44 protein-coding genes and 1 other RNA gene (1 of these 45 running past the window's edge) are annotated in these 57,671 nt (G+C 47.5%); 20 read left to right on the top strand and 25 right to left on the bottom strand.

The window, feature by feature from the left end; translation table 11 throughout:
• From N836_RS73935 to N836_RS73930, 3 genes are all read left to right on the top strand, one after another.
• Positions 1-3,189, top strand: the 3' portion of a protein-coding gene (locus N836_RS73935) for a CHAT domain-containing protein (RefSeq protein WP_161635050.1). The gene continues 324 nt to the left of window position 1, outside the view; only the last 3,189 of its 3,513 coding nucleotides appear in the window; its start codon lies off the left edge, out of view; its stop codon occupies positions 3,187-3,189.
• Positions 3,190-3,295: 106 nt separating this feature from the next.
• Positions 3,296-4,258: a tetratricopeptide repeat protein gene (locus N836_RS68595; RefSeq protein WP_023076304.1), complete on the top strand. Its 963-nt coding sequence runs from the start codon at positions 3,296-3,298 to the stop codon at positions 4,256-4,258.
• Positions 4,259-4,774: 516 nt separating this feature from the next.
• Positions 4,775-7,075 (top strand): glycoside hydrolase family 9 protein, encoded by a 2,301-nt coding sequence (locus tag N836_RS73930; RefSeq protein WP_023076303.1) that lies wholly within the window; start codon positions 4,775-4,777, stop codon positions 7,073-7,075.
• 110 nt (positions 7,076-7,185) lie between these two features.
• Here the strand turns inward: N836_RS73930 and N836_RS68590 are convergent, their stop codons facing one another.
• The 6 genes from N836_RS68590 to galE form a co-directional block, all read right to left on the bottom strand.
• Complete coding sequence (locus N836_RS68590) at positions 7,186-8,763, bottom strand: ArnT family glycosyltransferase (RefSeq protein WP_023076302.1); 1,578 nt, start codon at positions 8,761-8,763, stop codon at positions 7,186-7,188.
• 61 nt (positions 8,764-8,824) lie between these two features.
• Positions 8,825-10,069 carry an ABC transporter ATP-binding protein gene (locus N836_RS68585; RefSeq protein ID WP_023076301.1) on the bottom strand — a complete coding sequence of 415 codons (1,245 nt, stop codon included), beginning with the start codon at positions 10,067-10,069 and terminating at the stop codon, positions 8,825-8,827.
• Positions 10,070-10,870, bottom strand: coding sequence for an ABC transporter permease (locus N836_RS68580; RefSeq protein WP_023076300.1), 801 nt, complete (start codon positions 10,868-10,870; stop codon positions 10,070-10,072). It abuts the gene before it with no gap.
• Between the two features lie 7 nt (positions 10,871-10,877).
• On the bottom strand, positions 10,878-13,583 hold the full coding sequence (locus N836_RS68575) for a glycosyltransferase family 2 protein (RefSeq protein WP_023076299.1): 2,706 nt from the start codon (positions 13,581-13,583) through the stop codon (positions 10,878-10,880).
• A 45-nt stretch (positions 13,584-13,628) separates the two neighbouring features.
• Complete coding sequence (locus tag N836_RS0139555; protein ID WP_023076298.1) at positions 13,629-14,780, bottom strand: glycosyltransferase family 2 protein; 1,152 nt, start codon at positions 14,778-14,780, stop codon at positions 13,629-13,631.
• A 5-nt stretch (positions 14,781-14,785) separates the two neighbouring features.
• Positions 14,786-15,859, bottom strand: a complete 1,074-nt coding sequence (galE, locus tag N836_RS68570) for a UDP-glucose 4-epimerase GalE (RefSeq protein ID WP_023076297.1) — start codon at positions 15,857-15,859, stop codon at positions 14,786-14,788.
• A 781-nt stretch (positions 15,860-16,640) separates the two neighbouring features.
• Between galE and N836_RS68565 the strand changes: the two genes are divergently transcribed.
• Entirely contained in the window at positions 16,641-18,380 is a 1,740-nt protein-coding gene (locus N836_RS68565; protein WP_023076296.1) for an LIC_10190 family membrane protein, read from the top strand.
• A gap of 25 nt (positions 18,381-18,405) precedes the next feature.
• Here N836_RS68565 and N836_RS68560 read toward each other — a convergent pair whose 3' ends face one another.
• Entirely contained in the window at positions 18,406-19,179 is a 774-nt protein-coding gene (locus N836_RS68560; protein ID WP_023076295.1) for a ZIP family metal transporter, read from the bottom strand.
• Between the two features lie 343 nt (positions 19,180-19,522).
• Between N836_RS68560 and N836_RS68555 the strand changes: the two genes are divergently transcribed.
• From N836_RS68555 to N836_RS68545, 4 genes are all read left to right on the top strand, one after another.
• Positions 19,523-19,810: an STAS domain-containing protein gene (locus N836_RS68555; protein WP_023076294.1), complete on the top strand. Its 288-nt coding sequence runs from the start codon at positions 19,523-19,525 to the stop codon at positions 19,808-19,810.
• A gap of 133 nt (positions 19,811-19,943) precedes the next feature.
• Positions 19,944-20,339: RNase P RNA component class A (rnpB, locus tag N836_RS73940), an RNA gene on the top strand.
• Between the two features lie 19 nt (positions 20,340-20,358).
• Positions 20,359-21,138, top strand: coding sequence for a ribonuclease III (gene rnc / locus N836_RS68550; RefSeq protein WP_235071180.1), 780 nt, complete (start codon positions 20,359-20,361; stop codon positions 21,136-21,138).
• A 50-nt stretch (positions 21,139-21,188) separates the two neighbouring features.
• The gene (locus tag N836_RS68545; protein ID WP_023076292.1) at positions 21,189-22,229 is read left to right on the top strand and encodes a Gfo/Idh/MocA family protein; all 1,041 of its coding nucleotides are present in this window, start codon (positions 21,189-21,191) and stop codon (positions 22,227-22,229) included.
• Between the two features lie 13 nt (positions 22,230-22,242).
• Here the strand turns inward: N836_RS68545 and N836_RS68540 are convergent, their stop codons facing one another.
• On the bottom strand, positions 22,243-24,252 hold the full coding sequence (locus tag N836_RS68540; RefSeq protein ID WP_023076291.1) for a sensor histidine kinase: 2,010 nt from the start codon (positions 24,250-24,252) through the stop codon (positions 22,243-22,245).
• A 501-nt stretch (positions 24,253-24,753) separates the two neighbouring features.
• On the opposite strand from N836_RS68540, the gene N836_RS68535 reads away from it, so the two are divergent.
• From N836_RS68535 to N836_RS68525, 3 genes are all read left to right on the top strand, one after another.
• Positions 24,754-25,503 (top strand): RibD family protein, encoded by a 750-nt coding sequence (locus N836_RS68535; RefSeq protein WP_023076290.1) that lies wholly within the window; start codon positions 24,754-24,756, stop codon positions 25,501-25,503.
• 215 nt (positions 25,504-25,718) lie between these two features.
• A complete protein-coding gene (locus N836_RS68530) occupies positions 25,719-26,924 on the top strand; it encodes a GNAT family N-acetyltransferase (RefSeq protein WP_023076289.1) in 1,206 nt (401 codons plus the stop codon).
• A gap of 89 nt (positions 26,925-27,013) precedes the next feature.
• Positions 27,014-27,421, top strand: a complete 408-nt coding sequence (locus N836_RS68525) for a DUF4346 domain-containing protein (protein ID WP_023076288.1) — start codon at positions 27,014-27,016, stop codon at positions 27,419-27,421.
• 4 nt (positions 27,422-27,425) lie between these two features.
• Here N836_RS68525 and N836_RS68520 read toward each other — a convergent pair whose 3' ends face one another.
• The 5 genes from N836_RS68520 to N836_RS68505 form a co-directional block, all read right to left on the bottom strand.
• Entirely contained in the window at positions 27,426-28,415 is a 990-nt protein-coding gene (locus tag N836_RS68520) for a glycosyltransferase family 2 protein (RefSeq protein WP_031294327.1), read from the bottom strand.
• 33 nt (positions 28,416-28,448) lie between these two features.
• Positions 28,449-28,613, bottom strand: a complete 165-nt coding sequence (locus tag N836_RS76790) for a hypothetical protein (protein ID WP_161635049.1) — start codon at positions 28,611-28,613, stop codon at positions 28,449-28,451.
• 18 nt (positions 28,614-28,631) lie between these two features.
• Positions 28,632-29,360, bottom strand: a complete 729-nt coding sequence (locus N836_RS68515; protein WP_023076286.1) for an NYN domain-containing protein — start codon at positions 29,358-29,360, stop codon at positions 28,632-28,634.
• Between the two features lie 131 nt (positions 29,361-29,491).
• Complete coding sequence (locus tag N836_RS68510) at positions 29,492-29,761, bottom strand: YciI family protein (RefSeq protein WP_023076285.1); 270 nt, start codon at positions 29,759-29,761, stop codon at positions 29,492-29,494.
• Between the two features lie 63 nt (positions 29,762-29,824).
• Positions 29,825-30,487: a cofactor assembly of complex C subunit B gene (locus tag N836_RS68505; RefSeq protein WP_023076284.1), complete on the bottom strand. Its 663-nt coding sequence runs from the start codon at positions 30,485-30,487 to the stop codon at positions 29,825-29,827.
• A gap of 213 nt (positions 30,488-30,700) precedes the next feature.
• Here N836_RS68505 and N836_RS68500 point away from each other — a divergent pair, with 213 nt between their 5' ends.
• Positions 30,701-32,041 (top strand): D-alanyl-D-alanine carboxypeptidase, encoded by a 1,341-nt coding sequence (locus tag N836_RS68500; protein WP_023076283.1) that lies wholly within the window; start codon positions 30,701-30,703, stop codon positions 32,039-32,041.
• Here the strand turns inward: N836_RS68500 and lptC are convergent.
• Entirely contained in the window at positions 32,010-33,164 is a 1,155-nt protein-coding gene (lptC, locus tag N836_RS68495; protein WP_023076282.1) for an LPS export ABC transporter periplasmic protein LptC, read from the bottom strand. The genes N836_RS68500 and lptC overlap by 32 nt on opposite strands.
• 129 nt (positions 33,165-33,293) lie before the next feature.
• Positions 33,294-33,932 carry a LabA-like NYN domain-containing protein gene (locus N836_RS68490; protein WP_023076281.1) on the bottom strand — a complete coding sequence of 213 codons (639 nt, stop codon included), beginning with the start codon at positions 33,930-33,932 and terminating at the stop codon, positions 33,294-33,296.
• 615 nt (positions 33,933-34,547) lie between these two features.
• Between N836_RS68490 and N836_RS68485 the strand changes: the two genes are divergently transcribed.
• The 3 genes from N836_RS68485 (at position 34,548) to gghA (ending at position 38,683) form a co-directional block, all read left to right on the top strand.
• Complete coding sequence (locus N836_RS68485; RefSeq protein ID WP_023076280.1) at positions 34,548-35,192, top strand: MotA/TolQ/ExbB proton channel family protein; 645 nt, start codon at positions 34,548-34,550, stop codon at positions 35,190-35,192.
• Between the two features lie 197 nt (positions 35,193-35,389).
• Positions 35,390-36,199 carry an N-acetylmuramoyl-L-alanine amidase gene (locus tag N836_RS68480; RefSeq protein ID WP_023076279.1) on the top strand — a complete coding sequence of 270 codons (810 nt, stop codon included), beginning with the start codon at positions 35,390-35,392 and terminating at the stop codon, positions 36,197-36,199.
• A gap of 54 nt (positions 36,200-36,253) precedes the next feature.
• Positions 36,254-38,683 carry a glucosylglycerol hydrolase gene (gghA, locus tag N836_RS68475; protein WP_023076278.1) on the top strand — a complete coding sequence of 810 codons (2,430 nt, stop codon included), beginning with the start codon at positions 36,254-36,256 and terminating at the stop codon, positions 38,681-38,683.
• Between the two features lie 38 nt (positions 38,684-38,721).
• Here the strand turns inward: gghA and N836_RS68470 are convergent, their stop codons facing one another.
• The 7 genes from N836_RS68470 to N836_RS68440 form a co-directional block, all read right to left on the bottom strand.
• Positions 38,722-39,681, bottom strand: a complete 960-nt coding sequence (locus tag N836_RS68470) for a hypothetical protein (RefSeq protein WP_023076277.1) — start codon at positions 39,679-39,681, stop codon at positions 38,722-38,724.
• Positions 39,682-39,789: 108 nt separating this feature from the next.
• Positions 39,790-40,737, bottom strand: coding sequence for an Npun_R2821/Npun_R2822 family protein (locus N836_RS68465; protein WP_023076276.1), 948 nt, complete (start codon positions 40,735-40,737; stop codon positions 39,790-39,792).
• 13 nt (positions 40,738-40,750) lie between these two features.
• Complete coding sequence (locus N836_RS68460) at positions 40,751-41,749, bottom strand: Npun_R2821/Npun_R2822 family protein (protein WP_023076275.1); 999 nt, start codon at positions 41,747-41,749, stop codon at positions 40,751-40,753.
• Between the two features lie 102 nt (positions 41,750-41,851).
• A complete protein-coding gene (locus tag N836_RS68455; RefSeq protein WP_023076274.1) occupies positions 41,852-43,936 on the bottom strand; it encodes an ABC transporter ATP-binding protein in 2,085 nt (694 codons plus the stop codon).
• 74 nt (positions 43,937-44,010) lie between these two features.
• Positions 44,011-45,186 carry a glycosyltransferase gene (locus N836_RS68450; protein ID WP_081717008.1) on the bottom strand — a complete coding sequence of 392 codons (1,176 nt, stop codon included), beginning with the start codon at positions 45,184-45,186 and terminating at the stop codon, positions 44,011-44,013.
• A 241-nt stretch (positions 45,187-45,427) separates the two neighbouring features.
• Positions 45,428-46,336: a ribosome biogenesis GTPase YlqF gene (gene ylqF, locus N836_RS68445; RefSeq protein WP_023076272.1), complete on the bottom strand. Its 909-nt coding sequence runs from the start codon at positions 46,334-46,336 to the stop codon at positions 45,428-45,430.
• Positions 46,337-46,406: 70 nt separating this feature from the next.
• Positions 46,407-46,811: a universal stress protein gene (locus N836_RS68440; RefSeq protein WP_023076271.1), complete on the bottom strand. Its 405-nt coding sequence runs from the start codon at positions 46,809-46,811 to the stop codon at positions 46,407-46,409.
• Between the two features lie 170 nt (positions 46,812-46,981).
• Here N836_RS68440 and N836_RS68435 point away from each other — a divergent pair, with 170 nt between their 5' ends.
• Positions 46,982-48,187, top strand: coding sequence for a phosphoglycerate kinase (locus N836_RS68435; protein ID WP_023076270.1), 1,206 nt, complete (start codon positions 46,982-46,984; stop codon positions 48,185-48,187).
• A gap of 98 nt (positions 48,188-48,285) precedes the next feature.
• On the opposite strand, the gene N836_RS68430 is transcribed toward N836_RS68435, so the two are convergent.
• Positions 48,286-49,368: a taurine ABC transporter substrate-binding protein gene (locus tag N836_RS68430; RefSeq protein ID WP_031294320.1), complete on the bottom strand. Its 1,083-nt coding sequence runs from the start codon at positions 49,366-49,368 to the stop codon at positions 48,286-48,288.
• A gap of 315 nt (positions 49,369-49,683) precedes the next feature.
• On the opposite strand from N836_RS68430, the gene N836_RS68425 reads away from it, so the two are divergent.
• From N836_RS68425 to N836_RS68410, 4 genes are all read left to right on the top strand, one after another.
• On the top strand, positions 49,684-50,049 hold the full coding sequence (locus N836_RS68425) for a response regulator (protein ID WP_023076268.1): 366 nt from the start codon (positions 49,684-49,686) through the stop codon (positions 50,047-50,049).
• An 82-nt stretch (positions 50,050-50,131) separates the two neighbouring features.
• Entirely contained in the window at positions 50,132-50,671 is a 540-nt protein-coding gene (locus N836_RS68420) for a chemotaxis protein CheW (RefSeq protein WP_023076267.1), read from the top strand.
• Between the two features lie 78 nt (positions 50,672-50,749).
• Positions 50,750-53,206 (top strand): methyl-accepting chemotaxis protein, encoded by a 2,457-nt coding sequence (locus N836_RS68415; RefSeq protein ID WP_023076266.1) that lies wholly within the window; start codon positions 50,750-50,752, stop codon positions 53,204-53,206.
• Positions 53,207-53,264: 58 nt separating this feature from the next.
• On the top strand, positions 53,265-56,216 hold the full coding sequence (locus N836_RS68410; protein WP_023076265.1) for a hybrid sensor histidine kinase/response regulator: 2,952 nt from the start codon (positions 53,265-53,267) through the stop codon (positions 56,214-56,216).
• Between the two features lie 140 nt (positions 56,217-56,356).
• Here N836_RS68410 and N836_RS68405 read toward each other — a convergent pair whose 3' ends face one another.
• Together N836_RS68405 and N836_RS68400 are read right to left on the bottom strand one after the other, a co-directional pair.
• A complete protein-coding gene (locus tag N836_RS68405) occupies positions 56,357-56,740 on the bottom strand; it encodes a transposase (protein WP_235071179.1) in 384 nt (127 codons plus the stop codon).
• Positions 56,741-56,923: 183 nt separating this feature from the next.
• Positions 56,924-57,385: an ISAzo13-like element transposase-related protein gene (locus N836_RS68400; RefSeq protein ID WP_023076263.1), complete on the bottom strand. Its 462-nt coding sequence runs from the start codon at positions 57,383-57,385 to the stop codon at positions 56,924-56,926.
• Positions 57,386-57,671: the final 286 nt, after the last annotated feature.

The raw sequence follows: 57,671 nt of genomic DNA, 5'->3' as shown, positions 1-57,671 counted from the left end.
GCCACCTTAAATCTACCCGCAGGTTTAACGGTGACCACAGCTGACAGGATTGGCTTTGACGAGCAGTGGTTTAATGCCGTTGGCAGCAATGAATATACCGCCCTGGTTGGTCGTCCCCATGCATTTGCCTTTACCCAACCCCAGCCCGGTGCTGTACTCAACCAGGGCCGGTTAAGCCTGGGACCTGCCCAAACACTGACGTTGCTGGGGGGCACAGTAATCAATACTGGCGAACTATCAGCTCCGGGAGGGCAGATCACGATCGCAACCGTTACTGGCGAGCAAATGGTCCAAATTCACCAGGACGGGCTGCTGCTCAATCTAGAAATCGCTGGGCCGCTAGACGACGGGACCGAACTACCCAGCATTACGCCGCTATCGTTGCCAGAGCTATTGACCTATGGTGACTTTAATAATGCTAACCAACTGGTAGCCAACGAAGATGGCACCGTTAGTCTTTGGGGCTCTAACATCGCAATTCCTACCGCACCAGGCACCGCGATCGCAGCTGGCACCCTCACCGTTGCCAACACCACCCCAGCAGGCACAGGTGGCACCATGGCGATCTTGGGTGAGCAAGTGGGACTGCTCAATGCTGAGCTGGATGCCTCTGGAACCAATGGTGGCGGTGCTATCTTTATCGGCGGCGATTATCAAGGGCAGGGCACCATGCCGCAGGCAACCCATACGTTTGTGGGTGAAGATGTTGCGATCGCAGCCAATGCCAATACCGACGGCAGTGGTGGCCAAGTCATTGTGTGGGCCGATCACACCACCGAATTTTGGGGTCAGGTATCTGCTACGGGGGGGCTCAACACCGGCAACGGCGGCTTTGTGGAAATCTCAGGTAAAGAAAATCTCATTTTTCGAGGTGATGTTGACGTTACCGCCTCAGCCCCCAACGGCATCCTGGGCACCCTGCTGTTAGACCCAGACGATATTCGCATTGTTAACGGCACGGGCGGCCTTAATGATAATGAACTAGCAGACAATCAAATTTTGTTTGGCGATGGCACCGGCACCTTTACCCTTTCTGAAAACGCCCTGGAGAGTTTAATGGGCAATGCCAATATAGAACTCCAAGCCAACAACAATATTATTTTAGAAAACCTGGCAGATAACCAACTGACACTAGCCCCCGGCACTGGCTCCATCACCTGGACCGCAGATGCAGACGGGAACGGCATCGGGGATATCACCATGGCTGATACCAACGATACGATTTCAGCCGCCGGTCGTGATGTTAAATTCTTGGGAGAAAACCTACAGCTAGGCACTATCACCACCACCGCAGAAACCAGCGGTAGTCTCACCCTCCAAGCCAACCGCAGCATTAATGCCGGCAATTTAATCACCCAGTCTGACCAAGGCACCGGCGGCAATGTCACCGTGACAGCTGGAGACAACCTAACTATCGGCAACATTCTCACCGCTGGTCCCACTAAAAGTGGCAACGTCAACATTACCAATACTAATACCAATATCTCCACCAATATAGGCAACATTCTTACCGAAGCTAACAATGGAGTCAGCGGTACGGTGACTCTCTCAGGAGCTGGAGGCGAACTTGGGAATGTCACTGGCACTCTTGTCACCGATGATAGTTTTGTTGACAACTCTAACGACTTTGATGACGACCTTGACAGAATCGATGAAGATGTTGAGGATGACTTAGAAACAGTCGATGAAGATGTTGACGGATTCGCAGATGAGTTCGATGAAACCGATGATAGCCTGATCAGCTTTGAAGATGAGTTCGACGACGATGGTGAATTTGAGACTGACTTCGAAGATAATGGCGAATTGGAAGATGGCGAATTTGAGAATGGCAATGAGTTCGACGATGAATTTGAGGAGGATGACGAGTTCGACGATGAATTTGAGGAGGATGACGAGTTAGATGAGCTACCCAACCAGGTAGTGAGAACATCGTTACGTGATAACAATGCCAATAGAGCGTTGACAGCATTTGAAGCACAGCGGGCTCAGGAATTCTCCAATTATTTTGGGCGAGATTTAAATGCAACAGAATTGAGCCCATCACAGCTCCAGCAGCTACTCACCCAGGTCCAAACCCAGACCGATAATCGCTCTGTGATTGTCTATGTTAAGGCACCTAAGTCACCGTCAATTGGGGCTGCAACCAGCGCCTCATCACTGGAACTATTAATTTTTACAGCGTCCGCAGAGCCGGTAAGTTTAACCATCCCTAATGTTAGTCGAGACGAGCTTTTCCAAACCATTGGCCAATTTCGTAGCACTCTTATTACCTCAGTGCGCCGGGGGTCAAAAAGCTATCTCAAACCTGCGCAACAACTTTATCAATGGCTGATTAAACCCATTGAAGATGAGCTAGGAAAAAACGCAATAGATACTATTCTATTCTCGATGGACTCAGGCTTACGGAGCCTACCCATTGCCGCACTGCACGATGGTCAACAGTTTTTGGTTGAAAAATATAGTGTAGGGATGATGCCATCCCTGGGGCTGGTAAATACCCAGTATCAACCTCTAGACGGAAGTCAAGTACTCGCCATGGGAGCCAGCGACTTTAGTGTGTTGCAACCCCTACCGGCAGTTCCCATTGAGATAGATGTTATCAACCAGCTCTGGTCAGGACAGAGATTTTTGAATGAAACCTTTACCCGTCAGAATCTTGTCCAGCAGCAACAGCAAACACCGTTCCAAATTATTCACCTGGCCACCCATGCTGAGTTTAAGCCGGGGGCAGTGGATAATTCTTATATCCAGCTTTGGAATGAGCAGCTAAATTTAGATGACATTCATACCCTGGGCTGGGATCGGCCCGTCGTTGATCTGCTGGTGCTCTCTGCTTGTCGTACCGCCGTGGGGAATCCGGACGCGGAGTTGGGCTTTGCTGGGCTGGCGGTGGCATCTGGGGTTAAGTCTGCCATGGCCAGTCTCTGGACAGTGGATGATGTGGGGACGTTGGCGCTGATGAGTGAGTTTTATCATCAGCTTAGGGATACTCCCATCAAATCGGGGGCCTTACGGGCGGCTCAGCTAGCATTGCTCAATAGTGAAACCCGTATTGAATCAGGTCAACTGCAAAGTGGAGCCACTCGCCAGGCGATCGCACTACCTCCAGAAATAGCCATTGCTGGGGATGTGGATTTCTCCCATCCCTATTACTGGTCTGGGTTTACCATGATTGGCAGCCCCTGGTAGCAGGCGACTGGAGCCTTGGGGAACATAAACATAGGAACTATAGACCAACATAGGAACGATGAAAACTACACAGCCTTACAATGACAGTTGCTGATTGAGGCTGACTATGAGCTGGACACCCCCAAAATTTTTGAGCCGTAATCTTGCCCTGGGTCTGGCCTGTACCCTGGGCCTCACGTTACTAGAGCCGATGTTGATGCCCGCTCAGGCCCAGATTTGTTTTTTCTGGCAGGCCTGTGCCCGACGCCGGGGGCAAGCATCCAACACTCGCACTGGGGGGAAACGGACAGGGGTGATCCGGGGTGGAAACAATTCGGCTGTGCCCTATGTGATTACGCCACGGCATACCTGGCTGGGTCAGCCGCCAGACCGGGTGCGCTGGCATGGTGTAGCGGGTGTCAATCGCTACAGAGTACGGCTGTGGCACTGGGCCTATGGTCGGACTGCGCCTAGTACTGTGCTGTGGGAAACCAGGGTTGAGAACATAAACGAAGTTGCGGTGCCTGAGGTGCCGCTCCAGCTGGGGGGATACTATTCCTTTGAGGTGATTACCGAGGACGGAGTGTCGTCAAATCTGGATGAAGGGGCCTACTATGGTGGGTTTCAGCTGTTGGCATCCGAGGATTATGAGCTGTTGCGATCGCACCTAACCCAAGTCAACGCCGATAATGCCAGCGCTACACCAGAAGCCGCGGCCCTGGCAGCAGCTGGCGTGTACTTTCTAGATGAGCTTTACGCAGATGCGCTGCAGATATTAACCCCGCTGGCCTCAGACCCCAATGCCTCAGACTTAGTCCACACTGCCCTGGGAGATACTTACCTCGAAACAGGATTAAACCAGCTGGCCCTGGCAGCCTATGAACAAGCCCTGAGCATTGCCGTGGCCAATGATGAGACCCTGAGCGCAGCCACCATTCAGGTTAAACTCGCCGATATTTACGTCATTTTAGAAAATTTTGACCAGGCACGACAGTTGTTACTGAATGCCCGGCAGATTTATCTGCAACTCGACAACCCGTTAGAAGTGGCATTATTAGATCGTCGGCTCAATGCTTTATCTCTTCTTTAGAGTTTGACGGTTAGTGACAGAATTTGACTGTCACTACCGCGTCCAGTCTCGCGTTCCACCCAATGTGTCCTGAGCTCAACCGAGCACCTTTATACAATAATTACAAGCTTTTTACTATATGTAGACACCATATTAGGGTGATCCAGGATATCTTTTTTAGAGGGGTCTGTAGGTTCGTACTCCGAATCGCATCAATGGGGTGTACTCAATAATTTCAGAACCATATTTAATGGCTGGCAGCACATTAAACGTTATCGTTTGCATACGCGGTTATCACACTTTTAAGTAGGTGTTGCAAAAGTGTTCTTTGTTACTCTGAAGTGATTAAAAGGTACTTAAAAATCACATTCAAGTCCTGATCTTCTATTGAGAACACTGAGTCATACCCGAATTTTTGCCGGTTTAGTGATACGGCAGCAGCATTATCTTTGAAACTGTTTTAGTAAAGTTTTTGCCAAGCCAGAATAACACTTTTAACCTATAGCACTGAGTCAGCTAGTCGGAGATTTAAAAATAATGGGAATTAACAATTCTGATAATAATGGCGCTTCTTTAGCATCCCTAGCAAGAGACTCTATATTTAACTACAGTGAAGCACTAGAAAAGTCGCTTTTATTTTACGAAGCTCAGCGAGCTGGAGAATTACCAGACGATAATCGAGTTGCATGGCGCAGTGATGCGGTCACCAATGATGGCTCAGATGTGGGCGTTGATCTCTCAGGTGGCTATTTTGACGCCGGAGACCACGTCAAATTTGTGTTTCCCATGGCCAGCAGCCTCACCATGCTGAGTTGGGGTGTCCTGGAATACCGAGAGGCTTATGAACAAAGTAATCAACTCGATGAAGCCCTAGAAACTATTAAGTGGGGCACTGATTTTTTGCTCAATGCCCATGAAACTAGTAACGGGGTTACCCAAGCATTGTGGGGACAGGTGGGCGATATTGTCGAAGACCACAGTCAATGGGTTCCTCCCGAAGAAGTTGACAACGTTACCGAGCGGCCATCCTTCAAAATTGATAGCCAGCATCCCGGCTCTGATTTGGCAGCGGAAGTAGCCGCTGCCATGGCATCCGCGTCCATGATCTTTCGCCCTACAGATTCAGACTACGCTAACAAACTGCTTGATAATGCGGTTCAGCTCTACAAGTTTGCCGACGATGCCGATCATAATGCCGCCAATGGGAAACAACGAGGCAAATACTCAGATTCACTTTGGAATCCCAACAATGTTGAGTTTCGCAATCCTGATGGAGCTTATGTCTCCTATAGCTATGAAGACGAACTGGCCTGGAGTGCAGCCTGGCTACATAAGTCTCTAGCTGATGCGGGGGATGCCGATACGGCCTATCTCAATCAGGCCAAAAACTACTATGGTGGGCTCTGGCTAGACGGCACCCAATCTTGGGATAGTAAAGACCATGGCACCGCTGTTTTGTTAGCCCAGCTAACCGGAGATAGTCAGTACACCACTGATGTGGAAACCTGGTTGGATTATTGGTTGCCCGGTGGTGGGATTAGCTATACTCCCGGCGGGCTTGCCTGGCCACAAGAGCTTGGCGGCTGGGGCTCCCTACGCTACACCGCCAATACGGCCTTCCTGGCAGGTCTCTACAGCGACACTGTCAATGCGGGCGATGGCGGCTATGGTGCTTTTGCCGAACAACAAATCAACTATATTCTGGGGGATAATCCTCTCAACTTTAGCTATATGATTGGCTTTGGTGACTCCTATGCACTGCAGCCACATCACCGGGGAGCCCATGGCATTAGCGGGTGGCAGGCCTACAGCGATACGTCTCAACCTAACACTAATATTATCCAGGGTGCTTTAGTGGGGGGACCAACCCGCAATGACGATTTTGCCTATGAGGATCTGCGTACTAATTTCCAGGGCAATGAAGTAGCACTGGACTATAATGCTGGCCTGACTGGAGCCTTAGCCCGACTGCAGGGTATCTATAAACAGCCTCCTGTTACCGACAATGGCTCCTCGGCAACAGGATACGTCAAAGAGGGTACTCTGGCTGGCAAGGTATGGAATAACGGCACGGCCTATGCTGGTAATCTGCTCAGCAATACCGACGGCACAGCAAACCCAGACGATATTCTCATCGCTACCGAGGGTGCAGACAACGTTTGGGGGGGTACCGAAGGCTCAGATACAATTTATACTGCGGCTGGTAATGACCGTGTTGGTATCAATACAGCGGCAGGAGGAGCCGTAGTTGACACTGGGGACGGTAATGATTTTGTCTACAGTACGGCTGGCTTGAGTGGAACAGGAGAGATTAACTCAATTGACCTGGGTACAGGTCAGGATAACGCCTGGATAGTCAATGGCAACAATCGAATTGTTTCTAGCGCTGGTAATAACACCATTGGTTTAGGTACAGGTGGTGACACTGTTATTTTGGGCAATGGCAACAATGTTGTTTATATGGCCAACGGGGTTGGTGCAGCGGATGGGGCTAAAGATATTACCACTGGCTCAGGTAATGACTGGGTGCAGGCTGGCTCCGGCAATGATCGGATTGATCTCGGCACCAATGCTGGGGGAGCCACAGATTATGATGTTGCCTTTGGGGAAGCAGGCGACGATATGTTTGTGGTCCACACAGGGAATGGTTGGTTATCGGTTGGCGATTTTGCCCAAGGCAGCGACTATTTTGAGCTACAGGCAGGAATGAACTTTGAAGATCTCAGTCAAGTCAACAGTTCGGGTAGTACCTGGGTTTGGGCCGACGATGATATTTTGCTGGAGCTGACTGGGTTTACGGGCACACTGACAGCCGCTGATTTTAATGGTCCCACTTAGCGATCGCAGAAGGACTTTGAATCTGGCTCCCTCTCCCTCTGGGAGAGGGCTGGGGTGAGGGCTATTCGAACATCAGCTGGCAGAGTTAGCCTGCCCAGTCCCATAGGGCATCAAGCCACCTCACCGGGAACCTTATAAAGCACCCATTTAGATGTTTTTTCCTGAAAATGGCAGGTACGATTGATATGATCTACCAATTTTGGATGATTCACCCAAAAGTCTTTTCTACGCTCATCAACAATACCTAGCCAGTCTGCCCCTTGAAGCCGCAGACGCTCAAACATTAAGATCGACTTATTATCATCTTCAGATAACTGATTCCAGGCACGCCCTTTAGTTTCAACAGCCCGTGAGAACGCCCAGCCTCGACGCTGACTATAGTAGAGTGCAATCGGATCATCGATAGTATTCGCCAAAGTCACAATCATCTCATGAGGTTGTGTAATTTGCCTGAGCTCCAAACCCATTTCATAACTTTCTTGGGCATAGGCTTGATAAAGCCAACCAGTCGCCTTATGGCCATTAAATCCAATAAAAAATAGAAAAAACAACATCAACACTACCGAAAGGGCAGATTGTTTTTTTGACGTGATAAATGATATTAGTTGGACAATAGCATGGCCAGATAAGGCGGCAGCAGCTGGGTTGAGGATAGCAAGCGTCCAGGGATAATAGACAAGCTCTTTCGCACAAAATATATAAAAAACGCCCAATGCTAATAGCCAAACATGAAATAACCACGGTAGAGGTGTGACATATTTGCATCGAGTTTTTTTCTCACCTTTTTGGTTCACCCCTGGTAAGCATAGACCCACTAGAACTAACAACAAAATAGGTGTTGTCCACAGCCACCCATTCAATATCTGCCAAAGCTCGGCCAAAAAATAACTTTGGTCTAACCATGTCCCTATCCCATCTTCCCAAACCGAACTCTCTACACCCAATAATGGCTGTTCTGTATGGGTAGGATTTAGCCGATAGGCCCAAAGTAAGTTAAAGATCGCCGCTTCAAGCACAAAAAAACCAAACGTCCCTAAAGCCGTAATACTATAACGGTCGCGGCCAGAAGACTGCCGTACATAACTACCAATGGCGTAGACCATCGGTAACACAATTACCAGCCCGATGTATTTTGAGGCCACCCCCCATGCACCTGTAACGCCAGCAAGTACCAGGTAAAGCTCACGTCCCGTCCGCAAATAGACCAACAACATCCAAAAGCTAGTAGTCACCAAGGCCACCATAGCCGGATCACTTAAGAACGACCGATCAACAAAAATACTACCCGGCATAATTGCCAGCACAGCAGCGCTGACCAAAGCTGTTTTGGTATCTCTAATATGGGTAACCAACTTATAAAAAGCAAAAATCCCCCATAAACCAAATAACACCACAACAGCACGCCCTACCCACTCATGCTCCCCTAGCAAAAAGTAAAGCGTACCGGCAATATAGCTAACCGTCGGAAATTCCCGAGCCTGATAGTTAGGATCATCTCCGCCCCAACTTACCTGTGGATGTAAAAAATTCCAATCAACCCGAAAGAAATTATCAGCAATCATAGCTGTATTCGCCTGGGGCCAGCTAAATGCATCAATAAAGGGTTGATTGATATTGTTAAACCGTAAAACCGCTGCAGCGGCCAAAATAAGAATTAATATATAGTTCGAAAGATTTTTGATTTTCATAAGACGTCCCCTTATGGTCAACCGTGTCTGGGCAGGTAACTAACAGCATCTCTAACCACCCCTAAACACTCAGTAGCTCCCATTTTTGAAATGACTTGGCAGCAGACCTTTCAACCTTAGAGGCTCGAATCACAATTGGATAAACCTGCCAGTGAAAATCATAGGCATAGGCCCAATCCTTCTCATAGATCCCAACATCAACAAAGTAGTGGCCTGTTTCCAGACTAGGGCACTCAATTTCCAGGGCAATGCGTCCCTGCCCCTGAATTGTTGGTAAGGCCACATCTGCTGTATTGGTATTGGTCTGATAACAGTTAATCCCTTTGGCGTCACTAATGTTGATGCCAAATATAGGAGATTCCACAGGAGTATGCGCTACATAGTCAATCAGGAGCCTCATTGACGTGCCTCCATACACTTCGGCAACATCCCCTTGATTGGGAGCTTGAATCTGTAGACCCATCACCTCCGCTTCCAGGGAGCCAAATCGATTTTTGTTGACTTTGAGTTCAAACCCTGAAGCTGTTTTGACCGCAGGATGGCTGGTGGGTGTACGTTTACGAGTTTCTAGCTGCATAGCATCCACATATTGTTGAATCACAACTTCAGGATCACCATAGGCAGCCACATATCCTCGACTCAGCCACAGCGCTTTATCACACAAAGATTTAATTTGATCTGGGCTATGGGAAACCAGGACAATGGCACACCCCTGTGTCTTCAGCTCATGAATGCGCTTGAGACATTTGGTTTGAAACGCCAAGTCACCAACAGAGAGAAATTCATCCACCAGCATTACCTGAGGATCGGTATGCACAGCTACAGAAAATGCTAAACGCATCATCATGCCCGTGCTATAGGTTCTCAGAGGCAGATCAATAAAATTCTCAAGCTCGGAAAAAGTAATGATTTCGGATAAACGCTGGTTGACTTCACGTCGGGTCAACCCAGCCGAAATAGCGGTTACATAAATATTTTCTCTACCGGTTAAGTCTGAATGGAAACCAGCCGCTAAATCTAACAACGCGCCAATACGGCCAGCTATCATCACTTGCCCTTCATCGGGCTGAATCACTCCACCCAGCAGCTGCAGCAGTGTAGATTTACCAGCTCCATTTTTACCAATAATTCCCAGCATCTCACCGGGGGCAATTTCAAGGGTGACATCTCTGATCGCCCAAAACTTCTTAACGGGCTGCATCAATTTGAACCCAGATAAGACCGCCTCCATAATGGTCGCAGGCCGGTGACCATCGTAATAATTAAATCGTTTACCCAGGTTTTCAGCAATAACTGTCCCGTTCATCTACAGCTCCTCAACAAAACGACCGCTCTGATTTAGAAACAGCTTGTGACCCAGAGGTAACAAGATTAAGGAGCCAAATCCTATCCACAGCAGAGGCATCAGAGCCGGAAAAGCACCATCAATTAAAAGAGAACGATACGCTGTTACCAGATGAACCATGGGATTTAATCCATACAGGTATTGCAGCTCAGAGGGAACATTACCAACGTCGTAAAAAATTGGTGTCAGATAAAAGAACATTTGCAGCAATACGCCTAGGGTATGCTGAGTATCTCTAAAGGTGACATTTACAGCTGCTAGAAAATAAGCAAAGCTAAGCGTGAGCAGAAATTGCAACAGTTGCAAGGCTGGCAACAAAAAAATTACCGAGCTGAGCTGTATCCCATCAATCATCAAGAATACGATCAGAATTGGTAAAGCCAGGACAAAATGGACCAATCCTGTCATCACAATCACCACCGGCAGAATGGGTTTGGGAAAGCCCGGTTGACGAATCAAAGCTCGATTTGAAATGATCACCCCGGCTGATTGAAAGAGTGAGGTCTGGAACCATGTCCAAACCAATAAACCTGTAAAAACATAGGATGAATAATTAGGAACATCCAAAACCAAAACAACCTGAAATACAAAAACAAATACCGCTAGATTTAGTAATGGGGCAATTAGAGTCCACCCCACTCCAAAAATAGAGCGTTTATAAAGCAGTTTCATATCCCGTGCAACCAGCTCACGGGTAAGGTCATACTGATATATAAATTTTCTCTGCAGGGGTTGGCTTACAGAGGTCTGAGGCAAAAACATAGCTGGCTCACTCTTGATTAAGACTGGTCACTAAGGCTTTCTGAGACACCAAGTCACTTAAAGGTTTTTCAGCAGTGAGATGATCTAGCTCTCCTGGTTCTCTACTTGTTAGAGATAACGGTTGGGTTGTTCCTATTCTCTTAGTGCGCCAATGGGATAGCACTAATCCCAAGGGTGCCATCAGATTGCCGCGTATTTCCAATAAAATAAACGAAATTGGGTATGTGCTTAGTCCTCTCATGCGGTAGTAGATACGTGATAGATGCGCCAGTGGCAACCCCACAAAAAGTCTAGCCAAGACTCTCAAATCCTTGTCTTTTATCAGAGTGGTTAAATGATAAGCAACATGACCTTTACTGTAGTGAAAGATTTGTCGCTTGAGGGCTTGCATAGTGCGACGATGTCTGTGCCAGACGTAGGCATCTGGAGTGTAGACCAGGGTGTAACCCGCTTTGAGAGATTTATAAAAAACATAGGTGTCTTCACCACAGCCTCCAGCAGGGGTACCAGGCCCTAATGCTTCATACATCAGGCCAATCTTAGGATCGGCAAATATCGATTTTTTAAAGGCAGCATTGGCGGTTGCCCCCAGGTTCCAGGTGGGCACTGTCCGCAATGGATTCTCTTCAAACCAATCTCCACCAACCTCATAGGCAGTGAAGCCTCGCCCTAAACCACCATAGCTTTCAAAAAGATGTTGGGCCTGGGTTTCTAGCTCAACAGGCAAGACATTACCTGTGACTACAGCAACATCAGGGCGAGAAAACGGAGCCACCAGAGTTTCTAGCCAGGTAGGTGGCATGGTGACATCATCATCAGTGGCAATAACGATATCGCCCTTACTAGCAGATATACCGGCATTACGGGCATAGGCAAGACCCTGGCGTATCTGATTGACTAGTTTAACTGTTGGAAATTCCGCCACTACCGGAGGAGTTAACTCTGATTTTGGATTGTTATCAACAACAATGATTTCTATCTCCCGCTTCGACTTTTGGCTCACCAAACTCTCTAAACATTTGCGAAGATCGTCGGGTCGATCATAGGTCGCTAAAACAACAGATACAGACACATCCACGGGCAAGGTCAATTGCTGCGCCTTGCGCCCGTGGCTGGATGTGATTTTTGCTTTCATAGTTGATAGCAAGTTGGTCCACACTTCTTCGGAATTGAATTGATAGACCAGTTCGAGGATCTTAAGTCCGAAGGCAGCTGTTAACACCTCTGTTAATCGACTAACGCTAATCGGTTGATAGCTGTTGGCAATATAGATATTCCCTAGAGACTGACCTTGCCAAGTGGCAAAAATCTGAACGTCACTGTAGGTGACAACATCCGTGAGCGGCTCTAAGGGTTGACTGAGGTCAATATTACGAATAGCAGTCCCTACTTTTCGAGGCTGGTTGTCAGGTGTCGTTGCTCGTTTACGGGAGGCTAAAAATTGTGGTTCAGCCGGAAAGTCTTTAGCAATTTTTTGAGCATTTTTGTGGGCTTGCCAATAACGTCCCAAACTTTGGAAACAGCCGAGAAACTCGGCAATGATTAGATCTTTAGGAAATCGGAATGGATGGAGATAGGAAAACAGCAATCGACGCAGATTCCACCACCATAGCCACCATATACTCAATTTATAAAAGCTTCCTTTTTCATCAGGGTAATAGCTTGAAGCACGGCTAAAATAGGAAAATAAACCAATGCCATTATTAGCAATCTGAGACCTTAATTTAGCGTAGTCACGTCGATGACGATGTCTCACCATGGCATCAGGTTCGTAGACAAGGGTGTGACCTTCTTTCAAGACACGAAAGAACATTTCCAGATCCCCGCCACCATTGGTGACGGTACCCACATCTAAAGCAGGATCAAAATAGCCAATCTCTTCAAACACCGAACGACGATAGGCCATGTTGGCTCCTGTACCAAATTGCCCTGCCCCCAACCACTGATAGGGGAGCCGTTGATTTGTAGGACGATACCACTTGCGCTCAAATCCACGACCAAAGCCGCCATAGGTTTCGAATAGAACCTGGGACTCTGTTTCCAGTTCGTAGGGAACAACCAGTCCGGTCACTGCCATCACATCATCATTGTCGGCAAAGACCCTGGCCAGGGACTTAACCCAGTACTGATCAACAACCACATCATCATCTGTATAGGCAATGATGTCGCCTTTAGCTTCAAAAATTGCTCGATTTCTGGCCCAGTCTAGTCCAGGTCTGGGCTCACAAACATAACGAAACTGTGGAAACTCTTGTTCTAATAGCTGACGAGTGTCGTCATTGGTCGGTGCATTGTCGACGACGAGGACTTCAAAATGGGGATAGTCAACAGCGGCCAATCCTTGTAGACATAACGCTAAGTCTGCAGCCCGATCTCGAGTGCATACGGCTACAGTGACAAACGGATATGCTTGAGCAACAAGGTCTGTCCTATCATCAAATAAATTGTGAAAATTAAAGGTATTTTCTTTATCACCTGCAGCTAAACGGTTACGTAAAAAAGTTTCAATAAAGCCCCAACTATGTTGCTCCATAACCGCATAAGTAATAGCCTCTGCCGCTACAGAGTCGTTGGTAATGGGCAGCTGAATATATCCTAAGATTCTTTCCCTAACGCGTACTAGACCTTTAAAGGCGATATATCCCTCTAGATTTTCAACATTCTGAATGGGCTGGCTCAGATCAATATCAGCAATTTTAATAGGATAGAGCATATCGTAATCGGTCCTGGATAATTAGCTATTTTGAATATCTGTTGGCTATTTGATACTGGCGGGTAACCCTATGGATGCAGAGTTTACGGTCTTTGGTTTGCGACTTCGCTGGGGATAGTGAGACATCAGGGTGTGGAATGTGTTACCGACAAGGAGTTTGAATTGAATGCGAGAGGCTGAGGGTTGAGTGACAGAAGATTGCATCTGTTTGAGCAGCTGATCTGGAGACGTCAACAGAGATCGGATTGTTTTCAATAGATTACTTATACGGTCAGGGCTCAAGGCGATCAGGCTTTTGAGCATTAGCAGATAAAAACCATATCGCCATGGCACTGTGAGCAGATCACGTTTTAGGGCAGTTAAAAGCCATTGCAAAGTATCGTGAGGTCTATTGTTGAGAGAGCTTTGCCTCGCTAAATACATGTAAAAGCTGCTGCTAGATAGTCGATAGAAAAAATTAGGAGCCTCTCCGCCTCTTGAGCGGGCTTTTTCTAACATGTAGCTATGGGATTGAGCCATTTTGAGAGTATTTTTTGAGGACATACTCTCGGGTGTTCTACGATATCCGACAAGGAATTGGGGTGCTACACAAAATTCATACTGCTCAGCAATGCGTAAATATAGATCCCAGTCTTCACAGCCCTGAATTTGTTTTTGATTAAAGCTGCAATCATAATCACCAACAGTATCAAAACACTCACGTCGAATCAGGCTGGCACTGGCATTACCTAAAAAGTTATGGCAGAGGAGCGTCCTGGCAACAGAACCTGTTATTTGAGCAGCTCGAAAATTGCGGAGCAGCTGATCATCGTGATCGATATCTACCGTCCAGGCATAGCAAAGTCCCAAAGAACTATTGCCTTGCTGCAGACAGTCTAACTGTTGGGCAATGTTTTCGGGATACCAAATATCATCAGCATCTAAGGGGGCAATAAAGGTGCCCTGAGCATGGTGTATGCCAGTATTACGTGCGGCGGCCACACCGGCATTCTCCTGCTGTAGTAAGATAATGCGTTCGTCCTGACGAGCCAGGGTTTGGACAATGTCGGCAGTGCGATCGCAAGACCCATCATCCACCACAATAATCTCTAGATGGCCATAGGTCTGATTGAGCACGGAAACCAATGTGCGCTCAATAAATTGTTCCGCGTTATACGCCGGAATCACAACCGAGACCAAAGGATTGTCGTGGCTCATGAGCGTTACCTCCCCACCAAAACCTGGCTTGAAGGGCAGCGCTGTCCGCCAGTCATCTCCGTAGCCACTGGCGGACAGATCACCCCATGACGTTTTTGATGCCACACCCAGGCATGGCTCAAAATTTCTTTAAGGTCAGAAAACTGAGGTCGCCATCCTAACAGGGTCTTAGCTTTTTCATGGCTACCCACCAGAACCGGCGGATCACCGGGGCGACGCTCAGCTTCAATCACATGAATAGGCTTTTCAGTCACCTGCTTGGCAGTCTCAATTACCTGTCTAACCGAAAACCCATTGCCGTTGCCCAGATTAAAGGCTTCGCTTTGGCCACCTTGTAATAAATGTTTTATGCCTAGAATGTGCGCCTGGGCTAAATCCATCACATGAATATAGTCTCGTATACAGGTACCATCAGCGGTTGGATAGTCTGTACCAAAAATAGAAATAGACTCTCGAGAGCCCAGAGCTGTTTGCAGCACTAACGGTATCAAATGAGTCTCAGGGGTATGGTCCTCCCCCAGTTGACCATCGGGGTCAGCACCAGCCGCATTAAAGTATCGAAAACACACAGACTTCAGATCATAGGCATGATCAAAATCTGCCAGAATACGCTCAACCATGAGCTTGCTAGCCCCATAAGGATTAATGGGCTGCTGGGGCAACGTTTCAGTAATCGGCACGGTGCTGGGCACGCCATAGGTGGCACAGGTGGATGAGAAAACCAGGTTCTTTACATCAGCGTCAACCATGGCTTCCAACAGGTTGACGGTGCCTGTCACATTATTGCGATAGTACTTTACTGGATCTTTGATCGATTCACCCACATAGGCATAGGCCGCAAAATGCATCACCGCCGCAATATCGTGGATGGCAAATATACGATCTAATAAGGCGCGATCGCATATATCACCAACAACTAAGTCTGCTTGGAGCACATTTTCAACAACATCGCGATGCCCGTAGACAAGGTTATCTAGAACAAGGACACCATATCCCTGTCGCTGCAATGTCTTCACCACATGAGAGCCAATATAACCTGCACCACCTGTCACTAAAATGGTTGGTTGAGAAACTGCCATAGCAAACCAGTAAGAAGGTTATTAATACGAAGGATAAGACCATCGGCAGAAATGCCAATAGCCTTTGCTAGCTAGACTTGCCACACACAATGTAGGGCAAACAACATTTTCACCCTCTTTGATTCCTAAAGAGTCGATGGCAAATGCCTCTTATCCTCTTTCTCTAAAAGCCCCTATGTCTTAATATGAGCCCCTGCACCTAGGACTAACTACTTAAGCTAATAACTGTTTTCAGGGAAATACGCCCTATCATTCTTAATGCAACTTATCACACGTGTAATTCCTAACTCCTATGAACTCTAAAAGCTTTATGCAAGCTTTTAACTATCGATTCCATAAACAATTTTTCATAGGAATGATGAGTTCATGAAAATTCTTGAAGCAGCTTAGGAGTGATGAGATAAAAATATCTGCAGCTTACAAGAACTTCAGATATTTAAGGCTAGCAAGATAGTTTTAATAAGCCATTTAAATCTTGGAACCTTTAGAGGAGGTATTAAAGATGACATTTAGGCTCCCGCACTTCAATAATTCCCCCGTTACTCCATCACTCATCCACCCCTCTACAGCCTCAGCCAACGATATATGGGATGGTTACAAATCATGGGGAAACAATTTATAGCAATTCTAGTCTTTTTAATACATTATTAAAAGTCATAAAAATACTAATACCTACCAGAGAAAAATTATTGAGGCTAAAAAATATTATTTAAACGGGAGAGCCAGGATTCATACGTAAAAAACAACTTCTTGATACCTGATATCCAGACTCAAAAAATAAATGCTTTATTTTCTATTGTCTTGGGGACTATTGCTCAGTACTAGCTTTGTTACTGGCATAGGTATTCTTACCCTTTTTCCCATAGACAACTTTAGTCGTTCAGGAGATCGTTTTTTTATATCGGCTTGGCTTGGGCTCGTTGTACTTGCCAATATATTTCTTGCGATCGCACTGGTTATCCCCCTATCACCCCTAATTGGGTTGCTAGTATTGGGGCTGATCACCGGCCTAGCCTTAAGGTTATCCCCCGTCAGGACAAACGCAGTCAATATCCTATTACAAGTATCAGATCGATGGCTGTTGATTGGTGCTCTCATCGCCATGGGCACAGCCAGTCTCACCTCAAAACAAGTATCCTGGTTTGATACGGGTCTATACCATTTTGGAGCAATTCGCTGGATCGCCGATTATGGCGCTGTACCCGGTATAGCTTTATTAAATAACGGCTTTGCATTTGTCTCCTCCTGGTTTGCCTTAGCAGCACCGTTTAACCCTGGTTTTCTAGGAGACCGTAGCAGTGCCATCCTCAATGGATATTTGTTCTTTCTAGTTTTATTACAGGGAAGTGTAGCAGCGCACTATATTCTGGCTAAAAGAGCTGTCAAGTCAGATTGGTTTATTGTTATCTACTGTACTCTGACTCTACCTTTGTTTGTTTTCACACCATTCCTATCAGCAATTTTGATTTCTCCCTCCCCCGATTTGCCCGTGATTTTAATTACGGGCATAGTGGCCTGGGCCACTTTCAGTCTCTCGCAACAGCAACAAAACTGCCATACTCAAGCGACAGCCATGCTCCAGACAAAATGCTCAAACTGGTGCTGCACAGATGCCATGATCCCTTTAGTCTTAGGCCTCGGTGCAGTTACCTTTAAGCTCAACGGTCTGCCAATTGTGGCCATAGCTGCCCTATACTACATTGCTCACAACTGGGATAAACCAACCCAACTCGCATTAGGGGCTGGAGTTAGTCTGATATTGTTATCCCCCCTGTTACTGTTTGGGATAGTCACCTCTGGCTGTCCGTTATATCCTTCTTCCTGGATGTGTGCTGCCGCTCCTTGGGCCTTGTCATCACAACAAGCGGCCCATGCCCTGGCACGAATTAACGGTTGGCAGGACTGGTTTGGCTCACCGCCAAGCGATGCCAACGTCTGGCTATGGACCTTGAGTCAATGGCTACAGATCTCTCATCTCAACAAGGTCATGTTGATTTTGGTGATCATTGCCATTCCCAGTACGATCTGGATACTGAAGAAAACAAATATTCGGCAAAACGCCGCCGAACTTTGGATCATTGCCCTCAGCCTTTTAGGTATGGGGTTTATATTTAGTCAGGCCCCACTGATTCGCTTTGGGTTGGGTTATTTTGTGCTGTTGCCAACGTTAATTCTCGCAACTGTTTGCACCCATGGCAATCTGTCAAACAGCCTCGTATGCCAACTAGTAGCACCCATTAACCAACTGCCCAAGGCTTTGATGTTTGGCGCTCTATTTATTATTAGCCTAACAGTCATCAATTTCAGCGGCATCCAATTAAGCCAACAGCTAGTCATGCCACCGCAGCTACCGACGGTTAAGGTGAATCTGATGCAGGTGAACAATATTCAGTATTTTTTGCCAGAAAACTCGAATAAGTGTTGGGGGTCGCCATTGCCCTGTGCGCCTCAACAACTCAATAGTGACGTCTGGCTACGCAATCCTGAAACAGGCCTTAGGGGTGGATTTAGACGCCGATAGATGAACCAACGCTACCGCTAATTTTCTATCCCAAAAGCTGTTCTACCACCCCCATCATTACCAGTCCTGTTGCCATACCCACACCACTATTTAAAGTTTTTAGGTTAAGCCTGGGCAACAACTCATGGCTAACGACAAACAACATAGCTCCCGCCGCTGAGGCCATCGCTATAGGAGCGATCGCAGCACCCAGATCGACTAAAGTCACCCCCAGCCAACCACCCAACGGTTCTAACCAGCCAGATAGTGTCGCCAGAAGTAGGGCAAACCCAGGGCCGTAGCCAAGCTGCCGCAGTGCCAGAGCCACCATCAACCCCTCTGGCAAATTTTGTAATGCCACACCGATAGCGATGCCAGGATCATGGGTGAATTCAGTCCCCAACCCAACCGCCAACCCTTCTGGAAAATGATGGAGGGCAATAGCTAAGACAAAAAGCCATACATGGCCAGACTGTTGATCCAATTCAGGCTCTGGCAACACGCTGGCCAACCCATAAAATAGGGCTGCACCAGCGACAATAGCCATTGCGATCGCACCATCTCCCAACCACCTGTTTACACCAGCCGCCTGGTTCACCAGCCGCCAGGCTGGAAGCAACAACGAAAACGTCGCCGCAGCTAACATTACCCCGCTACCAACACTCAACAACAGAGTTTGCCAGCGTTCACCGAGCCGCGAGGTAAACAGAACCGGCAGCGCCCCCAAGCCGGTGCCAAAACTGGCTAACGCACTCGACGCCACTCCATCGCTCATCACATCGGACGCTACATCAGACCAGGATTGAGACAGCTGTTCCATAACGAACCTCCCGCTTGAATCCCCATACTAACCCAAACTCATTATGAGTACGAGTGAGATGAATCACAGTTAGATGCATGACTAAGGACGGAGGGATGAAGCAGATCGGATGTCTCAAGTAGTCACGATTCAGGGCTCTACAGTGTTCTGAGTCGCCTTTTATTGGCTATACAGGTATTTTTTACAGGAAATATCCGTATTTTTTCAGTAAATACCGATCCTAAAAGAATTGCAAAAGCTCTGTTAAAAGCATGTAAATCCTTGATTTTATCCGTAAAACAACCCACGTATCCCAACGCTATTTTGCTTACCGTAGTAATGTACTGAGTGATATTTGCTACCCATGAATGCAAGTCCAGCCACAGCATACGCGGTCATTCGTCTGCCCAGTCGCGTAGACATGATGATTTCCCCTTTTTTCCGGCAAGATTTAAAGCAGAAAATTCGGCCAGGGGTCACGCTAATTATCGACATGGCAAAAACGAAATTTATTGACCCGGCGACAGCATCCATCTTTTGGGAAGGTATCATTCAGTCTCACCAGACAGGTGCAAAAATTGTCGCTAAAGGCATGAATGCGCAGGTTCAGATGGTACTGGAACGCTCGGGGCTTTTGGAACATTTACGATAGATTCCAAAGCACCTCTCCAGACCATAGCCATGATTGTGGATTGTACTGAGATAAGGCTGCCCGATGGCAGCCTTTTTTGTGCTGTGGGCTTATGTAAGTTTCTTGTGGCCCCGCGATATTATAGTTAGTCGGAAAGAGTTGGTGCTGCGGTTGCAGATTAGGTTTGCTCTAATCTGAGGAAAGTCCGGGCTCCTGAAAGGTCAGGCTTGCTGGGTAACGCCCAGTGCGGGTGACCGTGAGGATAGTGCCACAGAAACATACCGCCGATGGGTCGGGGTAGGCCTTGTGCTTACCCACACCACAGGTAAGGGTGCAAAGGTGCGGTAAGAGCGCACCAGCAGCATCGAGAGGTGCTGGCTCGGTAAACCCCGGCTAGGAGCAAGGTCGCAGGGGCTATGGTTGACCTTTTTCCAGCCCCGCTTTTGGTGTACCGCTAGAGGCAACTGGTAACAGTTGTCCCAGATAGATAACCGCCCGTTGATGGTGACATCATCGAGAACAGAACCCGGCTTACGGCTGACTCTTTCCATTTTTTTAGGGAGCACTGCGTGGTGAGTAGCGAACGGGGTATGGACACTAGGGAACGGGTGATGGAAAGCGATCCCCGACGCAGACAAACACTCGAACAGTTGATCGCAAAGCTAGGCATAGTGGACAGCACATGCGTACGCTGGGACTTGCTGCATCAGGCACTGATAGATATTTCTAGTTCAGCTGATCATAATAATGAGGTCTTAGAGTTTCTAGGGGATGCGGCCTTACGTCTAGCTGCAGCAGAGTTTTTACAAGAAACCTATCCTCAGATGAGCGTTGGAGAAATGGCCGCCGTGCGATCGCAGCTGGTTAGCGACCGAACCCTGGCCACACTGGCCAAAAGCTATAACTTTGGCCGCTATCTACACATATCCTCCAGTGCCGCTGGCGATCGAGCCGGTCACAGTTCGCGCCTGGCCGATGCCTTTGAAGCCGTACTCGGAGCCCTATACAGCAGCACCCATAATCTCAGCTTGATTCGTCCGTGGTTGGATGCCCACTTTGAGCGACTCACTCAAGCGATCAAAAACGATCCAGCCCGCCAAAACTACAAAGCCGCCCTCCAAGAACTAACCCAGGCCCATAGCAAACAATTGCCTGACTATACCGTCAAGGAAATTAGCCAGGGCCACGGCGATCCAGAACGTTTTTATGCTCAGGTGAAGTACCAGGGAAAACTCTGGGGAGAGGGTAAAGGCCCATCGATTAAACAGGCAGAACAACGTGCGGCTCGGCAGGCTTATCAACAATTAGAGCCCCTAATCACCGTGAAACCAGGGGGTGAACCGCGCTGACCAAACCCACACGCTGGGCGGTTAATTTCATTAAAACGGGGTAGGCAGGCATGGCGTCAAAAACAGGCCAAATTCAGCTGGCACTGATAGGTGTGGGGCGTTGGGGCACCCATCTACTACGCAACTTCCTGGCTCATCTCCAAATCCAGGTGCGGGCCGTGGTCGATTCGTCTAGTGAACGGCTGGCAACCATCGCCCAGCAATTTAATCTAGACGATTCGGTAGCATTGTTAACCCACTGGGAAGCTGCTTTAGACATCAAGGGTATTAACGCCGTCGCGATCGCAACGCCCGCCATTACCCACGAGACCATCGTCACGGCGGCTCTCCAACGTCAGCTCCATGTGCTATGTGAAAAACCCCTAACGCTAACGGCAGCCACATCCGCTACGCTCTGCCAGCTGGCCCAACACCAAAATCGACAGCTTTTTATTGACCATACCTATCTCTTTCATCCTGCCGTAGCTGAGGCTAAAAGCAGCCTGGAACGTTTGGGTTCCCCCCGCTATGGCTACGCCGCCCGCACCAATCTGGGACCTGTACGTTATGACGTCGATGCGCTTTGGGATTTGGCCATCCATGATATTGCTATTTTTAACCACTGGCTGGGGGATTTTCCCATCCGTGTCCAGGCCCAGGGACTGACCTGGCTACAGCGCTCGGGCCAAACCGGACCCCTGAATGATGTTGTCTGGTGTCGGCTGCACTACCCCAGCGGTTTTGAAGCCACAGTTCATTTATGCTGGGCCAATCCTCACAAACAGCGACAGCTGACTGTGGTGTGCGATCTCGGCAGCCTTGTCTTTGACGAAATGCGTCCCGAATCTCCCCTCACGCTGCAGCTTGGTCAGCTAGAAACCGATACATTTTCCCCCACCGGGTTAGACACGATATCAGTCGAGGTGCCAGAGCAAGAGCCCCTGGCCACGATGTGTGATCGCTTTGTCCACAGCGTGCTCACCAATCAACCCTCACCACTTTCTTCAGGCATCGTTGGCACGCGCCTGGTCGCTATCTTGGCAGCCCTTACTCAATCCCTAGAGCAAGCAGGTGACTGGGTTTGCCCACAGTACCCGCAAGATTGGGGTTGACCTGCTCGTCAACTTAACCCTCCGCCTGCTGTCCCACCAGGACCTGTGCGGTAGCCCCCGTTGTGTTTTCATCTTGAGGTGCTGCTTCGATCTCTCCCTGATTCGCTAACAGTGGCAAACTCACGGTGACCGCCGTGCCTTGGTTTACACCTTCGCTGTCGAGGCCAATGCTTCCCCCCATCAGCTTCATAAAATTCTTGGAAATCGCCAGCCCCAACCCCGTGCCTTCATAACTGCGCGTGTGAGTGCCATCCACCATAACAAAGGGATGAAATAGCTTCTGTTGATCCTTTGGATCAATGCCAATGCCAGTATCTTGGATGGTTACGCTGACCCGAGGTGCTGGCACCGATTCCGCGTCATCATCGGGAGTATCGACATGATGAACCACGTCGATCTTGGCTGTGATACTGCCGCTGTGGGTAAATTTAATCGCGTTATACACAATATTAAGCAATACCTGCTTCAATTTATCCCCATCCCCCTTGACCCAGATCGGCTCTGACTTAGTGGGGCGATGTAACGTCAATCCTTTTTGCTGAATCTGCAAAGCCTGCATATCCAGCACATCCTGAACAATGGAGCCTAAATCCAAGGTTTCCAGGTCAAGGCTGACAGTGCCTGATTCGATTTTGGCAATATCTAAAATGTCATTAATGATTTTGAGCAAATGAATCGCGGCATTATCAGCCCGTTCCAAAAACTCTAGTTCCTCTTCACGGTCATCACAGCAGCCATCACGGACCAAACGAACACAACCAATGATGGCATTGAGAGGCGTGCGTAGCTCGTGGGACGTATTCGCCAGGAACTCATTTTTGAGCTGGTTAGCCATCTGGGCATTTTCCCAAGCCTGACGTAGCTCTTGGGCTCCCCCTTCCAGACGACGCAGCATCCGCTCTAGGACTTGTCCAAGATAGTCTAGCTCCCAAATACTGCGATTCTTAGGAGCCGCCTTCACCTCAGAGGACAGATCTTGAACCTGCTGAGTGTAATGGATCAAGCGCTCTACAGGCAGTGACAGACTACGAGCCACATAGAGAGCAAGGAGAGCATTAGCCCCTAACAACCCCAACGTCAGCAAGAATAAAATCATGCGAATTTCCCCCAAGGCGTGGAGGGCCTGGTTAATGGGCGTTACTGCCAGCACATTCCAGGTTTGGGTCTGTCCTGTAGAAACGGGCAGCTTGGCACCGCTATAGCCCGCTAACCACTCATCACCGCTTTCTAACAGGCTAAACAAATGTAAGGTATCGGCATTGCCCACCCGAATGCTGCTGATAATGCTGACAAACCGATCGGCCCCATGGAGATCGTCTACCGAAAGCCCCACTAGCTCAGGGTTGGGATGGGTCACCACAATCCCATTAGGGTCAATAATGACGGTTTTACCCACCAGTGAGCGCGGATTTGTATCTTCTAGCTGAGTAAAACCAAGCTGAGCAGACAGGGTATAGCGTAGTTCGCCCTCTGGACTATAGATAGGGGTAGCCACAATCAGATCAAGGAGAGAGGAGTGCATACCCTGCTCATCGTTATTAAACTCTGGTAAAGGCTTTGTCCCTGCCCGATAAGGACTATCCAAATCTACTAAGTAGAAATCAGCTTCCCCTGTCGGTTGTTGCTGCCAGGGAAGCTGTAGCGGCGTTGGCAATAGGGATGTATCACAGGTAGAAGACGCCACCTCACCCGTTTCAGCATCGATCAGCTCCAAACAGCCAACCCGGTGGGAAGCAATATCGGTGTAGCGATTCAGAGCCGCCGCTACAGTCGCAGCATCTCCAGACTTAAGGGACTGGCTATCAGCCAACAACATTAATTCAGACTCGACGGCTCGGACGCTTTCCGTCAATCCAGTGGCCTTGTTGATCGCACTGCTGGTTAAATTTTGTCGGGCGGTTTCTAGCAGACTCGAACGTGCTTTGCGCAAAGTAATCGCCTGACCAATCAGTAATACAGGCGTACTTAGCAATAAGATACGCAGTATTAATAATCGACGAAATGAAAGAGGACGCTTAGCCATAAACCGCTAAATACTTACAAGAATCTAAGAATCGTCGCTGATTTCAATAGGAATCGTAGATAAGACATGGATTCAAAATCGGAGATAACAACGAATCAGAACGCTGACCGCTGAGTCGGCGATAGTTTAACCAAAGCTGCTCGCTACCATGCTAACTTTGTCTATCTCGATGTTATCTCCACTGATAAACCACCCTACGCATTAGATCAGTTTTGACAATGACCGTACCCACGGGCATCGTGTTATTACTGATACCGGTGCTAACACCCACTTAGTTTATCGACTGGTCTTACCTAGCTACCGGCTAGCCATCCAAAAGTTGAAGTAGCACTCACATAGATGAAGCCTTCTCAAAGGTAGCTTAATCGCTTGAAATCGAACATTACCGGGCATCACACATTACTTGTCGCTACGGGCCTAACAGTCGGCCAGTCTGTCACATTCGCTATCTGTCAGCCTCTCACAAATTAGCTCATATCGAGGGTCAGTGTTGCCCAGCCCATGTCTGAAACCATGTCATCACCGGCCCTACAAACCCATTCTAAAACTAGCTGTCGGCCCCATGTCATCATGGTTTTAGCGATGAGTGCCGATGGCAAAATCAGCGATGCCCAGCGCACCGCTGCCAGGTTTCCCTCCACGGTCGATCAGCAGCATCTAGAACAGCAACTTGCGATCGCAGATGCCACTCTATTCGGGGCTAGCACCCTGCGTGCGTATGGGACTACAGCTCTAGTCAAAACCCCGGAGTTGCTAGCACAGCGTCGTCAAAGAGCACAGCCCCCCCAGCCTATTCACATTGTCTGCTCTCGTTCAGGGCAATTGGATGCCAACATCCGTTTTTTTCATCAGCCAGTCTCTCGCTGGTTATTAACAACTGCTGAAGGCGCGGCCAACTGGCCAGCGACAGCTCCATTCGAACGCATCTGGGTCGCACCGACCGCAACCGAGAATCAACAGTTTGATTGGAAACAAATTTTAACCAAGCTGAAAACGCTGGGGATTGATCGTCTGGTGGTCATGGGTGGCGGTCAGCTAGTGGCCAGACTGATGGAGGCTGACCTGATTGATGAACTCTGGCTCACCGTTTGTCCTTTAATCATCGGTGGCAAAAATTCTCCCACCCCCTGTGATGGCGACGGCTTCTCCCTAGACAACGCCCCCAGATTTACGTTGATATCCCAGCAAATCATTGACAATGAGGTGTTCTTAAATTACCGACGACAGCGTTGCAACAGTTTTGAGTCTTGAGTGCGCAATTTTGCATGCAACAGTTGGACCGGTCTGCACTAGACAAAACGGTTGGACCGGTCTGCACCAGACAAACTGAAATACCTCACATTTCAAACCATCAATTTTCAAAACGCCTGTCCCCCATCCACCCTGCCTACTCCCTTTGATCCTGCCTTCCCATTCCCCATCTCCCGCGCTACATTACCGTAGTGGACCAATACGCTATGCCAAGAATGGGGAAAACCACCAATGAGTCACTGGGCGACTACACCCTGCGTTGGGTTAATCGCATGGCAGACCTGCCCGTATCCGACTGGGATAGCATGGCTAAGCCACTGAGAACCCCTTTTCTTGAGTGGTTCTGGCTCAATTCTATGGAAACTTCAGGCAGCACTAAAGCCCAAACCGGCTGGCTACCTAACCACCTGACGGTATGGCATCAGCACAGGTTAGTCGCTGCCGCTCCGCTATATCTCAAGGGTCACAGCCGGGGTGAGTTTGTGTTTGACCATCAGTGGGCTGATTTGGCCGATCAGTTGGGGATTGACTATTATCCCAAGCTGTTAGGCATGTCACCTTTTACCCCAGCCGAGGGCTATCGATTTTTGATCGCGGTCGGGGAAGATGAAACCACCCTGACCAAATTGATGGTGGCGGCTATTGAACAGTTTTGTGTGCAAAATCACATCTCTGGCTGTCATTTTCTCTATGCTGACCCCGCCTGGCGCAGTTCTATGGAGGCTTTGGGTTTTTACAAGTGGCTGCACCATAGCTATATTTGGCAAAATGAAGGCTATCAAACCTTTGATGATTATTTAGCTCGGTTTAATGCTAATCAGCGTCGCAACATTAAACGGGAGCGAAAATCAGTTACTAAGGCCGGGCTGCACTTTGAGGTACATAGCGGTGACGGACTATCAGCGACACTGTGCAATCTGGTGTACGACTTTTACAGCGATACCTGCGATAAGTTTGGCTGGTGGGGCAGCAAATATCTGACACGGAAATTTTTTCAACAGCTGCACCCTGAGTATTGCGATCGCACCGTTGTGTTTGCCGCCTACAGTGACGACAGTAATGACCCCATCGGCATGTCTTTTTGTTTGACCAAAGGTGATTTACTCTATGGCCGCTACTGGGGTGCCTTTGAAGAATACAATCATCTTCACTTCAACGCTTGCTATTACGAACCCATCGACTGGGCGATTGCCAACGGCATTCAGCTATTTGATCCGGGTGCTGGCGGACGCCACAAAAAACGACGCGGTTTCCCGGCTGCTCCCAACTACAGCCTGCATAAGTTCTACCATCCCACCCTGGCCCAGGTGCTCGATAACTATATTGGCCGCATTAACACCGCAGAGCAGCAAGAAATTGACGCCATCAATACCGATCTACCCTTGAAACCACTGGTCGCAGAAGAAACGGGAGCCGGATGAAATCATAGAGGCTGCACGGTAGAATATGGGACTCAGACAAACTGCATCTGTGTCATCCCATTCTGACTTACCGCAACCGCTTCTATCCCATGACTATCAGTCCATCTACGAGTCCATCTGCCGACAGCCTCAAAGCTCTAGACGACAAGCTTTCTAAACGATTTATTGAGCTTGATCCCGACGGCTATTTTTTAATTTACCTGGACCCTGAACAGGGGTTAATCTGCGCCAAGCACTTTACCAATGTCATCAATGATAAGGGTGTCGCCTGCGATCCCGAAACTGGCAAACCACTGTTGGCAAAAAAAAATGCACCTCCCCGGCAAGCAACACGGTTGTATCAGGCACGCACAGCCAAGGAACTCTGCATCCAAATTTTTGAGGATCAAGAAAATCCCTGCCCCATCCGCTATTTAGACCATGCTGCCTATCTTGGTCGAGAATTTGTTCGAGCTGAAATAGCCCTCATCAGTGGTCAACCCTATGTCCAAGACTAGTGGCTTACACTTTTCCACCCACTACTTCTCGGACTCGATAAATAGGCCGTTGTTGCGACTCGTGATAGGTACGCATCATCAGTTCTGCCAGCAGACCCACACTCAGTAGTTGAATGCCTGAAATAAATAACACAATCGCCAGTAGCAACAGAGGGCGGTTGCCAATTTCAGCATTCAAAATAAATTTGATAAACGCCAGATAGATACTCAACCCCAAACCTGCTAACACTGAAATCGCACCAAATGGACCAAATACATGCATCGGTCGAGTCAAAAAAGTCTTCATAAAGTAAATGGTCAGCAGGTCTAGCACGACTCGGAAGGTACGTCCCAACCCATATTTACTTTGACCAAACTGACGCGCATGGTGACGCACTGGCACTTCGCTAATCCGCGCCCCTTCGATATAGGCTAGGGCAGGCAAAAAGCGGTGCAGTTCACCATAGAGATTCATATCTTTCACTACATCCGCACTGTAGGCTTTCAGCGAACAACCATAGTCGTGCAGTCTGACCCCAGTGACTCGGGCAATCAGCCAGTTGGCAATTTTTGAAGGCAGTAATCGGGTAACGGCATTGTCCTGTCTTTCTTTGCGCCAACCACTCACCAGGTCATAGCCTTCGTGTAGCTTGCTGTAGACGGTGGCAATATCTGCTGGTTCGTTTTGCAGATCCCCATCTAAGGTGACAATGACTCGTCCCCTGGCATAGTTAAATCCGGCGGCCATGGCTGGAGTTTGCCCATAGTTTCGTCTTAGCAGGATGACTCTGAGGTCGTGACGCTCCCTGGCCATTTTTTTTAGTAACTTTGCCGACCCGTCAGTTGAGCCATCGTCGACACAAATTAGCTCGTAGGCAACGTCCATTGACTGGGCAACACCAGTAATTTTTTCAACTAGCAGAGGAATACTTTCATACTCATTGTAAATGGGCACAACAACAGATAGATCGCATATGCTACTAATCTGAGTCATGGGTGGAGAGGAAAGCACCATAGTGTCCTTAGTAAACGAGCAGAGTATATGTAATCAAAACATAGCACCCAAAATTATCGTTTTATAGTTTGCGATCGCATCCAACACCCAAAAATCGACGCAAAGTACACTCAATTTTTCCCAATATCCCCGTTGGCTATCGCGATTGGCTAGCTTATCAGTTATGCCCTCAAACAAAGTTGTTGTAACAAAAGACACCAGTCGTAGGTGACGCGGCTACTTCTTTTTTCTAGTCTTTACATAAATAGCCTTATCTTTCCTACGCATCTCAAATAAATCAATAGCTTCAAAAATACTACTCAGTTTGGCATATCCATAATTACGAGATTCAAAAGACGCTTGATTAGCAATATGGGTTCCAATAACAGATAATCTCGACCAGCCGTCCTCATCTTGCGTATTAGCAACAGCTCCCCTTAACAGGTTCATCAGTTTCGTATCTTGTTTAAGCTCCTGGGCTGTTTTTCTCACACTCGCAGATGCTTTAGATGTTTCTGTATCCACCGCTTGATCAATGGTTTCCAGATACAAAAAGATGGAACAAGCAGAAACAAATGGCGACGGCGTTTTTTTCTCACCAAAACCATACACTTTAAGACCACTGGTTAAAATTCTCATGACCAGCGGGGTAAAATCACAGTCACTCGACACTAATGCAAACGCATCTAACTTCTGGGTGTATAACAGGTCCATCGCATCAATGATCAAAGCGGCATCGGTAGCGTTTTTACCCTTTGTATAGTCAAATTGTTGAACAGGTCGAATAGCATAATCGTGTAAACAGTCTTCCCAGCCTTTGAGTTTAGGACTTTTCCAATTACCATAGGCTCTACGAATATTAGCCACACCATACTTAGCGATCTCTGCCAAGATAGCATCAACTTTGGCAACAGGCGCATTGTCTGCGTCAATCAACAACGCAATTTTTGACTCTGCTTGTTTCATATCCGTTTAGCTACATCAACTACTAGCTACGCATATGTGTATACCCATCCACCCAATATCAAGTTCCGGATAATTTGAATTAAACCAGACTTGTAATTAGCTTCATTCCCCTGCAGAGTCCAAATCTGTAACTAAAACACCTGATTCCATTCATAAACTTCGTACTCAGTCCAAATACCATTGACCCAGTACGGATCATTCTCCACTAGCTGCCGAACGGTCGCCTCATCAGCCACTTCATAGGTACCAAAAACTTTACTATTGTCGGTAGTTGGCCCCAAGGACGTCAGCAAACCTTTCTCTTTTTGATCCTGCAAACCAGCTAAATGATCTGCTCGGTAGGGAGTGCGCTTCTCTAACGCATTTTCGCAATAGCTACCCCACATCACAAACTTAGCCATGGATCTTTGCTCCCGTTACCGCTCAAATCATCAACACAATAGCCAGAATACAAGACCATCGCCTCATGTCGTCACTTGATTAGCAGCCAGGGCATCTAAACTTGCCCCTAGCTTATCAGCAACGCCTTCTACCCAGGTTTCATCCTGTTTGGTGTAGCTACGTGGCGCATTAGCTCCCAAGATTAATACCCCCTTATCGCCCATGGGCTGACAAATAATTCCCTGAGTATTCTCAGGTAAATAGTTAAACTCAAGTTTGCCAGGATAAAGCTTTAAACTCACCAGATAGACCGGCTTTTTCTGGGTCAGCACCCGCTTCAAAATGGCCCCAACTTCAACAGCTTTGCTAGGCCCCAAAATACCACGTCGCATCAGCACCTGACCGTCATAGTAAGCCACTAAAGACCGAGTCACCGTATTCGTAAGCAATAGGTGCGACGCCCAAGCCAGCTCAGTGGCCACATCATCAGATAAATCATCAGCCAGCTCAAACCCTTCTTCTCCCTCCAAGATGACAGCCTCTGGAGGCACCGGCTGAATCTGTCGCCAGAGCAAAGTGGTGAGGATCAAAATTGCACTGAGAAATACACCCACAACATCGGCACGTGCTTGGGAGTCAGTCACTACCGGCGTTAGTAATCTATTGAGCAGCAGCAGGATACCGCCTATACTTCCCACGACTAGCGGCAACTGTCGTAGCCACTGGTTTTCGTCCGCCTTAGCCATATCTATATCTCCCTTGCCGTTTAGCTGAGCATTCGACTGCGGCTTTAATGGTAGGCTCCATCGAAACACTCACGCCCAAGCTTATTATCGTCTGTTGTCCGATGAGTGGTGCCCAATAATGATGACTCAAGCGACTAATTCACCAATTAAATCCCCACATTGATCGATTCCTAGTGTATCTTTAGCCAGTAAAACAGCTGACAGTTTCTCGCCGTGAATTGGCTTTTTTCCCTAGCTTTTATATCTGCCCTAATTGGCCCTCGTCCCTGGCAACCCATTGCCAGTGCAAACCTGGCTGATGTTGACATTCGCCCTACGTGGGAATCCCCCTGGTTACAACAGCAGCTAGCCGCAGATCCAGCAGCTGAGACTATTCTCGACAACTATCTAGCAGACTTAAGTAATCTAGGCTTTTCGACTGATCAGCAAAGCGTAGCCGTCGATGCCGGTCGCTATCCGGTTGCCCGCCATCAAGAATCTCGACGCTTACCAGCCGCATCTTTAACTAAAGTAGCGACTACCTTGGCAGCCCTTGAAACTTACAACATTGATCATCAATTTGAAACATTTGTGGGCTGGCAAGGCACTATCACCAACGGTACGCTTCAGGGTGATCTAATCATCAAAGGAGCCTACGATCCTCTATTTATCTGGGAAGAAGGCATCGCCCTGGGTAACACCTTGCAGCAGCTGGGCATCCAACAGGTCACAGGTAACCTGGTTGTGATTGATCGGTTTGTGATGAATTTCAATACAAACCCGTTGGAATCAGGAGAACTGCTTAAACAAGCGATGAATTCAGCCACTTGGGGTTGGGCAGTCGAGCAACAGTACGTGACCTTACCCGCTGGCACCCCCAGACCCACACTGCAAATCCAAGGGTCCGTCAAACTAGCATCGTCTGCAACAGTGCTCAACCAAGCATCAGGTTGGCTAGTACGTCATAAATCGCTACCCCTGGCTTTAATCCTCAAGGCGATGAATATCTACAGCAACAACGTGATGGCTGACATGGTTGCGGATTTATCAGGAGGCCCCGCAAACATAGTCAAAATTGCTGAACAGGTTGGAGTTACCCCTGGTGAGATTAGTTTGGTAAATGGTTCTGGTCTTGGCGAGGATAACCAGCTCTCAGCCCGAGCAGTGATTGTCTTGATGCAAGCCATTCAAACGCGCCTACAGACCAAGAATTTAAATTTTGCGGACTTGTTTCCCGTTGCAGGCACAGACATCGGCACACTGATCGACCGCAACCTGCCGACCAATGCCTCAGTTAAGACCGGCAGCTTGGCTGTTGTCAGTGCCTTAGCAGGTGCCTTGCCCACGGAGGAAAAAGGCACCGTCTGGTTTGCCATTATTAACTATGGCTCCGGGCTAGAAACCCTGCGTGGTCATCAGGACCGTTTACTTGCATCCCTTGAAAACCAATGGGGAAAAGCTAGTCAGGTACCGCAACAGATTAAGGCAACAGTCCAGTTCAACAAAAATCCTTACCGTCTGGGTGATCCTAAACGCAATGAGGTTATTGAAGCTCCGACGGCACAATCTCAGTAACTACATTTCTCCCAGTTACTAACACTGTCTGCTCATCTAAATTACCAACGGCTCGGTCACCGTTGACGGTGGCAGCAGGGTCTTGCTGTCTATAGCTGACATTACCTTGCCCTTCCACATCTTGGGTTTCAATATTCCAAGTTAGCTGATCGGCAATTAATAATGATTGTCTCTCTTGATCAACTGAGCGTACGCTGCCATTTAATACCAGAATCTCCGTGTTCAAATTGAGACGGGCCTGGTTGGCATTAGCGGTTATTTTTCGTCTGGGATACTGTATTTGTACAGGCGTGTCGATGACGACAGTACTGTCTACTGTGTCCCAAACGGCAATGTCACTGTTCGTTTGTAAAGGTATTTCCAACGCATTCAGCTGCACCTGCTGACGTAATGTGGCCCGCTGCTCGATCAAGTCAAACTCGCCTTGCCTGCCGATGAGACGATCAGTAACTGTGGAATCATCTTTGGCCACATATTGCTCTACTTGGAGTGGCATATCTGTCTCTAGCTTTTCCTCATCTAGCAACCAGATCAGCGTTTCTGACTCAAACCCGATCCAGGGTTCTTGCTGAGTGGTCGCCATCACCCCCCTGAGTAGCTCCAAACGTTGGGTTCTGTTAAACAATCGTGCTTCTTGGGCCGCTGCTTTGAGCTGTGGATGATCGCCGCTGATATTATCTCGGACAAGTAATAGGTCTTCCTCTGGAGTCCACTCCAGACTATTGCCCCTTAGGGTAACCTGATTGTCTGGACTGACGGCGACAATATTGCCCTGCAGAAATATTGACTCGCCATTCTCCCGAATTTCACCCTGATCCGCTTTAACCTCATATAGCAATTTCCCATCTTGAAAAAGCTCACCTTCAGGCGATTTAAGACTGGCCAAACGGCGATCTGGACTGTAAGTAGCTTCTTCGGCTTTAACGCGCCAAAGCAAACCACCATTATCATCAGGCTGCTCAAGGGTGACGTCCTTGAGCGTCAGTTCCGGATTGGACTGACCAGCATTTTCTTGGTTCTGGATACTTTCTAAGGTATCCCTTGACGATTGACAGGTACGTACAGCTACAACAATCACAGCAATACCTACCGCAATCATCGTAAACCGATACCACTTATTCATACAGCGTTTTTGATGGCAGTAAATAATCTAGTCGCCCAGATTATCCTAACGGATCTTAAATCTTGCCCACCTTCAGAACGGGAGTTTTTCTGAAGAAGACACTGCAGATGACAGGTTAAAGGAATTGGCTTATCCCGGCTCGCTGGTGGCAGCGGCTTCTTCTTCCACAACGCTCAGACCGGTTAATGGACGATAGGTATAACCATTGCTGTGGCTGCGTGGAGTTTTTTTAATGTCATCTTTGACACAATCTAAATCGATATATCGATCAGATACATTAATCAGGCTGTCACTGGTCATAGAGCGCAGACTAACCACTTCTACCCGAACACCGCGATAGCTGGCAGCATCGACAGCATAGGCCAGATCTCCATCACCGCTTACCAAAATAGCCGTGTCATAACAGCCGACTAGGGCCATCATGTCTACTGCAATCTCAACATCGAGATTGGCTTTTTTAGACCCATCAGGTAACTGCACCAGATCTTTAGCAATCACACGGTAGCCGTTGCGACGCATCCATAGAAGAAAGCCCTGCTGCTTCTCATTGGTGCGGTCAACTCCTGTGTAGAAAAAGGCACGAAATAACCTGGAGCCTGCAGTTAAGCGGCACAGGAGCTTGGTGTAATCAATTTCAATACCGAGCTGGAGAGCCGCATAAAACAAATTTGAGCCATCAATAAAGATGGCTACTCTACCGCGATTTTCTAACACTTGCTCTGGCGTAAATCCAGTGTCATGACTAAGGGTATTGCGATGATTCAACATGATTTATCCTGTCCAATTTATTATGACTGACATCCCTAACACATGGTTAGTATCGACCTTTATGAGCCCCTATTACTCATGGACGTTAGAGGGGCATTTTATCAAGAGCTTACAAATGGGTAATTGCGGTTAAAAATCAACGAAAGAGCAATGTTATCACGCACAAATCTAAAGTATCTTTAATCACTGATTAAACCGCCAATTGAAATGTGCATGTTTTCGAGTTCAGATCGCTTAACTCCATCATACATGAGGCATTTCGAGATGAAAGCAATATCGCTGTAACTTAATTTCTTCTCAAGAAGTAGAAAATAATTATTGATTAGTAATTAGGTAGATGATGACTGAAAACCTGACGTGAAAATAATTGTTTTTGACACCTATCTAAAGCCATCAGCAAATAAGTTTACAAGGATTAAAAATGCGATATAAAAACACATGTCTTGAAATGCTTATCAATGGCACTTATTATCACCAGGTATATTAAATGTCGGTATTGCTGATTTTCGGGGCGAATTAGGCTGAAAAACGAAGGTAAATAGCGACTGCGATCAATGGCTTCCCGCCTAAATCAGCAATGGTTACACCTGCAAAACTGCCAATAGGAAGCGATAAGTGGGGATTTCGAAACTATTTACGGCTGGTGGCGTCGTTATTTGGCCACTGCTAGCTGCGTCAGTATTGGTGGTGACTCTAATTCTGGAACGCAGCTGGTTTTGGTGGCAAATTTATCGGTATCAGGAACGGGTGGTGAATACGTTCCTGGCGGACTATGCTCAGCAGCCTAAGGCAGCGATCCAGGAGCTGAAACAGCAACCGTCTTTACCGATAGTTCGGATTTTTTTGGCGGCGCTGTCCCTAGAACAGGCCACCCCCGATGAGTTTAAATTGGCTTTGGAAAGTGCGGCTCAGGCTGAAATTCCGCTCCTAAAGCGTTTTGGCACTGTGTTTGAAACTGTAGTGGGGGTGGCACCGTTACTGGGGCTACTGGGAACGATTTTAGGGTTAATCCGCGCTCTGTCGTCGCTTCAGATTGGTGATGTTGGTACTGCTCGGGCTTCTGGCGTAACAGCTGGCATCGGTGAAGCACTGGTGTCTACCGCCATTGGCTTGGTGGTAGCGATGGTGACATTGCTGTTTGCCAATGTTTTTCAGGGATTGTATCGACGGCAGCGAGCTGCGATCGCAGATTACGGTGGGCAGATTGAAATTGCCTATCGCCGTTACTATCGCCAATTTATAAATCGCCAGACCCGATAGATCGCCCAGAAATCAACCCTCATTATCCATACCAAACCCATAAATTTGGATGATTTGACTATTTTGCTACTTCAATAATCGGAGCAAACCCAATACTCTAGAAAAAATGAATAATAATTGTTGAAGTATTTCCAGCTCAGGGAGTACTCCAATGAACATGTACACACTTGACCATCCGATTCTTTCAACAAAATTCCATGGGTGATCGTCGTTGGCTTAAAGTCGGAATATATATAGGCACCTTTTGCCTGGCAACAGTAGTCACCATCATCTTAGCCACTACCTATAGAATGCATTTTGGGCCGCCTCGGGTGATCGCCGCCCCTACCCCAGCACAAACCGTAGAGGCAGCCTCCCAAACAGACAGTCCTGCCACACCATCGGTTGAACACGGATTTGTATACACGGCGGATCTCAGCAACCCCTCTTATACTCCATCTGAACGGATTGAATTGGCCGATCCCTCAAACTACGGCGAACGCTACACCGTTGATGCTTATGGTCAGCCACTGAATCAAGACTATCTAGCCGTGCTCCATGAAACCGTATGGAGTGCTAACAGTGCCATCAATACGTTTCAGACCTATCATCCTCGGGATCAAGACCAGGTTAGCTACCACACCATCATTGATCGCGATGGCACAGTCATCTACATTGTGCCTCCCGAAAAACGAGCCTACGGTGCCGGTAATTCCGTCTTCAATGGTCCTAACGGTCCTGAAACGGCCACCACCAATCCTGCATTTGCATCATCCGTCAATAACTTCGCCTATCACATCTCTTTAGTGACACCGTCCGACGGTCAAGACAATGCCTTCAGCCATAGTGGATATACGGATGCTCAATATAAATCCCTAGCCTGGTTAATCGCCCGCACTACGATTCCTGAAGAACGCATCACCACCCATGCCGCTGTTGACCGCTCTGGCTCTCGACAAGATCCGCGCAGCTTTAACTGGGCTCACTTTTTAGAATATTTACATCAGTACCCCAGTCGGGCAGCGTAAGGGGGTGAGTTTGCTACCCTAGCAACAGCCTACCCCCACTGGAACATACGCACTATGACAGACATTACTCTGGTAGAAGAGGCCACTCAAGAGTTCTTAAATTGGGTTTCTGCTTTTACCTATTCAGATGAGGATGTCTTTTACCGGGCTAGGGTGCTGGCAACTCGATTAGGGGCCTACTATCGTCCGGATGGTTTAACTGAAATTGCTTTTTGGGTACCCGATGTCGGCCACAGTGGTGGACGCTATCGAGAATGGACAGACACATCACATCACTACCAAATTAAAAATTCTAGAAACATTTATTTAGAGGTGTTAACGCCGCTTGAACGGATTGATTTTCAAGCGCCCCAGCAGGTGATTTCGTTTCGTCGCGATCGCATCCCCTTAAAAAGACAGCAGGACTATTTCTGCGGTGTATTCTCGGGAATGCGCCCCGGTACTCGAGAACAGGCTGGTTGCTTTTATCAGCTACGATATGTCGATGCTCAGAACCAACTGCAGACGATTGGGGATGTCATGGCCTGTTCCTTACCCTATGGCGTGTTTGCCCCTGCTGAGCTGTATGACATTGATCACCTTCAGAAACATCGTCCCGACCTGGCTTACTTTGGTCAATCTAAACAAGCAAATACCATCAAGGTTTTGCCCCCTCGCAATATCCTCCAGCTCCATGTGAGCACAGCGTCTAAGAGCGGTTCACTGGCAGGGTTGACTCACCTTTACCAGAGCATTGCCCACAAGTTAAACACTCAGACTCCCCTCACCCCAGCAGAAGAAAATTACATCGGGTATGACGCAGTACAGTTGCTCCCGATTGAACCCATTGTGGAATATCAGGTCGAAGGTAAAACCAGACCAGGCTTTTGGGATGAAGATGGGAACTCTCTCTCAGCACACCTAAAGATTACGCTCAATAAGCCCGACACCCGTAACTGGGGCTACGATATTGTGTTGGCCGCTTCTTCAGCAATAAATCCTGCTTTATTGGAGAGTCTGCGACCGGATGAACTCGTGGATTTTATTGCCACACTGCACCTGTTTCCGACCGGCCCCATTCAAGTGATCTATGACCTGGTCTATGGCCATACTGATAACCAGGCTAAAGCTTTGCTAAATCGGCATTTCTTTAGTGGTTCGAATATGTATGGTCAGGATGTGAATCACCAAAATCCTATTGTTCGAGCACTCTTACTGGAAATGCAGCGGCGCAAGATCAATACCGGAGCCGACGGCATTCGAGTCGATGGTGCTCAAGACTTTAAATTTCTGAATCCCCAGTCGGGGCAGATTGATTATGATGACGACTATCTTCGAGAAATGAGCCGTGTTCCTCAGGAGATTGGAGGTAACCAGCGTCAGCTATTCGCTATTTTTGAAGATGGTCGACCCTGGCCTCAGGAGGGTTGGGAAGAAAGTTCTACCTATTTGGATGTCATCCAACAACAACCTGATGTCTACCAATGGGGGCCATTGATTTTTGCCCACAATACTCCGGCCCTGAATCACTTTTGGGACAAAAAGTGGCGGCGGGTTTGTGAGGTGATGTCCCAAGGCAGCCACTGGATCACTGGCTGTGGCAACCATGACACCCTGCGACGAGGGACTCAAGTTGATCCCCAAGCAAACATTAACTGGAACCTTGGAAAAACGATGCCTGAGGTAATTAGACAGGCCTATGACAACCCCGCTGTCACCCTCTTATTCTATGGATTTAGTCCAGGCTTACCGATGGATTTTCTTAACGCCACCATGCGAACCCCCTGGTGTTTCTTTCGCAATACTGACGATATCTACGGATTGAAGGTAGTGGCGGAAGAGGCAAGATTTCTAGACTGGCAAATTGAACCCGAGATTTATGCTGATGTGACGGCCTTTGTTCGTCTCAAGCAGTTGGGCATTACCACCTTTGACAATCTGCGTGTGTTTATGGCCTGGCTTGCAGAAACCGTCACAGACTTAGGAGACGGCTATGATCTCGATGTCCTGGCGCAACTCTGTAAAGAATTTCTAGCGACAAAGGTCGATTCTCCAGCTCAGATCACACCCCAGACACTGCGCACCTTTGCCAAAGCCTATATGGAGGACTGTCACGACCTCTGTCGAGTTGATCGCTACATCGCCAACCTTGACCCTCAACAAACGCGGTTTAATCTTGCCCTACGGCTATACCGACAGGCTCACCCTTGGCTAAATAACAACTTGAACTCAGAGGACCGCTTTGAGCGGATCAGCGATGATGAGAAGACTATTTTCTATGGCATGAGAAGTGAACCCGCAGAGACTGAAGATAAGACCCCTAAACGATTGGTGTTGGTCACCCATATGGGGGGAGCCGCTACCAACGTTACGCTAGCAGATTGGTTGCCGTTAGATGATATCTCTCAGTGGCGCATCGCCCTGGCTAGCCCTGGCTTAGCAGTAGAAAATTTAGGTAGTTTTAAACTGAAAGACAGTCAAGGCTTGTTACTGGAATCTATGTAACGAGATATCTCTCAGTGGCATATGATGACTGTGTAACCTTACAAATGCACCCCTACCTTTTTTAACCACAGGTCTAAATTGAGATCGTAATATCCTTCTTGCCCAACCGGATATTCCCCCTGCTCAATGACGCCAATAATCTTAGGTAAGGCGTCGATATAGTCTTTACCCCTAGCAACAGGATGTAAGGTCCAAGCGTCAGGATTCGCCAGAGTAGCTCGCCAACAATCAGTGCGCTCTAATTCTCGGGATATCATCACTTCCCATGAGTCCAGCTTACCTCGACCAGCCCAATAGTTTAACCAGGTTAGCAAGCGAGGGGGTAACTGTTTTAGCCACTCATTTTTGTAGTCCATCCACAGGACAGGAATCGGTAGAAAGGCATCAAAGCTTTGCTTTTTAATCAAATAGGCGCGACTGCCAAAGAACTTAAAGCGATAAAATCCATCATCCTGTTCATAGGTCACCCGCTGATTTAACGTGCCGTCAGCCCGTGGCGGCCCAGATAAAGGACGCACAAATAGCACCTCAGGACGCTTGTCCATCAGCTCCATGCCTTCAGTAATCCAGCTATGGCCAGCTTTTTGATATTGCAGCATATCGCTATCAAAGTGCACCACATAGTCTCCAACCGTTTCTTCAAGGGAAAAGATAGTCCCTAAAATGGGGTAGCCCTTCCAGTTATGGGTGGGCTTGGGCACAGAACCAAAGTGCTTTTTGTACATCCGCTGCCGATAGGTATCGTCATAATTCATGTCCACCAGACGATCCACCACCCCCATTGACTGCAGTTGAGCGCAGTTTTCCCGCAGCTGCTCCAGGGTGCCAATCCCCGGTCGTCCGACCTTATCGCCTGTAAGCGGTGCCGTATCCAGAAATAGCACCTTCTCCACAAAGGGATAATAGCTCGTGCGCACCAAATGAGGAATCGTCTCCATCATGAAGGGAATATCGGTGCGGGCCACCATGATGGACAGTGAACAGCTGGGAGAATTCATAGGCCGTAGGATGGGCACAGCCCATCAAAAATGGTTTAGGAAAAAACGGAAAACAATCAGCAACAATAGGAAAAACCTCGTAGGAGCAGTTATAAAACTGCCCTGGCATTATGATCTCTTTATTCGCCGGCTCAACCGACTAATAGCCCGTTTAAGTCCACGGAACGGTTGCCGCTTTAATTGAGATGCGGGTTTACCTGCCAGCGGACGGGCATCTGGATCATCCAGATAGCGATAATATTCCCATAGCTCTCGGTACGGTCCTCCAGGTCCCATATGGGTTCCCGCCCAGTGCAGGTAGCGCAGTCGAGTCTCGCCATCATAGAGAGCATGCTCACGAACAACAAAGTGTTTCATCCCACCCCAACTACCCGGTTCATGGGAATTGACTTGAGTAATATTTAGCCGTTTATCAATGCTATTGAGCACCAGGTAGTTCATAATGGGCTGATCAGTTGTCCCCCCCGAAAAATCGAAGTAGTCACGATTTTGGGCACACTCTTCTAATCGCTGATACATCTGGTCTAAGGTGATGCTATCTTTTTTAGCCCCCCAGAGACCGCTATTAAAAACAGAATTGACGATATCTTTGGGAAAAATGCCGCGTTCAACCACACTGGGTGAGAACACATCCCTCAGCTTACGTCCCTTAAAATGATAGTCACAACAAATAAAATCGGCCTGATCTAGATAAGCCAGGGTGTTAGAGACAGGTTCAAAAAAGAGAATATCTGTATCGATGTAGAGAAATTCATCAAGCGGCCCAAACCAGGAGGCGAGCTTACGCATTTTATTGGGCAGTGCTAAAAAATCGCGAGGAAAAATTTCGCTAATTTTTTGGGTAAAGGTCTCTAAAAACTCCAGGTCTGGAAATAGCTGTACCTGATATAGTGAATGTAGTTTTTGGAACAGCGACTGGTAGTTATCATTAAATGGAATCATAAACACCGGTATGTCCGGATCGTGATGGCGCAGGCTGGCGAGAAGTGCGATCGCATTATCCCCCACCTTCTCATTCGCAACAATATAAACACCTCGGGTTGGTTGGCTAGTCATAACAGCACCTCCCTTAAGTCAGTCCGATTTTTTTCATCAGCCGCTGCTGCAGCGACGGGGGCTGATTGTAATACTTGGGTTTGCCCTGAAAATCTGGCATCGGTTCATGCAAATAGCGATAGTGTAAAAAGGTTTGACGATAGGGAAAATCCAGATTCTCACCACTGCAGACACGGCGAAATATCTTAGACGACAGCCCAATAAAATGCAGATAGCTCAGCAATTTACCATTGTCATAAACCAGACCTTCTTTTTCCTCAAAGTGTTTTGAGGACACTGCGTTCCCCGTAGCTTTGCCCTCAGAACGCCATTCCAGGGCAACGTTGTGAACGCTATGATTATTGACTTGCACCATATAGTTGAGTAACGACTGATTGGGAGCCCCCATGTAAAGCACCTCGGCATTCCCCTGGGCTAAAGTCTCTACCACATGGTCAAGCTCTGCTTTAGAAAACAGTCCCCGTTTCGAAGCATAACAGCCAGAACAAAAGATATCGCGCTTTAATCGTTCCTCTGAAAATACAGCCGTCAATTTGTTGGAGTTAACATTAAAAATGTGGCTCAGGTCTTTAAACTGAAAATCATAGACCACTACATCCGCTTGACTCAGACGTTCAAACATAAAATCCAGGGGCTGCATCACCAAAGTGTCAGCATCCAGGTAAATAAACTCTTCAAAAGGAGCCGCTGGATCAAACGAGACATAGCGATGGTTTTCACCCACACGATAAAATTGGGTTTTCACCCCTGATTCTTTCCATTTTTGTATGGCCGTTGGGTGAGTTTGCCACACACGCAGTGAAAAATCTTCCCAAAATTGAAAAAGGTTTGGATCGTTTAATAGCGAGACATTTTCTCGTTTGGCAACTTCAGCCGCAACTTTCTCAATCTGATTGTTGTAAGCAATCACACAGACTGGAATATGGCCTGAATTTTGTTCGATGCTGTTAAGTAGAGCGACCAGCTGGTCGTACACTACATCATTTGCCAAGGTATAGATGCCACGTGCCATAGGAGCTGAATAGGGATTAAATCTAAAAGTTACGTTAGAACCACTGAGACAGATAGCCTACAGGCCCAGGTAAGCCAAACCATGTTTGTTTGAACAACAATATTAGGACGTGGACGCTACCGGGCTCGATGCTTCTGTTTGGGATGATTTGTTGACCGGTGTACCAATTGATTCAAGGTTTTCAACAACGCTGAGCAGATCGATGGCAATGCTCTGGGCGTAGGACATTAGCTCTGTTTGCTCATAGGGATCATCCACTTCATCCTGGATTAAAGCCAATAAACCAATCATAGAATTAAGCTGCGATCGCAACTCATAGGACGACTTGCCAATCGCCTTACGATAGACCGGTAAAATATTGGACACCAGACCGCTGCCATTACTATTGTCGCGCAAACTCTTAGTGAGCTGCATCGCATGGAGTTTGGCATAGGCTCCTCGTTTTTCCAGCAGCTCGGTATGGGTGCCCACCTCCACCACCTTCCCGCGCTCCAAAACAGCAATTTGATCGGCCTCATGCACCGTAGATAGACGATGAGCAATCACCAGGGTAGTTCGGTTACGACTCAGATCATCAATGGCATTTTGCACCAAACGCTCCGATACCGTATCCAAAGCACTCGTCGCTTCATCCAAAATCAATATATCTGGGTCTTGCAGTAATGCCCGTGCGATCGCTAACCGTTGCCGCTGTCCTCCCGATAGCAACACCCCCCGATCACCAATCATCGTGTCAAAGCCCTGGGGCAGATTTTCAATAAATTCATAGGCATTCGCCTGCTTAGCCGCCTCCATCAGCTCAGCTTCAGTGGCATCTGGGCGACCATACAGCAAGTTATCTCGCACGGATGCATTAAATAAAAATGTCTCCTGGCTGACAATCCCTAAATTGGTCCGATAGCTATGCAAATCAATCTGCTTTAGATCCACACCGTCCAATTCAATCGTGCCGCCAGTTGGATCATAAAATCGAGGCAGCAAATCGGCGATGGTGGATTTACCAGCGCCTGAAGAGCCGACCAGAGCCAGGGTCTGCCCCTTAGGCAAGAACAAATCAATCCCCTGCAATACCTCTTGATCGTGGCCTGGGTAGCTAAATCGAATCTGATTAAAATGAATCCCTTTCTTTAGGGGACGATACGGTTGAGCCCCCCGAGGCATAAACGGCTTATCCTCTCGCCGCAGTAGCTGCGTAATCACATCCACACTAGCAGACGTATTGGCCAGCGTACTGCGCTGACTATTTAACTGACCAATGTACGGCAGTGTTCTAAATAAGATAACCAGGTATGTGAGCAATGAAGACGAAAACAGCTCCAACTGATTACTAAATGCCAAGCGACCCAGCACAGCAATCAACATCAGCGCCAGAATATTAATAATTTCATTAAAAGGAGCAATACCGGCAAAAATCAGCTGGGAATTAAACTCAGCACTTTCTCGCTCAACAATGATTTCATCCAGGTACTGATATTCCCGCTCCTCATTGGCAGTCGCCTTGACCAGGCGAATACCCGACAACACTTCAAAGATACGAGAGGAATAAGCCTTAGAGATTTTAGAAAGCTCTTTACCAAGCACCTTAGAGCGTTTGACCACAAATTGGTTTAGCAGAGTCACTGAGCCCAGGGTCACCGTAGAAATCAGGGTTAGCTGCCAAGAAGTGAGGATCAGTAAAATCAGGAAAACCCCAATAGTAATGAGCACCACTACAATGCGAACTAAATTCCTAATCGCGATAGTGGTTCGGTTAACCTCAACGTTTAGCTGATTGATCAAATCACCAATCTTAGTTCGGGCAAAATAGCCCAAATCAACATCTAAAAGCAGCCTTAGTCCCTCTCGTCGTAAGGACATTGCTAACTTGCGGTTCAAAGTACCAGCCGTTAGGGCACTGGCATAGGCTGATAGGCTTTTCAGCACAATCACTGCCACTACAGAAGCCGCCATCGCCGGCAAGCGGGCATTCTCTGGCAAACCATCGAATACGCTAATAAATTGCTGCAAAATTGGCGGAAGAGAGTCTGCATACTCCGCCGATTGCCCCAATAGCTCCAGCAGAATCGGCAAAATCAATAAGGTACTTACACCGTTAAATAACGCCCCTGAGAAGCCCAGTAATATCGTAAAAAACAATAGAACCGGATATCTTAGAACCGACTGAAACAGTAAACGGGTGGAAGACATGAATAAGTAGGCAGAAGACGCTTAATAGATACAACTTTGAATAATTAATGTATGGATATTGTTCAAACTAGGAATTAACGATCGCTTTCCATACGTCTGTAATTTTGCTTATAGCCTAACTGATTCCGAGGCGGTCGCTTTAGACATTGTTGGATCAATGGGCCTAGGGTCTCCGCCATAGCATCAACGCTATAACACTTAACACAGCGATCGCGAGCCAGCCGCCCTCGACTCGCCGCCTGCTCTGGATTATTCAAAATGGTTTGCAGCATCTCAGCTAGTTGTTCGGGGGCGTGGGGGGGCACTAAATAACCAGCATCACCCAGAATCTTAGGGATATCCCCCACTGTGGTAGATAGGATAGGTTTAGCCATGGCCATACCGTCGGTTAGCTTGATAGGAAACTGGGCCTTAGCGGTGGGAGTATCTCGCTGGGGTACCACGACTACATGGGCTGCCGCTACCACTCCAGCCATCTGATCTAGAGGAAATCGCGGCAGTTTGATCAACCACTGAGGCCAGCGAGCCATCAGCTCGTCTTCATAGCCATCAGGCTTACGACCGCCTACAATCACCAATCGTAAATCAGGCTGATTGAGCTTATCTAAAGCTACAAGCACATCCTCTAACCCCTTATGGGGTCGGGCCGTTCCCGGAAACATTAAGACACGATAATCAGACAGCCCATAGGTATGTCGACTGGCCTCTGGGTCAAAGCGAGCCGGGTCAAAAATATCGGTATCTTTACTATTAGGTAAATAATGCCCGCCAAACTTCTGTTGTAGAAAGTGGTTATTCACCGTCACCACATCAGCTTGAGATACCCAGCGCTCAACCTGGGAAATGTAAAACGGATGTTCTAAATCCCGCAAAGCACCGTTTGATTTCAGCACATCTCGGGCCAGCTGCTTTATGGTTGGGCGATAGGCATAGCGATCGCCACCAAACCAGCTCAGCTCCCAGTCATCAATATCGAGCAGCACCGGACGGCGCGTATAAAACTTCTTGAGTAGGCCAATGCCGAGGCTGGTAGGTCGAGGTTTGATCGCATAAATCACATCACCTTGAATTTTATTTAGCAGCGCCGTGGCTGCCCTCAAAAATCCAGGCAAGCGCTGACCGGGAACCGTGGACAGCGTTAATGACTCTGGTGGTGGTGGATAAATAGCATCACCAAACTGACAGCCTACAATTTCTACGGTGTGTCCCAGTCGCTGCAAAATCTGACTGATTAAGTAGACACGGGTCATTCCCCCTCCAGAAACATCTGGAGCAATGACTGACACCTTGATCTTTGAAGCATTAGGTAAATTCACCGAACTAATTTGTCTCCCCTTTTTGGTAACAAGACCTATTTATCCAGCACTATTACCCATCAAGATTTCCCACTTGATCCGCATCCTATCTCAGTCCGTGATCCCAAACCGATGGCTAACTTTAATCTTCGTCGAAGATTTACATCTAGAACCTGACACTAAGCGTAGATATATGCTAAGTGCGTACAGTGGCAGCCTCACCAGCCATCAGTGCGTCCACCGGCGGCAGTTCGAGTACCAGGTTGCCTAGATTGCCTTTACGAAAGTCATTGAGCAACTGGTGGGCTGCTCGTTCTAAATCATCATTGTGACGCTGCGCTAAAACCGTCAGATAGGTCTCGCCTGTGTAGGTTTCACCTGTATCGGATGCTAACGGAGTCTGATAGCGAGTTGCGATCGCACTGCCATAGTCCTTAATCTGCTGCTCCAAATCCTTAATCAAATCAATAAATGCCGCTGCCACTCGCTGCGTATCATAGGCAGCACCGCCAATATCATCACAAATTGCCAGCTTCAGAGCCATCTCCTGGTCATTCAGTTTAAGCGGAATAATGCCAGGAGCATCCAATAGCTCAATTTCATTTGAAATACGTACCCATCGCAGCTGCCGCGTTACCCCCGCCCGTCGTTCACTCACGACCACTTTGCGCTTCAGCAAACGGTTGATCAGCGCCGACTTCCCCACATTTGGAAAACCAATCACCACCGCCCTGACCGGACGCGGCTTCATGCCTCGACGTTTACGCCGCTCATTCATCGACTTACCCGCATCCTGAGCTGCCCGCAGCAAGTTTTGCACACCCTTACCCTGCTTAGCATTGGTAAAGTAGACCGTCTGCCCGTGCACCTTAAACCAGGTCTGCCAGACTTGCCGCGCTTCTGAGGAAATCATATCCACCCGGTTCAGCACCAGGACCCGCGACTTATCCCCAATCCATCCATCCATCTCAGGATGATGCGTCGCCAGAGGAATCCGAGCATCCCTAACCTCCAGTACCACATCCACCCGCTTAAGCTGCTCCTTTAAAGAGCGCTCCGCCTTAGCAATGTGACCGGGATACCACTGAATAGACGGCGAAGACATAGCAAGCAAGATTGGAGGTCAGCAATCTATTTTAGCGGTCAGTGGGAAAGCGTTTTGAGTGCTTATCCCATTACGGCACCACCATCACCGGACATGGTGACAAATTAATCACCCGGTTACTTACACTTTCGGACTGTCCTTCCGGAGTTAGCCCTGTACCGCGACAGCCCATCACAATCAGATCCGCCGACATTTCATCAGCTACATCACAGATCACAAACGCCGGATTACCTTGTCGTTCAATAGCCTCCGTATCAATTCCTTGATTGGTAAACACAGCCTTTGCTTTCTCTAAAAGCTGAGCTACTGCTTCAGGGGATGTTTGCTCAGGATGGGGATTATAGCCATTTGGAGTCTCAACCACCGAGAGCAAAATCAAACGACTGTGATGATATTTCACTAACTCCGCAGTCTTAAAAGCTGCCTGCTGAGCTTCTGGACTGGCATCTATCGGAAATAGAACGGTCTTAAACATAACGTGGGAAAACCCTTAGACTTCGATCAAAAATCAGAGCCGCGATAAGCGATAATACCTATTGAGTAAAGAAAATGTATCAACGCTTTACATCTAGGGTAATCAAGCTTGTCCTAGCTTTGAAGTGAGACGTACGTAACGTAACAAAACTGCATTAGGAGGATAGTTCTGTGGCAAAGAAATCCGTAGCTGATTTGTCAGCAGCTGATCTGTCAGGTAAGCGTGTGTTGATGCGGGCAGATTTCAATGTGCCTCTGGATGACCAAGGCAACATTACTGACGACACTCGGATTCGGGCTGCGTTGCCTACCATCCAAGCACTGACCAGTAAGGGCGCTAAGGTAATTCTTTGCAGCCACTTTGGCCGTCCTAAAGGCAAGGTCGTTGACAGCATGCGTCTAACTCCCGTTGCTGTACGCTTGTCTGAGCTACTAGGCCAGGATGTAATTAAGTGCGACGACTGCATTGGTGATGATGTTAAGTCGGCTGTAGACGGCATGTCTGATGGTCAGGTTGCCCTGCTAGAGAATGTCCGTTTCTATGATGGTGAAACCAGCAACGATCCTGAGTTTGCAAAGAACTTAGCTTCCGTAGCTGAGGTATATGTTAACGATGCCTTCGGTACTGCTCACCGTGCCCATGCATCTACGGCAGGTGTAACTGAGTACTTGAGCCCCTCCGTAAGCGGTCTGCTGATCGAGAAGGAGCTGCAGTATCTACAAAGCGCTGTAGACAGTCCCCAGCGTCCCTTCGCAGCCATCGTTGGTGGTTCCAAAGTTTCTTCCAAAATTGGTGTTATCGAAACGCTGCTTGAGAAGGTAGATAAGCTGTTCATCGGCGGCGGCATGATCTTCACCTTTTATAAGGCTCGTGGCCTGAGCGTTGGTAAGTCTCTGGTTGAGGAAGACAAACTCGAACTCGCTAAGGCCCTAGAAGTTAAAGCCAAGGAAAAGGGTGTTGAGCTGTTGCTACCTACTGATGTAGTAGTTGCTGACAACTTTGCCCCCGATGCGAATGCTCAGACCGTTAGCGTAGATGCTATTCCCGATGGCTGGATGGGTCTAGACATTGGCCCTGACTCCATCAAGGTATTCCAAGCAGCACTGGCTGACTGCAAGGGTGTCATCTGGAACGGCCCTATGGGTGTATTTGAATTTGACAAGTTTGCTAAAGGTACTGAAGCTGTAGCTAACACCCTGGCTGAGATTACAGGCACTGGCTGCATGTCCATCATCGGTGGTGGTGACTCTGTTGCCGCTGTTGAAAAAGTGGGCGTTGCTGAAAAGATGAGCCACATTTCTACGGGTGGTGGTGCTAGCCTTGAGCTGCTAGAAGGTAAGACTCTACCTGGTATTGCGGCTCTAGATGACAAGTAGACTATTTAGGGAAAACGGATAGATTTCTTTGCTCACGTTATTCCCTGAATAGGAAATCCTTTAAGTCCCTACCTAGGGTGGGGACTTTTTGCATGCCTTTATTTAGAAGCCACGGATCCACTCGCAGCATTAACTGCCTGACTATAGATCGCATCGCTGTAAACATCCAAGTCGGGCGCTTCGGGAATAGCACCTTGACTCACCATAAATTCAGCCGACTCCTTCAAAATCTTAGCCAATGCTCCTGGCAAATCAGCCGTGCCCAAATACTTAGCACTTGCCTGCTCAGACGCACTTAACCAGATTAATTCATCCATCGCTACCCGGCTTTGTTCTGGGGTTAAACCCATTTCGCTGGATAAAGATGCCGCCGCCGCTTCCGGATTACTGCGATATAGTTCCACAGCGTCATCTAAAGCTGCCACATATTGCACCAGGGCATCAGGGTATTGACTAACAAAATCCTTGTGAACAACCGCTAAATCAGCGGTGATGATTCCTTCCTCTGCTAACTGTTTAGCCGATGTAAGCACAATGCCCCTATTCTCCAAGAGTTTACCCAGAGTAGGGTGCCAAACAAAGCTGCCATCAATTTCATTCTTACTCCAGGCCGATGCAATCGCCTCAGGAGTCATATTAATAATTTCTAACTCATTGGGCTGAATGCCATTGTCTTTGAGTGTAGATAACAGACTAAAGTGAGTGGTGGAGCCAAAGGGAACGGCTATTTTCTTACCTTTGATGTCTTCTAGACGAACAATCCCAGATTCAGTACGGACAGCTAAAGCTTCGTTAGCACCGATAATATCGTGAATAAAATAGACTTGATAGGGTAGTTCTGTAGCAATTCCAGTAGAAACAGGGACAGATCCTACTAAACCCATATCAATGTCTCCAGCGGCCATCGCCTGATTGACATCACCGCCAGAACTATATTTAACCCAATTCACCTTAGTGTCGGGCAAACTCTCTTCAACTAAGCCCTCAGCCTTGGCCAATAACTCAGCATTGGGAATCACTTGATAGCCAATACGAATCTCATCTGGCATTGCACTTGTTGTTGGAGCATTTTCTGCTTTCGGTTTACAAGCGCTGAAGGTCAAGGCCAATCCTAATCCAGCGAGAAGGAGATTGAATTTTCTTCGGTGTAAATTCTTAGAACTAAAGCGTTCAAAAAACATAGGCTTATTCCTCATGGTGGATTCACTGAGATATGAGATTAATCAGACCTCAAAAAAATCATGATGGGTGAAATGCGCCTCTAACGTTCCCTCAAAAAAATTGAATCTAGCGGTCTTCCAACAATTCTTGAAATTTGATCGTGTGGTCTCTCGCTATCATTATGAATCTCCATCATCAGTTGTTGCAGCCACTGCCTAGCCGGGCACTCTAGTTGCTGATATGCATGGGACTTAGTGGGGTGTCTCAGATGAATTCCTCCTAAGAATCAGCAATCTCGGACATATTTGCGACATATTTCTAAACAGGAGTTCACCATGGCCAAAACGGTACTTGTGGTTGATGATATGCAATCTCAGCTTGAGCTGATATCTAACTATTTATCTCGGGCGGGTTACCGTGTGACTACGGCTGAGAGCGGCGCGATCGCACTAGAAAAGATTCAATCAAACAAACCGGATATTATCATCACCGATTTAGTCATGCCAGAAGTAACCGGTTTAGAACTTTGTCGTACGCTCAAGAGAATGCCTGAAACAGCGAATATTCCAGTGATCGCCTGTACAACAAAAGGACGCAAGTTAGATCAAACTTGGGCAAAAAAACAAGGTGTGGCAGCCTATATCGTCAAACCTTGCACCGAAGAACAGCTAGTCGCCGTTGTGCGCTCTGTTGATAGCTAATTATTATATTTTGTCTCATTTCACTTAAATATAGACCAAGGTCATACTTTCAATGGCGTTGTCGTAGCGTCCTTACCTCCCTATGCAAACTGAAACTCCCCTGGAACGGCTTCAGGTTTTACTACCAGATGTTTTTAACCCTAAACCACAAACGGGAGATCTCTATCTACGATTTTATTTATCCTCATCTCTATATGCAGCCATTCCCCTAAATAGAATCGTCGAAACGCTGCGTATTTCTGCAACAAGTATTACTCCCATCCCCAATATGCCAGCCTACATCCTAGGCCTGACAGGCAACCGTAGTAATGTCTTTTGGATCTTAGATTTAGCCCAACGCCTAGCCTTACCCCAAACAGCTAAGCGCCTACGTCATTACAACATTATTGTTGTCGAGCTTCTAGGAATGACCCAGCCAGAGACCAAAAAACTATGGTTAGGATTCACTACTCAACAGATTCAAAACACATTACGCCTACAGCCAGAAGAGTTAAATTTTGAAGTCAGTAACATCATGCCTGAACTGCAGCCCTATCTTCAAGGCTGGTTTCAACACCAGGGAGAGAAAACACTTCTACTCAATATTGATGCCATTGCTCAGGCCGACTATTCAGATAGATAACCTGAGCCTGCTCGGTTCCATGAATTCGGAGATTAGCAGATTAATCTTTGTTGCCCACTCGTTTTTGTATCGATAATTATGATTTCTTCTGAGTCCACGTTGCCTGATCAGTTAGCCCACCCTCAATCATCCACGACAAATGCCAAGACTACCCAAACAGGGAAGGAGCATAAACAAGCCAAATTAAAAAAAGGCTCCACACTAACCAATCGGCTTTTAACCTTCGTCTTGCCAACAACGTTAATTCCCCTAGTGGTGGCTGGGGCCTTGGGTTTTCGTACGGTTAAACAAAAAGCTCAAGCCGAACTCTTACAAACTTTGCGGGTGGAGTCTACATTGGCAGCTGAAGCTGCCACAACCTATATCGAAGATACACTGAAGCTGCCAGAGGTGATTGCGCTCAGTCCTCCCGTATTACAAGCCTTGAAAACTGGGGGCCAAAAAGCGGCGGCTCAAGAATTACATACCAAACCCATCGATCAGGTAGAAAAAGAATTTTCCGCATTTAAGTTACTACAACCAAATGCTACCCTTAACCAGTACCTGAGGGACGTCGTAAAAGCAGAGGGGTTTGGCGAAATCTTTTTCACAGAACGCCACGGGCTCAATATCGCCTACAGTCATCCCACCTCTGATTTTGTACAGCGAGATGAAATTTGGTGGCAACGGGCTGACCAAAAAGGTCAGTATGTCGGTTCACCTGAACTGGATGCCTCCTCAGGTGTACTGGGAATACCATTATCTCAAGCAATTAGGGATCCCAGCACTGGTGACTTTCTTGGTGTAATTAAAGCACTAACGCCCACCAAAGCTCTAAATAAGAAGTTGACTGATATTTTAGCCACTAATCTTCAAGGGGCTCAAACCATTCAACTACTCGATACAGTCACAGGTTTGGTATTCAGTTCCATTAATGTCCAAAATAGTGAAGATAGTACACCAGAAAAGACGGTGGATTTATCACAATCGGTAACCGGTGGTGAGATTATTTTTGGTGTAGCTCAACAGCTAGATCGAGCTCTTAAAAATCCCAGCCAACCTCTAGAAGAAATCACATCGAACCTTAGAGCAGAGGTTGGCTCATCGACCCTGACCGTAGAGCTAGATCGGATTAACGTCGACGCTGGGGAAAATGCTGTCTTGAACGCCTCAGTAGCCCTAAATAATCAACACTACAGTCTAACCACTATTCCTGGAACAGAGTGGGTTGCTGTTGCTGTTGTAGACACAACGGATGTGCAGGCAGCTGGCAATGATCTACTGCGGTTATTTGGTAGTACAACACTTGTTTTAGCGGTGTTAGCCACGGCTGTTCTAATTATTCTGTCACGTCAGTTAGCAATGCCACTGCAGTCTCTGACTAACACAGCAGAAGCAGCAGCAGAAGGTAGACTCGGTGTGCGAGCCCGTCTAGCAGGCACCATCGAAACCCGTACCTTAGGTAATGGATTCAACCAGCTCTTGAGCCAGATCCAAAGCTTGTTAAAACAACAGCAAGACGCGGCGGCTGAACAGGAACGACAGCGTGAGTCATTGGAAAATGAGATCTCTCAGCTGATGGAGGATGTCGGTGATGCAGCTGATGGTGATCTACGGGTACGGGCTCAGCTATCGGAGGGTGACGTTGGTATTGTTGCTGATTTATTTAACTCAATTATTGAAAACCTACGTTTGACAACCCAACAGGTTAAGTCCTCAACTGGTCAAGTTACGAGTGCACTGAGTGGAAATGAGGTCATTATTCGCCAGCTAGCAACCCAGGCTGTAACCGAAGCAGAATCTCTACAAGATGCAATGGAGGCCGTTGAAGACATTTCAGCTTCAATTCAGGAAGTGGCCACCAATGCCGGGGAGGCATCTCAGCTGACACAAGCCACCTATGACACGGCTAAGGTAGGAACAACATCCATGGATCAAACCGTGGACAGTATTTTACAACTCCGCTCTACCGTGGGAGAAACGGCTAAGAAAATCAAGCGGTTAGGAGAGTCTGCCCAAAAGATTTCCCAGACTGTAAGCTTAATTGATGAGATTGCTCTCAAAACTAACCTATTGGCCGTCAATGCTAGCGTTGAAGCTGCCCGGGCTGGGGAAATGGGTGAGGGCTTTACGGCAGTTGCTGAGCAGGTTGGCTCACTCGCAGAACAGTCATCATCAGCCACTAAGGAAATTGCCAAAATTGTTGCTAGTATTCAAACAGAAACTCAAACTCTAGTAGAGTCTATTGAAACGGGAACAGCCCAGGTAGTCGATAGTACCAATCTGGTAGAAGCGACCAAAGAGCGTCTCAGCGAAGTATTGACAAAATCTGAACAAATTAACCAGCTGATGCAGCAGATTTCCGCCTCTACCCAATATCAGACTGAATCATCGGCGGCGGTTACAGAATTGGTTAAAGAAGTTGCGCAGGGCTCTGAGAAACGCTCTCAATCATCTAAACACATGGCTCAGTCTATTCAAGAAACTGTACAGATTGCTCAGTCTCTGCAGGATTCTGTAGAACAGTTCAAACTGGAAGACAAGTCTCAGGCTTAGACAACTTAGTAGCGTTTCTTATAAATTTCTCTCATCACTTTAGCCTTAGCACCCTACCATGGATACAGATCAACAGGTTCGACAAAGGTTCTTAGAGGAATCTGGCGAGTATTTTGAACAAATGGAACAGGTGCTGTTAGGGTTGCCAACAGCGCAGAATCCTGCACAACAGTTAGATATCGCCATGCGGGCAGCTCATTCCCTGAAGGGGGGAGCTGGCATGATGGGCTTTACGCCCATGGCTCAAGTAGCCCACCATCTCGAAGATTCCCTCAAAATCCTAAGAGCTCGTAAACTCGCAATAGATACGGCACTAGAAACATTATTACTACAGGGAGTAGACTGTCTCAAACTGGTGCAACAGCAGCTATCTGCTGGCTTGATTACTGATAAGAATTGGATGGCTGTTCATGTTGAGCCAGTAATCGCCCAATTGCATTTGAAATTGGGCGATCTAAGTGAAGCTGATGAAGACCGCCTACTCTCAGAAGAAGAAGATATTGATATTGCCATCGTTGTTTTTAATGGAGCCTTAGAGGAATCTTTAAATACGTTTGAGACGACATTAGAACTCTATCAAGATGAAACATTACGACAAGCGCTGTGCGATCAAGCCGCTCATCTTAGCGATCTAGGGTTAATGGGAAATATTGAGGCCTTTGTGAGTCTCTGTCAATCAATCCATAGCCAAACTGAAAGCGCTGCTTATGAGCAGCTGCCAGCATTGAGGGATCAGGCGATGGCAGCCTGGCGACGCTCTCAGTCACTGGTACAGCTAGGACGGCTGGATAGGATACCGCTGCAATTCGAGTTTGTGCCAGTCAGTATCACTGCCCCCCTCAACGCAAGTGATCCTGATTTGGAAAGTTTGGCTGACTTAATTAATTTAGAGCATTTACAAACAGCGTTCGATCAGATTGAAAACCCAATTCTAGACAGTGACCTGCCCAATGAGTTGCTAATCATGGAGCAGGTCAGCCCGATAAGCTCTCCTGAGGAACAAGTTGTCGAACCCACCGAGACTATTGCTCCGTCTCCCGAACTATTAGAGTCACAGAGCAGAGTACTACAGCCAATCCATAACCCTCGTCCAAGCAACACATTACGTGTATCGGCCGATGACTTACAACAGATTAATGATCTGTTTGGCACATTAATTTTAGAACGTAATTCAATCAATCTCCGCCAGCAGCAATTAGAGAATTTTGTGGCGTTACTACAGCAACGGATGGATGTATTGGAATCCTTTAATGGCAGGCTACGTCAATGGTATGACCGTGCTTCCATGGAAAATCTCTTGCTGATCGATGGTTTGAAGCCAGGAAGACTAGTTACGGCTAGCACAGTTAGCGCAGAAAACCGATTCAACCGGATCATACAAGAGCAGGGTATCAGTCAGAATCAAAGTTTTGATGCTCTGGAGATGGACCAATATTCTGAACTGCATCTCATGGCCCAGGAACAGATGGAGACAATCGTTAAGCTGCAGGAGGTCACGGCGGATGTTCGTCTGGGTCTTCAAGAAATGGGGCAGTCTACTCAGGCACTGAATGTTACCACACGGCAGCTACGTAAACGGATTACGCGGACCCAGATGCGGCCATTTTCAGACATCGTTGGCCATTTTCCTCGGGTACTGCGCGATCTTGCTGTGCAATATGGAAAAAAAGTTCGGCTCAAACTAGAAGGTGAAACTACATTATTCGAACGGGTAGCCTTAGATTTATTAGCAGATCCGCTAAATCATATTCTGCGCAACGCTTTTGACCACGGCATTGAAACAGAAGCGGAGCGGTTAAAGGTTGGTAAATCACCTGACGGGATGATTACAATTCAGGCTGCTCAGTTGGGGAGTCAAGCACGCATTATTATCCATGATGATGGGCGTGGAATTGATATTGACAAAATTTGCGATCGCATGCACCAACACGGTGTCAGCGCAGACCAAATTGCCCGCATGAGCAAGCAGCAATTATTATATACGATCTTTGACGCAGGCTTTACCACAGCCACCCAGGTGACTGAACTATCAGGACGTGGCGTTGGCATGAATGTAGTGCGCACTAACTTAGACACATTGAGTGGCACGATTCATGTTGATACCCAGCCTGGTGCAGGCACTACCTTTACCATTGATCTTCCCATCAGTCTTTCTGTACTCAGAATCATGCTGTTTGAACACCAGGAGATGATTTTTGCCATTCCTGTAGATGCAGTAGAAGAACTCATAGCACTATCACCCGACATCATTATTGAATCAGAAACTGGTCAACAACTGAGCTGGCAAGGCAAACTAATCCCATTAACATCACTTGAAGCGCATTTAAAAATTAACAGCAATATTGCCTTCACACCACTTGAGGGGTTTCCCATAATTAATCATCCCATGGTTTTAGTGATTAGTGATAATCAAAGATATTACGCAGTTACCATTCAGCGTTTTTGGGGTGAACAAGAAGTAGCCACCCGCCCGGTTATCAGCCCGATTCCACTCCCTCAAGGCTTTGTTGGGACAACTATTTTAGGCGACGGTCGCGTTGTTCCTCTGATTGAGCTCTCCCAATTAATCACCAATAGCCCAGCTAACATGGAGCTATCTACAGACAAAATAGCCATAGCCGCCGCTGAAGAGCTTACTTCACAGCAAACAATTCTAGTTGTTGATGACTCAGTACACTCACGTCGTTTTCTAACAATCACCCTAGAAAAAGCTGGCTATAGCGTAGAGCAAGCCCGCGATGGTCAAGAAGCCATTGATAAATTATTAGGAGGATTACCAGTAAAAGCTGTTCTCTGTGATGTGGAAATGCCCCGCTTAGATGGTTACGACGTATTAGATGAAATCAAACGTCGCCCAGAATATAAAAACTTACCAATCTCAATGCTGACATCCCGTAGCAGCGATAAGCATCGCAAGCTAGCTATGAATCTGGGGGCATCTGCCTACTTTACTAAACCGTATAACGAGCAGGAACTACTACGAACCCTAGCAAACCTAATCGAAGCATAAGTTATCTCAGAAATCCTCCAGGTGTTCTAGATACTCAAAACGCCACTAGGATGAGCATTAAGTGCTGATTCACACAACTTCGGGCTCATGGCCATTTTTGGTGATCGCGCTAGCCTTGCCTGAATTGACGACCATAGCAGTTATTCATTTTTCAAAATAAGCCACTTGGCCAATAAGTCTAGCCTAGCGCGACCAAACATTTGTCGTTTAAGCATTTTCAATCGATTGTTTTGCCCTTCAACCGGTCCATTGCTGACATCCAATGTAATGCCAGCTTTGACGGCATCATAATCTTCCTCTAAGCCCTTAGCAAAGCTCTGAAATGCTTTCACTGTGATATTCTTAGCCTTCTCTAGCCAACCATCTAAGTTTTTTGGGAGCTGCTCTCGAATCAGTTTTATAAACCCCTGAGTGAGATTGCTTGCTTCCGATAGCTCAGACTGTTGAGTGAGACGCTTCAACAGTGTCTTTTGCTTGTCATTTAATGTCTCTGGTCGCTGTAAGACCAACCAAGTGGTCATCATGATCATTGGCTTGTTTGGCCTTGAGAGTCCTGGTTTTGCCCCCTCTTGAAAGATTCCCAATTTTGACTTTGGCTTTCGTGTCAATCGAAATGCGTAACGTGTTGGGGGCTGTCTCCGCCTACCGATGAGCGTCGGCAACATTTTCAAAAATCGTATCTGTTTCGGGGAGTTTCTTCATCGGTTTCACTTTTTGCGTTTTTTTAAGCGATACCCCATCCGATTCAATAGATTACCCATGGTTTGACGTGTCGGTAAATCCGAGTCCTCATAGCCTTTGACCTCTATCAAGGCTTCTCGAACCGCCCGAGCACTCACCTGAAGGTAGCAAAAGGTCGATTGAAATTTAGGATCTGCTTGAGTGTGCTCTTCCACCAAGTCTCGAATATCGGCCTCTAACCTCGGCAGCTTGGCTTCGATAGACTGACGGCCTCTAGCCCGATAGTTATCGATACAGATGGTGCCACTGTGATGTTCATGAAGCCCTACTTGGACACTCTTACGATTCCAGCCGAGGTACGTCTCTGTTTTGCGCGCTGACCCATCAAAGTAGTCGATAGCGACTTTGGCCATAAAGGCGCGTTTGCGAGCACCGGTCAGTTTCTGAGCGGCATCTTGAATCGTTTCTTGGACACGGCTTTCCAGCATCAGCAACCCTCACAACAAGCAGGCACAGGTGTTCACCATACTTATCTTAAAAGGTCGGTACTCTATTTATTTGCGTATCCCTTAGTACTCTGGAAAGTAAATTTATTGCCATATCGTAGATGGGTTCGATAGGCTGAATTAACGTCTCCACCCCCGATCAATTCGCAAATGAACAAACGTCATCTTGAGTTAAGCGCCACTGACCGCAGCGACCTAGAAGCCCTTTTGAGCAAAGGTCAACTGGGGGCACGGCAATTCAAACGAGCGACTGGTCTGCTGGAGTTGG

Source organism: Leptolyngbya sp. Heron Island J (genome assembly GCF_000482245.1).
In the GTDB taxonomy this organism is placed as follows: Bacteria; Cyanobacteriota; Cyanobacteriia; order Phormidesmidales; family Phormidesmidaceae; genus Leptothoe.
This window is presented reverse-complemented; position numbering and strand designations above follow the sequence as displayed.

Excerpts from the sequence above, each read along its gene's own strand:
- N836_RS68440 (WP_023076271.1), bottom strand. The coding sequence starts at position 46,811 with ATGTTTAAGACCGTTCTATTTCCGATAGATGCCAGTCCAGAAGCTCAG.
- N836_RS68535 (WP_023076290.1), top strand. The coding sequence starts at position 24,754 with ATGTCTGAAACCATGTCATCACCGGCCCTACAAACCCATTCTAAAACT.
- N836_RS68510 (WP_023076285.1), bottom strand. The coding sequence starts at position 29,761 with ATGGCTAAGTTTGTGATGTGGGGTAGCTATTGCGAAAATGCGTTAGAG.
- N836_RS68405 (WP_235071179.1), bottom strand. The coding sequence starts at position 56,740 with ATGATGACCACTTGGTTGGTCTTACAGCGACCAGAGACATTAAATGAC.
- ylqF (WP_023076272.1), bottom strand. The coding sequence starts at position 46,336 with ATGTCTTCGCCGTCTATTCAGTGGTATCCCGGTCACATTGCTAAGGCG.
- N836_RS68455 (WP_023076274.1), bottom strand. The coding sequence starts at position 43,936 with ATGTCTTCCACCCGTTTACTGTTTCAGTCGGTTCTAAGATATCCGGTT.
- N836_RS68530 (WP_023076289.1), top strand. The coding sequence starts at position 25,719 with ATGGGGAAAACCACCAATGAGTCACTGGGCGACTACACCCTGCGTTGG.
- N836_RS68460 (WP_023076275.1), bottom strand. The coding sequence starts at position 41,749 with ATGGCACGTGGCATCTATACCTTGGCAAATGATGTAGTGTACGACCAG.
- N836_RS68545 (WP_023076292.1), top strand. The coding sequence starts at position 21,189 with ATGGCGTCAAAAACAGGCCAAATTCAGCTGGCACTGATAGGTGTGGGG.
- N836_RS68520 (WP_031294327.1), bottom strand. The coding sequence starts at position 28,415 with ATGGTGCTTTCCTCTCCACCCATGACTCAGATTAGTAGCATATGCGAT.
- N836_RS68400 (WP_023076263.1), bottom strand. The coding sequence starts at position 57,385 with ATGCTGGAAAGCCGTGTCCAAGAAACGATTCAAGATGCCGCTCAGAAA.
- gghA (WP_023076278.1), top strand. The coding sequence starts at position 36,254 with ATGACAGACATTACTCTGGTAGAAGAGGCCACTCAAGAGTTCTTAAAT.
- N836_RS68585 (WP_023076301.1), bottom strand. The coding sequence starts at position 10,069 with ATGAACGGGACAGTTATTGCTGAAAACCTGGGTAAACGATTTAATTAT.
- N836_RS68595 (WP_023076304.1), top strand. The coding sequence starts at position 3,296 with ATGAGCTGGACACCCCCAAAATTTTTGAGCCGTAATCTTGCCCTGGGT.
- N836_RS68425 (WP_023076268.1), top strand. The coding sequence starts at position 49,684 with ATGGCCAAAACGGTACTTGTGGTTGATGATATGCAATCTCAGCTTGAG.
- N836_RS68560 (WP_023076295.1), bottom strand. The coding sequence starts at position 19,179 with ATGGAACAGCTGTCTCAATCCTGGTCTGATGTAGCGTCCGATGTGATG.
- N836_RS73930 (WP_023076303.1), top strand. The coding sequence starts at position 4,775 with ATGGGAATTAACAATTCTGATAATAATGGCGCTTCTTTAGCATCCCTA.
- N836_RS68540 (WP_023076291.1), bottom strand. The coding sequence starts at position 24,252 with ATGGCTAAGCGTCCTCTTTCATTTCGTCGATTATTAATACTGCGTATC.
- N836_RS68565 (WP_023076296.1), top strand. The coding sequence starts at position 16,641 with ATGCTTTATTTTCTATTGTCTTGGGGACTATTGCTCAGTACTAGCTTT.
- N836_RS68490 (WP_023076281.1), bottom strand. The coding sequence starts at position 33,932 with ATGTTGAATCATCGCAATACCCTTAGTCATGACACTGGATTTACGCCA.
- N836_RS68525 (WP_023076288.1), top strand. The coding sequence starts at position 27,014 with ATGACTATCAGTCCATCTACGAGTCCATCTGCCGACAGCCTCAAAGCT.
- N836_RS0139555 (WP_023076298.1), bottom strand. The coding sequence starts at position 14,780 with ATGAGCCACGACAATCCTTTGGTCTCGGTTGTGATTCCGGCGTATAAC.
- N836_RS68470 (WP_023076277.1), bottom strand. The coding sequence starts at position 39,681 with ATGAATTCTCCCAGCTGTTCACTGTCCATCATGGTGGCCCGCACCGAT.
- N836_RS68480 (WP_023076279.1), top strand. The coding sequence starts at position 35,390 with ATGGGTGATCGTCGTTGGCTTAAAGTCGGAATATATATAGGCACCTTT.
- N836_RS68420 (WP_023076267.1), top strand. The coding sequence starts at position 50,132 with ATGCAAACTGAAACTCCCCTGGAACGGCTTCAGGTTTTACTACCAGAT.
- N836_RS68410 (WP_023076265.1), top strand. The coding sequence starts at position 53,265 with ATGGATACAGATCAACAGGTTCGACAAAGGTTCTTAGAGGAATCTGGC.
- galE (WP_023076297.1), bottom strand. The coding sequence starts at position 15,859 with ATGGCAGTTTCTCAACCAACCATTTTAGTGACAGGTGGTGCAGGTTAT.
- N836_RS68505 (WP_023076284.1), bottom strand. The coding sequence starts at position 30,487 with ATGGCTAAGGCGGACGAAAACCAGTGGCTACGACAGTTGCCGCTAGTC.
- N836_RS68555 (WP_023076294.1), top strand. The coding sequence starts at position 19,523 with ATGAATGCAAGTCCAGCCACAGCATACGCGGTCATTCGTCTGCCCAGT.
- N836_RS68580 (WP_023076300.1), bottom strand. The coding sequence starts at position 10,870 with ATGTTTTTGCCTCAGACCTCTGTAAGCCAACCCCTGCAGAGAAAATTT.
- N836_RS68430 (WP_031294320.1), bottom strand. The coding sequence starts at position 49,368 with ATGTTTTTTGAACGCTTTAGTTCTAAGAATTTACACCGAAGAAAATTC.
- N836_RS68590 (WP_023076302.1), bottom strand. The coding sequence starts at position 8,763 with ATGAAAATCAAAAATCTTTCGAACTATATATTAATTCTTATTTTGGCC.
- lptC (WP_023076282.1), bottom strand. The coding sequence starts at position 33,164 with ATGAATAAGTGGTATCGGTTTACGATGATTGCGGTAGGTATTGCTGTG.
- N836_RS68415 (WP_023076266.1), top strand. The coding sequence starts at position 50,750 with ATGATTTCTTCTGAGTCCACGTTGCCTGATCAGTTAGCCCACCCTCAA.
- N836_RS68515 (WP_023076286.1), bottom strand. The coding sequence starts at position 29,360 with ATGAAACAAGCAGAGTCAAAAATTGCGTTGTTGATTGACGCAGACAAT.
- N836_RS68465 (WP_023076276.1), bottom strand. The coding sequence starts at position 40,737 with ATGACTAGCCAACCAACCCGAGGTGTTTATATTGTTGCGAATGAGAAG.
- N836_RS68450 (WP_081717008.1), bottom strand. The coding sequence starts at position 45,186 with ATGACCCGTGTCTACTTAATCAGTCAGATTTTGCAGCGACTGGGACAC.
- N836_RS68575 (WP_023076299.1), bottom strand. The coding sequence starts at position 13,583 with ATGCTCTATCCTATTAAAATTGCTGATATTGATCTGAGCCAGCCCATT.